This is a genomic window from Pseudomonas sp. ASL9, assembly GCF_056680335.1.
Genome location: NZ_CM155277.1, coordinates 115,343 through 173,013 on the forward strand (window position 1 = coordinate 115,343; position 57,671 = coordinate 173,013).

Sequence of the window (57,671 nt, forward strand, 5' to 3'; positions counted from 1 at the left end):
CCAGAGCTGCTCAATGCAATGCGCTGCCGCGCCATGGCCGCACCCTTCAATTGGCATCAAGCTGTGGAGCCTTACGCCGAGCTGTACCAGGAGTTGCTGAAAAAGAATGCAGGTGCGTCTATTCATTATTAAAAAGGGGTTAACGGATGCCTCTGCGCACGGATGAAAACTGGCGCCACGGCGCCGTATTAGTGGACCCTGAACACACCCGGTTTGCCCTCTGGGCACCGGATGCCTATTTCGTCAGTGTTGAGCTCGAAGACAGGCAATCACTGGCCATGCTGCCGCAGGACAATGGCTGGTTTGTACTGGAGGCCCGTTGTCCTGCGGGCAGTCGCTATCGCTATAACATCGACGGAGAGATGAAAGTCCCTGATCCGGCTTCCCGTGCCCAGGTGTCAGATGTGCATTCAGCCAGCGTAGTGGTCGACCCTTTGACTTATCGCTGGGTGCACGGCGACTGGCTCGGACGGCGATGGCAGGAAGCCGTCATCTATGAACTGCATGTCGGGGTATTGGGGGGGTATGCCGAGGTCGAAAAGCATTTGCCACGGCTCGCCAAACTGGGCATTACCGCTATTGAATTGATGCCCTTGGCGCAGTTCCCCGGCGGGCGTAACTGGGGCTATGACGGTGTGTTGCCTTATGCACCGCAATCGACCTATGGCACACCCGACCAGCTCAAACATCTGATCGATGCCGCGCACGGTCATGGCTTGATGGTGATTCTCGACGTGGTCTACAACCACTTCGGCCCGGACGGCAACTATCTGGGCAAATACGCCAAAGGCTTTTTCCGCGACGACGTGGAAACACCCTGGGGGTCGGCCATCGACTTCCGCCGCCAGGAAGTGCGCGACTTCTTTATTGATAACGCCTTGATGTGGTTGCTCGAGTATCGCTTCGACGGCCTGCGCCTGGACGCGGTACACGCCATCCATGATCCGACATTCCTTCAGGAACTTGCACGACGGGTGCGCCAGCAGATCGAGCCGCCCCGCCATGTATGGCTCACTCTGGAAAACGAGTTCAACGAAGCCAGCTTGCTGAATCAAGGCTTCGATGCGCAGTGGAACGATGACGGCCACAACGCGCTGCACGTACTGCTGACCGGCGAAAGTGATGCTTACTACGCCGACTTCGTCGACGAGCCTACGCAAAAACTCGCTCGCTGCCTGAGCCAAGGCTTCATCTATCAGGGTGAGAATAATCGCCACGGAAATAATCGTGGGCAACCCAGCGGACATTTACCACCCAGCGCGTTTGTGCTGTTCCTGCAGAATCACGATCAAGTCGGCAACCGCGCCTTTGGCGAACGTCTACCACAATTAAGCGCAGGTCCTGCCTTGGAAGCGGCCACCGTGTTGCTCTTGCTCTCGCCCATGATTCCGTTGATGTTCATGGGCGATGAATGGGCGGCGAGCGAACCCTTCCTGTTCTTCACCAGTCACCACGGCGAGTTGGCCGATGCGGTGCGTGAAGGCCGTCGCGCGGAATTTGCCGACTTTCCGGCGTTTTCCAATGAAGAGCAGCGTGAGCACATCCCGGACCCCAATGCACACAGCACGTTCGAGGCATCGCGCCCAGCTTACGAGGCCGTGTATTTGGACACCGAAAAAGGCGCCACTCATCAACGCTGGCTAGCGCTGTACCAACACCTATTGAGCATTCGCCATCGCGACATTATTCCGCGCCTGTCAGGGGCTCAGGCACTGGGCGCCGAGATGCTGGACGAAGGCGCCGTCACCGCTCGCTGGCGCATGGGTGATGGCAGTGTCTTGCGCATCGACCTCAACCTCGGCGAACGGACGGTCAACCTGGCCGCCAACTGTCTGGACAGCGTTCTTTTTGAAAGTCTGCCCGGTGCGGCAGAACTTTCGCAACGGGGCACCCTCAACCCCTACACGGCCATTGTCAGCCTGATAACGACCGACGTTTTGGAGGAACAGGATGAGTAATGAGTTACTGCAGACATTGGCTGTGCGGGCCGGACTGGCCGTCGATTGGATTGATGCCAACGGCCAGCCGCAGACCGTAAGCCCTGAGGCGCTGCGCACGGTTCTGGATGGCTTAGGCTACCCTGCCGGCACCACCGAGGCCATCGGCATCAGCCTGCATCGTCTTAACGAGGCCAGCAAGCCAGGCACCGCGCCACCGCTGCTGACGGTCGATCATGGCAGCCCGCTGGATTTGTCGGCCTGGTTCGCCCCAGAAACACCTTTTGTGCTGAAACTCGAAGACGGCGACATCATCAACGCCCAGCTGACAGCCACTGCCCAACTGCCCGCCATGGCGCCTGTCGGGTATCAGCAGCTGAATATCGCCGGGCAGCACGTGACCTTGGCTGTCGCGCCAGCAACTTGCTACAGCATGGCCATGGCCACCGAAACCGGCGTTCCACGCGCCTGGGGGTTGACCGTGCAGCTGTACGGGCTGCGACGTCAAGGTGATGGTGGTTTTGGCGATACCCAGGCACTGGAAGCCCTGGCCCGTTCAGCCGGTGAACGTGGTGCGGATGCTTTGGCCATCAGCCCGGTCCACGCAATGTTTGCCAACGACACGCAGCGGTACAGCCCCTACTCCCCCTCCAGCCGTTTATTTCTCAATGCGTTGTATGCATCGCCCGGGACCATTCTTGGCGAGCAAGCGCTGCGTACAGCCATTGACGAAACCGAACTTGGCGCAGAGCTTGAACGTCTTGAGGCATTGCCGCTGATCGACTGGCCTGGTGCCGCGCAGGCCAAGTGGACATTACTGCACGCGCTATACAGGGGGTTTTGCAGCGGAGCGCATCCGTTGCAGGATGATTTCAACAGCTTCCGCCAGTGTGGCGGTGAAGCGCTGGAGAACCACTGCCGTTTCGAAGCCTTGCAAGCTCAATGCGCCAACCTTGGCATGAGTCAGGATTGGCGCGAATGGCCGGACGCTTTCAAGAACCCACGGGGCGAGTCTATCGCCGAGTTCGCCGCTGACCATCAGGAACAGATCCGCTTCCATGCGTTCGTTCAATGGCTGATGTCTCGTTGCTTGGAGCGTGCGCAGACGGCTGCGCGCAGCAGCGGGATGCGGATCGGCCTGATCGCCGACCTGGCGGTAGGTGCCGACGGTGCCGGCAGTCAAGCCTGGAGCCGCCAGGACGAGCTGCTTTCGGCCCTGACGGTGGGTGCGCCTCCAGACATTCTTAACCGCACAGGGCAAAGCTGGGGCATTTCGGCGTTCTCACCCGATGGCCTGAAGCGCAACGGTTTCCGCGCTTTTATCGAGATGCTCCAGGCGAACTTCGCTCATGCGGGAGGCTTGCGCATCGATCACATCATGGGCCTGCAACGGCTCTGGGTTGTGCCGGTGGGTTCGCCACCCAGCGAAGGCGCGTACCTAAATTACCCGTTGGACGACATGCTGCGCTTGCTGGCGCTAGAATCCTGGCGGCACAAAGCTGTTGTGCTTGGCGAAGACCTCGGCACCGTCCCCGAAGGCTTGCACGACAAGCTATCGGCCCGGGCGATTCTTGGCATGCGCGTCCTGCTGTTTGAACAAGACCACAACGCCCATTTCAAACCTGTTCTGAAATGGTCCGACCAAGCGCTTGCGATTACCAGCACCCATGATTTGCCGACCCTTGCTGGCTGGTGGGCGGAACGCGACATCGATTGGAACAGCAAACTGGGTCACCTTGACGAACAGGCCGAACGCAATTGGCGTGAGGGACGCCGACGCGAGCGTGCCGGCCTGCGGCATGCCTTGAGTCAGGACTCAGCCAATTTTCGCAACGACTTCAGCGAAAGCACTCAGATCATTGATGCCAGCATCCGTTACCTGGGCCACACGCGTGCGCCGCTTGTATTGCTGCCCATGGAGGATCTGCTGGGCGTCGAGGAGCAGTTCAATCTGCCGGGAACCACCGACAGCCACCCCAACTGGCGCCGGCGTCTACCCGGTGACTGCGCCACCCTGCTCAATGGCAATGATGCGGCCCGACGCCTGGAGTCGCTGTCCCTGGCACGCCAGCAAGCGGCGGAGCGAGACCAATGAATGCACCGTTCAAACCGCTGCGAGCAACACAGCGCCTGCAATTCCATAAGGACTTCACCCTCGACGACGCTGTGCCGTTGGTCCCTTATTTCGCCAGTATGGGCATCAGCCATCTTTATGCTTCACCGCTGCTCAAAGCGCGCGCCGGGTCGATGCACGGCTACGACGTGGTCGATCCGCGCGTCATCAACCCGGAACTGGGCGGCGAACCGGCATTGCGGCGTTTGGTCAGCGCCCTGCGCACGCAGGGCATGGGCCTGATTCTCGACATTGTTTCTAATCACATGGCGGTGGGTGGTGCGGACAACCCCTGGTGGCTCGATCTGCTGGAATGGGGCCGTAACAGCCCCTATGCCGATTTTTTCGACATCCAGTGGCATTCGCCGGACCCGCTATTGGAAGGCCAATTGCTGCTGCCCTTTCTCAGCAGTGATTACGGCAAGGTGTTACAGGCAGGCGAAATACCGCTGCGGTTCAATGCCCTACAGGGCGCATTCTATATAGAGCATTACCAGCATCACTTTCCAATCTGCCCGACGACCTATGCACCGCTGCTCAATGCCGCTCAGCATCCGCAACTGAGTGAGTTGGTCCAGCGATTTGCCGTCCTCGACCAGTACCCGCAAGCCTATGAACGGGCCCGACAGGCGCGCACCGAACTGGCAGCGCTGGCGCAACAAGCCGATATCCGGCAGGCCATCGAACACTGCCTTTTGCAGTTCGATTCCCGTCAGCCAGAGGGCTTTGAGCGACTGCATGCGCTGCTTGAGCGCCAGCATTACCGGTTGGCCAGTTGGCACACCGCTGGCGACGATATTAATTGGCGGCGATTTTTCGATATCAACGAACTCGGTGGGCTGCGTGTCGAGCGCCCGATCGTGTTCGAAGCCACCCACGGCAAGATTTTCGAGCTGATCAGCGAGGGCCTGGTGGATGGGCTGCGCATCGATCACATCGATGGCTTGGCCGACCCACGTGCTTATTGTCGCAAGTTGCGACGCCGGGTTGACGGTTTGCTGGCCCAGCGTCCGCCGACGGCACAGTTGAGTCATCTGCCCATCTTCGTCGAGAAGATTCTCGGTCCGGATGAGTATCTGTCTGAGGATTGGGGCGTCGATGGCACCACTGGCTACGACTTCATGAATCAGGTGTCGTTGCTGCTGCATGACCCTAAAGGCGAAGCCCCCCTCGGCGAGTTGTGGAGTCGGTTCAGCGAGCGCACCGCCAACTTCAACCAGGAAGTGCTGGAAGCGCGCGACCTTGTGTTGCACGGCTCGTTGGCCGGGGATTTCGAAAGCGTCGCCCAAGCCTTGCTGCAAGTGGCCCGCAGCGACCTGATGAGCCGTGATTTGACCTATGGCGCGATTCGTCGAGCATTGTTGGCATTGGTGGTGAATTTCCCGATTTATCGCACCTACATCAGCGCGTGCGGACGCTCGGCCGAAGATGATCGTTTCTTCCAGCACGCGCTCGAAGGTGCCCGACTCACGCTCAGCGAAGCCGATTGGCCGGTGCTTGATTACCTGCAATGCTGGCTCGGAGGCCAACCGTGGCGCGAATTGCCACGAGGGCATTTGCGCAAGATTCATCGCCATGCCTGTGTGCGCTTCCAGCAACTGACGTCACCGGTGGCGGCCAAATCGGTGGAAGACACCTCGTTCTATCGCTCGGCGGTGCTGCTCTCGCGCAATGACGTTGGCTTTGATCCGCAGCACTTCAGCGCACCGACTATCAGCTTCCATGAAGCCAATATCCGCCGTGCCGAAACATTTCCGGACAATCTGCTGGCCACCGCCACTCATGACCACAAGCGTGGCGAAGACAGTCGCACGCGCTTGGCCGTGTTAAGCGAGTGCGCGGGCTGGTACACCGAACAAGTTGAGCGTTGGCGCCAATTGGCGATGCCTCTCAAAGAGGGTGAGATCAGTATTAGCGCCGGTGACGAGTTGATGCTCTATCAAACACTGCTTGGCAGTTGGCCGCTAACGCTGAATATGGACGACGAACACGCGCTCAAGGACTACGCCGAACGTGTGGTGCAGTGGCAGGAAAAAGCCCTGCGCGAAGCCAAATTGCAGAGCAGTTGGAGCGCGCCGAACGAGCCCTATGAAAGTGCTTGCCGGAATTTCCTCAATCGCGTGCTGTTAGCACCTGAGGGCTTGGCCTTGCGCCAGTCTGTTGGTGCGACCGCGAACCGTATCGCAACGGCTGGGGCGCTTAACAGCCTGACCCAAACGCTGCTGCGCATGACGGTCCCCGGCGTACCTGATATGTATCAGGGCACTGAGTTCTGGGACTTGAGCCTGGTCGATCCTGACAACCGCCGCCCCGTGGATTATTCCGCTCGGGTGCATGCACTCAATCAATCTCCGAACGCTGACGAGTTATTGGAGAACTGGCAAGATGGGCGAATCAAACAAGCCTTGATCAGCAAGGTGTTGGGCCTGCGGGCAAAGCATTCGTTGCTGTTCAGCCGAGGAAGCTATCTTCCTTTGCAGGTGGTCGGTCTGCATGCAGAGCAGGTTGTGGCCTTTGCGCGGGTGATCGACGGGCAGTCTGCAGTCGTTATTGCGCCACGGTTGAGCAGTGAACTATTGGGCACCGCACAAACTCCATTGATCAATGCCAGTAGCTGGGGCGATACACGGGTCATTTTACCGTTCGATGATTCAGGTCGTAGCTGGAAGGGACTTTTTTCAGAGCAGGTAGTCACAACGAACAAGGAGCTGTTGCTAAGCTCAGCGCTCAAGGATTTTTCTGTAAACCTTATTTTTTAATCTGCGTCATAAATTGGGAGTGTCGAGATGAGTGCCGACGAAAAACGAATCCGCGATTTTGCCTATCAGATCTGGGAGTCCGAGGGTAAACCTCACGGCCAGGAAGAACGGCATTGGGAGATGGCCCGTAAACTGGCTGAAGCTGAGGCGTTGTCGCCAAACAAAAAAGACCTGAAGAAGACGACCAAACCCAAGCTGCCAAAGCTTGATGGTGCTAGCGATGCGAAACCTGTCGCATCAAAAGCTGCGTCAAAATCTGCGACGAGTCCTCCCCCGATACCAAAAGCCGCACCTGCGAAGAAACCAAAAGCACCTGGCAAACCCGCGGCGACTTGATTTTCAGGGGGCTGCAACGTTCACTGCCGCAGTGCTCGCGCTCAACCCGATCGCCGCCTGCGGTAGTTCTACAGATGCATAACAAACATCGGAGTTCCCTAAGCTGCGATGGCGGCCTCGGTCGTTTTAAGAAACCATCCGACGCTAGGAATGTATATGAGCAAACAGCACTCCACTACCGCGAAAGAGAACGATCAACACGCCCACAAAGATGACGTAAAACCAGACGTCGTTGTGTCGCGAATCCGGGAGGGGCTGCCCTTCCCGCTCGGCGCCAGCTGGGACGGTCTGGGCGTTAACTTCGCTCTGTTCTCGGCCAACGCCACCAAGGTCGAATTGTGCCTGTTCGATGCCGCAGGCGACGTCGAACAGGAGCGCATCGAGCTTCCCGAGTACACCGACGAAACTTTTCACGGTTATCTGCCCGACGCCCACCCAGGGCTGATCTACGGCTACCGTGTGTATGGCGCCTACGACCCGCAGAACGGTCACCGCTTCAACCACAATAAACTGCTGATTGACCCCTATGCCAAGCAACTGGTTGGCAAACTGAAGTGGTCGGAAGCGCTGTTCGGTTACACCATTGGCCACCCCGATGGCGACCTGAGTTTCGATGAGCGTGACAGCGCGCCTTTCGTGCCAAAAAGTAAGGTAATCGACCCTGCCTATACTTGGGGTCGCGACCAAAGGGTCAGTGTGCCGTGGGACCGAACCATCCTTTACGAGACCCATGTGCGTGGGTTCACCATGCGCCATCCGGCCGTTCCCGAGGAATTGCGCGGCACCTTCTCCGGTCTGATGGTCGATGAGGTCATCGAGCACATTCGCAAGCTTGGCGTCTCCTCGGTGGAGCTAATGCCCATTCATGCGTTCGTCAATGACCAGCATTTGCTGCAAAAAGGCATGACCAACTATTGGGGCTATAACAGCATTGCCTTCTTCGCCCCAGACCCGCGGTACCTGGCCTACGGCAAGATCGCCGAGTTCAAGGAAATGGTCGCCCATATGCACCATGCGGGCCTGGAAGTGATCCTCGACGTGGTCTATAACCACACCGCAGAAGGCAACGAACTGGGTCCAACCCTGTCGATGCGCGGTATCGATAACGCCTCCTATTATCGCTTGATGCCTGACGACAAACGCTTATATATCAATGATTCAGGTACCGGCAACACCCTCGACTTGAGTCATCCCTGCGTGCTGCAGATGGTGACCGACTCGCTGCGCTATTGGGCAACGGAAATGCACGTCGATGGCTTCCGTTTTGACCTTGCGACGATTCTCGGCCGTTATCACGACGGTTTTAATGAGCGCCACAGCTTCCTGGTTGCCTGCCGCCAAGACCCGGTACTGCGCCAGGTGAAGATGATCGCCGAACCTTGGGACTGCGGTCCCGGCGGTTATCAGGTGGGTGGTTTTCCTCCTGGATGGGTGGAATGGAACGATAAATTTCGCGACACCGTGCGCGCATTCTGGAAAGGCGACGACGGCCAACTGGCCGATTTTGCCGGACGCATGACCGCCTCTGGCGAGATGTTTAACCAGCGCGGGCGCCGACCTTACGTTTCAGTCAATTTCATCACTGCCCATGACGGCTTCACCCTGCACGATCTGGTGTCGTACAACGACAAACACAACGAAGATAACGACGAGGACAATCAGGACGGTAGCAACAATAACCTGTCCTGGAACCATGGCGCCGAGGGTCCAACAGATGACCCTGAAATCAATGCACTGCGCTTGCGCCAGATGCGCAATTTCTTTTCAACGCTGCTGTTCGCCCAAGGCACACCGATGGTGGTTGCCGGGGACGAGTTCGCCCGCACCCAGCATGGCAACAACAATGCCTATTGCCAGGACAGCGAAATTGGCTGGGTGGACTGGGAACTGGATGACGACGGCAAGTCGCTACTCAAATTCGTCCGTCGCCTGATCAAGTTGCGCCAGACGTATCCGATCCTGCGACGCGGGCGTTTTCTGGTGGGTAATTACAACGAAGAAATTGGTGTCAAGGACGTCACTTGGCTATCGCCTGACGGCAATGAGATGGGCGTTGAGCAGTGGGAAGATGGCAACGGTCGCTGTTTGGGCATGTTGATGGATGGCCGAGCACAAGTCTCCGGGATCCGCCGCCCCGGGGCCGATGCCACGTTACTGCTGGTGGTCAATGCACATCACGAAGTGGTCAATTTCAAGTTGCCCGACGTGCCTGAGGGTATTTACTGGATATGCCTGGTGGACACCAATCAACCTGACAGCCACGATAAGGAACACCTGCCATTCGATACGGAATATGCCGTAACGGCCCGTTCCTTGCTGCTGTTCGAACTGCATCGCGAAGACCAGCCATGAGTCAGTCGCTCAGCGAGTTCCTCGGTTAGCGCAAAAGCCTATACCGATGTGAACCCGCTGGGCACGTTTTATTCATGATGTGCCGTTTGCATACCCGCACGACTTGGCTGTCTCAACGTCTCAGTGAAAAAGCGCACAGCATCGACGCTCAGGCTGCGGTGAATGTCTACTCGGTCGACACCTTCCGCATCTGTACACAGGGCTGGCGTGCTTACTTGCTGCTCTTCAGTACAGGGCGCGAGGAACACGAAATGCCCGGCTCCTGCTAGCAGTTTGAAATTCGGCGCTTGGGGCAGCTTGCGCGCCAAGGCCTCGGCATTTTTGTCCAGGGCCAGCAACTGATCACCATCGCCACTGTAAAGCAGCACGGGTACATGGACGTCCGCCAGCGTATGACGGCCGAACATCAGGCTCAGCGGCGCCATCAACATCAACGCACCGACGCGTGGGTCCGCTTCAGGTCGCAGATCATCCCGATCGGCAATCAGCTCGCCCTGCCTCGTGCACGCGTCACGGTCCTGAGGCCGTTCAAGACAGTACTTGCGCAGGCGTTTTAGATCAGGTCGAGCGCCTGCCAGAATCAGTGCGGTTTCGCCACCGGCCGAATAACCGATTACCCCGACTTGCCGCGCGTCGATATAAGCAGAAAGAATCGGGTCCATCAATGCAGCACTGATGGCTTCCGATATTTGCAGCGGTCGCCCGTATAAATTGCTCAAGCTGCCCAAACGGCTGTGGTCCAGGTAGTTATCACCGGGATGAATCACCGCCACGACGACAAAGCCTTTGCGTGCCAGCGAGGTCGCCAGGTCATGCAGGGCCAGCGGCGTGCCCGTATTGCCGTGGGATAACATCAGGAGGGGAAAGCGCCCCATGGCGACAGTCACATCTTCGGTAGCATCAATCTGATAGCCATCGACTTTGCTGATTTTTGGGGGGGCGTTCGACGGGTAGAAGGCAATCGCACTCATCGGCTGTAAATCCAGCGGATCAAGAAACGTCAAGCGATGAAACCCCGCGCTCCAGTGAGTACCGGCTTCAACTTGCACCGAAATCACGCCACTAAGCAGGCATATCAACATCACCGCACAAAGACGCACCATCGCAAGGCCCAACCTGTGTAGATCCGAGTAAGCGAGCTGTACAGTCCGCTGCGAGTTGCAGCGCTCTGTACGGGTCCGCGCTTCCGGCGCGGACAATTATTAGAGTAGCTGCTCGACAAATAGTGCATAAGCCGAGCCAAATGTTCAAAAACATGAAAAAAAACACTTAAATGACCAAATTGCCTGTTCAACAACCTATGAGTGCAATCTTACTGCGATTCCAGCCCGGTTACCTGTAACGACGTCGTCAAAGATGAGGTTGTGTCGCAAATAGAGTTTGCAATGGCGCCAAACGCAAAAAACTCTGCCGCCCCTTGCGTCACGACGCAGGGCGGTAGAGTTTCCGGGGTACGGTGTGGTGCAGCTCAAGGCACCGATCAAGCGGTTGCGAACAACTCTTCGCTGATGTGTTTCTGGGCGGCGATCATCGCGTTGGCACGAGGCTCGTCACCGTAAGCCAAACCATGGGCAAAGACGAATTGCAGGTCAGTCACACCGATGAAACCAAACAGCACCTTGAGCAGGTCTTCGTGACCGACGCTGGTAGGTTGGCCAACGTGCAGACCACCGGCAGTGGAGACGATGATGACTTTTTTGCCGCCACACAGGCCTTCAGGCCCGGTTTCGCTGTAGCGGAAGGTACGGCCAGCGACGGTCACTCGGTCGATCCAGGCTTTGAGTTGGCTTGGAATGGTGAAGTTGTACATCGGCGCGCCGATCACAACCACGTCGGCAGCCAGGAACTCTTGCAGGGTGGCTTCGTTCAGGTCGACTTCGGCCTGTTGCGCAGCATTGCGTGCTTCGCTTGGCGTCCCGGCAGCGGCAAGGCTGGCCGCAGAAAAGTGATCCAGTGCGTCGTTAGCCAGGTCATGGTAGGTCACTTGGCTGTCCGGTTCTACTGCTTGCCAGGCCTGAACGACACTGCGGCTGAGTTGGCGAGAAGCAGAGTGGTCACCAAGGATGCTGGAATCGAGATGCAGAAGTTTCATTGGGCTCTCCAAATAGGGATCGCCGCCGGGCGATCAAGTGCGGATAATCCTACAGTGCATACCAATGGATGATTAGTCAGCGAAAATGCGATAGTTCGTCCCACGTATAGAACAGTCGAGTCCTTTTTATGCAAGATCTCAACGTTTTCCTGGGAATACCAGTTACCCCCCTCAATGCGCTCTGGGGCTGTTAAGCAAAAGAAGCCTCCGTCGCAGCCATCTCCGTTCGGTGTTCGCCAATATCAGCGAGTCAAGCCACTGCAATATCGAGATCGCCGAATGGTTCCCAACGGGTCGGTTCCCAAATCGCCAAAATCGGAATCGGGGAACCCGGGATTAAGAGAGCATAGGCTTGTAAATCACAAAGGACGGATGGACATCAACTCATCCAGTTACCACCGTCTACATTGTAGGTCTGAGCCACGACGTACTCGCTCTCAGATGAGGCGAGAAAGATGGCCATGCCCGTGAGATCGTCAGCTGTGCCCATCCGTCCAAACGGCACCTCCTGACCAACCAGCTTTTTCTTTTGACCCAATGGCCGATTCTCATAGTTGGCGAACATTGCATCGACGCCATCCCAGTGCTCACCGTCGACGACCCCTGGAGCGATGGCATTCACATTGATCCCATGTTTGATCAGATCCAGACCCGCTGACTGCGTAAGGCTGATAACTGCCGCTTTGGTCGCGCAATACACACCAACGAGCGCCTCTCCCCTGCGACCCGCTTGGCTGGCCATATTGATGATCTTGCCGCCATGCCCTTGACTGATCATCTGACGCGCAGCCGCCTGAAGGGTGAAAAGTGTTCCTGCAACGTTGATCGAAAACAAACGCTCGAAGCTGTCACGGGTGATCTCGACAATGGGGGCCAGATCGAACAACGCGGCGTTGTTGATCAAGATATCCAACTTACCTGTCTGTGAAATGACGGCGGCAATTGCACCATCGATGGACGCTTGATGGGTAACGTCCATCTCTACTGCGTATGCGTTAGGCCCTAACTCGGAAGCAGTGGCTTGAGCACGCTCTAGGTTGATGTCAGCTATAGCGACCGTCGCCCCCTCACGAATGTACGCCTGAGCAAAAGTACGTCCAATGCCTCGGGCGGATCCGGTAACTAGCGCGCTTTTACCTTCAAGTCGTTTCATTGATTGTTCATCCGTTATCTAAATATTGGGTACGCCCAATCGAGGGCATTGGTATGGCGTATTGGTCAGGCAGCGAGACGCGCTAACGGGCCTATAGCCTTCCCGTGCTCGTCGAATAAATGGCAATGCAGAACGTCCAGCGCAACCCACCGCTGCTCTCCATATGCCACATCGCAGTCGCCGTTTACGCGTACGGTGAGTGCTTCACCGGACTTGGCGACGACGTGGCAAAAGGTGTCGCTGCCCAGGCGTTCGGTGACATCAGTGGTGATGGGCAGTTGTCCTTGATCATCCAGACTGAGGTGTTCGGGACGTATGCCTACAGTGACCTCATTGCCCACAGTCAGAGTGTTTCCGTCACGAGGTATGAGCAGGCGCCGCCCGGATGCCAGTTCGACCTCTACCCCTTGATGAGTGTTGGAAACTACAGCAGCCTTGAGAAATCCCATTTTTGGGGTGCCCAAAAATCCGGCCACGAACAGATTTGCAGGTTGGTGATAAAGGTCAAGCGGCGAGCCAATCTGCTCTATTCGACCGCCGTTAAGCACCACCACCTTGGTGGCGAGAGTCATGGCTTCGACCTGATCGTGGGTAACGTAGATCATGGTGGCTTGAAGCTCTTTGTGCAGTCGCGAAAGCTCCAGGCGCATTTGCACCCGTAGTGCGGCATCAAGGTTGGACAGCGGCTCGTCGAACAAGAAGATCTTCGGATTACGCACGATGGCTCGACCGATAGCGACTCGTTGGCGCTGGCCTCCGGATAGCTGCTTCGGCTTGCGCTCCAACAACCTTTCCAGCTCCAGGATCCGTGCTGCATCGGTAACTTTGCGCTCAACGTCCTGCTTGCTGTCCCCTGCGAGATCCAGGGCGAAAGACATGTTTTTGCGAACGGTCATGTGCGGGTACAAGGCATAGGTTTGAAAAACCATTGCCAGGTCGCGCTTAGCTGGGCTGACTTCGGTAATGTCGCGACCATCAAGCTCGATGGTGCCGCTGGTGACCTCCTCTAGGCCGGCAATCAGCCGCAGCAGAGTGGATTTGCCGCAGCCCGATGGGCCGACGAAAACGACAAATTCTTTATCGCGGACGTCGAGATCGATGCCCTTGATGATGGATAGACCTTCGAAACCTTTTTTCAGATTTTTTATTTTCAGAGTGGCCATGAAATGAATCTCCGCTTTGTTAGGTTTAGTCCGTACGAACCTTCAATCCGTGCTCGCAAAAATCCATGGGTTACTTGACGGCGCCGAACGACAGTCCACGCACGAGCTGCTTCTGGCTGATCCAGCCGAAGATCAGGATTGGCGCACAGGCCAGCGTCGACACTGCGGACAATTTGGCCCAAAACAATCCTTCAGGGCTCGAGTAAGAAGCGATCAACGCGGTCAACGGTGCAGCTTTCGACGAGGTCAGGTTCAGTGACCAGAACGCTTCGTTCCAACACAGGATCAGTGACAACAGCACCGTGGAGGCCAGACCACCCTTGGCGATTGGCAGCAGCACGCGCACCATCTCCTGCCACAGCGTGGCGCCGTCAAGACGCGCGGCTTCGAGGATGTCTTTGGGGATGTCCTTGAAGTAGGTGTAAATCATCCAGACCACAATCGGCAGGTTGATCAGCGTGTAGATCACGATCAGCGCAATGCGCGTGTCCAGCAGGCCAAAACTCTTGGCCAGCAGGTAGATCGGCATCAGCACGCCCACCGGCGGCAGCATTTTGGTGGAGAGCATCCACAGCAGCGTGCCTTTGGTGCGCTTGGTTTCGTAGAACGCCATGGAGTAGGCGGCTGGCACCGCAATCAGCAGGCACAGGGCCGTGGCGCTGAACGAAATCACCACAGAGTTCCAGGCAAAGCTGAAGTAATCGCTGCGCTCGTTGATGTGTAGGTAGTTTTCCAGCGTCGGCGTGAAAATGAACTGTGGCGGCGTGGCGAAGGCGTCGATTTCGGTTTTGAAACTGGTCAGCACCATCCAGAAGATCGGGAAGAAGATCAGGATCGCGATGGCCCAGGCCAGGGTGCCGAGCAGCAGGCTTTGCAGACGACGGGATTGTTGAAGGGTCATGGCGCAGGCCTCAGGCTTTGTCTGTCAGGTTTTTGCCGATCATTCGCACCAGCACGATGGCCGCGATGTTGGCAATCACCACCGCAATCAAGCCGCCCGCAGACGCCATACCGACGTCGAACTGCACCAGTGCCTGGTTGTAGATCAGGTACGCGAGGTTGGTCGAGGCATAGCCAGGGCCACCGTTGGTGGTGGTGAAGATTTCCGCGAACACCGACAGCAGGAAGATGGTTTCAATCATCACCACCACCGCAATCGGCCGTGCCAAATGCGGCAGGGTCAGGTGCCAGAAAATGGCAATCGGCCCGGCACCGTCGAGGCGTGCGGCTTCTTTCTGTTCTTGATCGAGGGACTGCATCGCAGTCATCAGAATCAGGATCGCGAAGGGCAGCCATTGCCAGGACACAATGATGATGATCGACAGCAGTGGGTAGTGTGCTAGCCAGTCCACTGGTTGCGCACCGAAGAGCGTCCAGACGTAGGCGAGAATCCCCGACACCGGATGGAAAATCAGGTTCTTCCAGATCAGTGCACCGACGGTGGGCATGATGAAGAACGGCGAGATCAGCATCACCCGCACGATGCCGCGACCGAGAAACTCACTGGCCTCCAGCAAGGCGCTGATCAAGACGCCGAGCACCACGCTGATCAGCAGCACGCTGCCCACCAGCAACAAGGTGTTAGTGGCGCCGGGGAGGAAGCCCGAATCCGTAAGGAAATAGGTGAAGTTTTCGAGGCCGACGAACTCGTTTTCACCGGGGTACAGTAGGTTGTAGCGAATCAGCGAAAAGTAAACAGTCATGCCCAACGGCACGATCATCCACAGCAGCAACAACGCCACCGAAGGGCTGACCAGAAACCAGCCGGGATTGGCCAACCGGCTTTTACGCACCGGCTGGGGAATGTCCATATGAGCTTTGGCAGTTGAAATATTCATAGCTATCAGAACCGATTGGGTGCAGGTGTGCCCGAGGCCGACGCCCCGAGCCATTAAGCCGTTCGATTACTTCGGGTAACCGGCGCGCTTCATCTCACGTTCGGTGGAGGTCTGTGCGGCGGCGAGTGCTTGATCAACCGACATCTGTCCAGTGAGAGCCGCCGCAAACAACTTCCCTACGGAAGTGCCTATCGCCTGAAACTCGGGAATGGTTACGTACTGGATACCGACGTAAGGAACAGGCTTGATTGATGGATGCTCGGGATCTGCGTGCTGCATCATCTGCAACGTAACTTTTGCGAAAGGCGCTGCGTGCAGATAGGCGTCGTTGTAAGTGGACTGCCGAGTGCCTGGCGGCACATTGGTGATGCCCTCTTTTTCAGCGACGAGCTGAATGTATTCTTTAGACGTTGCCCACGTGATGAAGGCCTTTGCGGTGTCTTTGTGCTTGGAGGTTGCCGGTATCGCCAATGACCATGCATACAGCCATGACGAGCCTTTGTCGGTCACTTCCGTAGGTGCAGGGGCGAAGCCCACACTGTCGACGACCTTGCTCTGGTCCTTGTCCGTGGTGAACGAGCCTGCGACACTGGCATCCACCCAGATGGCGCACTTACCGCTGTTAAACAGGGCGAGGGTTTCGTTGAAACCATTGCTCGACACGCCTGGAGGCCCATACTTCTTGAGGGTGTCAACGTAGAAATGTGCCGCCGCTGTCCACTCGGGGCTTGTCATCTCCGGCTGCCACTTTTCATCGAACCAACGGGCCCCGAAGGCGTTTGCCATGGTGCTTAGCAGAGCGATGTTCTCACCCCACCCCGCCTTGCCGCGCAGGCACATTCCGTACTGCCCTTTATCAGTCTGGTGAAGCTTGGACGCAAATTCGCCGAGCTGTGTCCAGGTCGGATGTTCCGGCATGCTCAAGCCCGCTTGCTTGAACAAATCGGTGCGGTAATACGTGATCGTGCTTTCCCCGTAGAAGGGCAATGCATAGAGCGTGTTGTTGACCGACAAGCCTTGGCGTACTGAAGGGAAGATATCTTCAAGGTCGTATTCCACCGACAGCCCGCTAATCGGCTCGAGCCAGTTTTTGGCACCCCAGAGTGGAGTTTCGTAGGTACCAATTGTCAGTACGTCGAATTGGCCACCCTGAGTGGCGATATCGGTAGTCAGGCGCTGACGCAGAACGTTTTCTTCTAGCACCACCCAATTGAGTTTCACATCAGGATGCTGCTGTTCAAAAATTTTGGAGAGCCGCTGCATACGGATCATGTCGCCATTGTTCACCGTGGCAATGGTCACTGTTTCGGCGGCTTGACTGACGAGGGCGAAGGATAGGCCAACGGAAAGGAAAAGCGCTTTTTGGATTTTCATCATAGTGCTCTCCGCTCCGCGCCTTGGACGACGGGAGCTATTATTTTTGTTGTTAACCACCGCTGATCAAATACGTCTGACCCGCAATGGTGGACGAGTCGATTACAACAGCTTAAAAAGGCCCGAACAAACGCATAGCGGATGCTCAACTGATACTTTTTTAACCGAGCACGGAGAAGCGGCCTACGATCAAAAAAGTATTAGTCGTAAGCAATACGTGAGCTAGCAGGTGCCAACCAAGAAGGCGTATGTTGGTCGCACACGAAGAACAAATAACTATAAAAGGGGCATGCCATGCCTGATAGCCGAGCAGCTCTGTTCGAGCAGCGACCCGCCGAGCTGGAGGTTATCCTCCCTGAGCCCGATCATTGCTTTCGCTGGTATGAGCACGACTACCCCTACTCCCTGGCTCGCTGGAACCATCACCCTGAATTCGAAATTCACCTGATTCGCCAAGGCAGCGGCAAGCTCGTAGCGGGCGATTACATAGGTGCGTTCGGTGCAGGTCACGTAGCGCTCATCGGCCCCGACCTTCCTCATGACTGGATAGGTGATGTGGCTCCGGGAGAATATCTGGCGGGACGCGATGTGGTACTGCAGTTTGATGGTGCAGCCATTTTGGCTTTGCGCGGTACGTTGCCTGAGTTGGGCGAGCTTCAACACCTTTTTGAACGTGCTCGCAGGGGCCTGGAGTTCACCGGTGCAACGGCTATATATGCAGCGCGACTGCTCGAGGACATCGGCCCGGCGCAAGGGCTCGAGCGTTTGGTTTTGTTCCTGCAATTGATCAACTCGCTGGCGAAAGCTCCATCGCAGGAGGTTCACTTGCTCGCCAGCGTCTGCTACGCGCCAACATTGGATGCCCGCAGTTCAGAGCGAATAAATAAGGCATTTGACTATTTACTGACTGAGCTCACAGGCGACGTTCGCCTGTCGGTTATCGCTCAGCGCCTGGAGATGAGCGAGCCAGGTTTTTCGCGCTTCTTCAAAAGGATTACCGGCCACGGTTTTATAGATCTCATGCGCAAGCTCAGGGTCCAGCGCGCCTGCAGGCTATTGTTGCAAACAGAGATGTCGGTTGCTGACATCTGTTTTGAGGTTGGCTATGAAAACCTCTCTAACTTCAACAGGCACTTCCGTATCGAAATGGAACAAACACCGAGCGAATATCGTCGCGGAACGGCGATGACATTATTCAATCGCAACGGTGCCCATCAATCCCTGCCTTTCACCAAAGCCCATTGAGTGAATGATGCCCGGTCGATGCTGATCAGCCAGCAGCAGTCCCTTTGACAAAAAATTGAGGAAATGACGATGGTATTGCCTCGCGCAGTAGTATTTGGCGAAGCCCTGACCGACCTTGTCCAAGGCGCCCCCGGACAATGGAAGGGCTATCCAGGCGGTGCTCCCTGGAATGTTGCGCGTGCGCTCAGTCGCTTGGGCGTTAGCAGCGCCTTCGCAGGATCTGTCAGTGCGGACTCCCTAGGCGACGAGATAGCCAGGCAGTCAGAGTTGGCAGGTTTAGATATGAGATTTATACAACGAGTAGACCGAGATCCCTTGGTCGCCATCGTTCCTTCGAGCCGTCCTCCGAGATATTTTTTTGCTGGAGATGCCGATCTGTTTTTTGATCCTGGTCTGATGCCGGAAGGATGGATCGACCAAGCGGAGGTGTGTCATTTCAGCTGCATCAGCTTGGCTCGCCAGCCACTTGCAGACACGCTGGTCAACCTCGCTCAGCGAGCGAAAGGGGAAGGTAAACGGATTAGCTATGATCCGAACTGGCGTAATTTGATGGACAGCCACTATCGGGAGCAGACCTTCCCGATAATGACCACCTTGGCCGACATGATTAAGCTTTCCGACGAAGACCTTCGGCAAATTTATCCAGGGCTGACAGAACACCAAGCAATGAATGAGCTTCGCGCTCTTAACCCTCAGGCGCAGATATTGTTTACCCGAGGTGAACACGGGATGATTCTGTTCACGCCGGACAGCCAACACGAGCAGCCAGCTATAGCCGTGGACGTCGCAGATACGGTAGGTGCAGGTGATGCTTGCATGGCCGGTTGGCTTGCGTCGGACTTACTCGGGATTACCGACTTGGGGGAGCGCCTGCGATTTTCAGCAGCCTGCGCATCCATATCGTGCCGCCATGCCGGAGCCCATGCTCCAACGTTAGCCGATGTGGAAGACTTACTTCAGACGTTGCTTGATAACTGATGGAAGCAACTATATAAAAAACATCGGACAGTTGCCCGCTTCAAGCATCACGTCCATGTTTGCGATGGAAGAAATAAAATCAACAAGCGAAGTGCCGCTTGATTTTGTTCCTGGCTGAATCAGTTTTAGAGGCAGCTCGTTGTATCCAAACCAGCTGCCTGAATTAATCGATAAATATCAAAAAACGCTGTGTTTTTCCCAATGCCATTCCAGGTTGAGCGTACTGCCATAGCAATGGATAGACATCTTGAAAATCTGCACTTAGGGGCTCATACAACCCTCTCCGACCAACTCTTCTTTCATCATCCCACTGTGACTTCTCAGAACCTGAGTCGCGCCCATCACCCCCCTTCTCTGCTCAAACGAATCGCGGCTTCTCGCATTAGAATTGTGGGCAAAGGACTCGACGAGATGACCCACATGCGCTCCACTCCAAGACGCAGAATGCCTGAGCGATGACAGAAACACTGGGCTATGTGAAATTGCTGAGCGCTTTCACGCCAAGGCTCAAGTTGGAGTGTTGGAGGATGTGGAAGGGCTCCAGCGGAAATGCGTCTAAAATCTGAAGCCAAAGCCACCCCGCTCTGGAGTTCAAGGAATGACAAGTTATCAAGAGCTAGAATCGTCTCAACCCCCTGATTAATGAAGAGAATGTGCTACTTTGAAAACTGGTTTGAATTGGAATCTGATGGATCTGTATTACTTCGCCAAAGTTGTCGAGGCCGGAGGCTTCGCGGCTGCGGGGCGTTTGCTGGGCATTCCCAAATCCCGCCTGTCTCGGCGTATCGCCGAGCTGGAAACCCGCCTTAACGCCAGCCTGCTGCAACGCACCACGCGCAAACTGGCGCTGACAGCCGTTGGCGAGCGTTATCTGCAGCATTGCCAAGCCATGTTGCTGGAAGCAGAAATGGCCGATGAGGCCGTCGCCTCACTGTCGGCGGAACCTCGTGGGCGGCTGCGGGTTTCGTGCCCGGTAGGCTTGATTCATTGGAATCTGGCCAGCGTGATCAACACTTTTCTGGCCAGCCACCCTCAGGTCCAGCTGGAAATGTTGCTGGTCAATCGACGTGTCGATCTGGTGAATGAGGGCATTGATATAGCGCTGCGGGTGCGTGACGTCGGCGATGAAGACCCCAGTCTGATCGTTCGCCAACTGGCCCCGGCCCACGCGGTGTTGGTGGCGTCACCCGCATTGCTGGCCGGTCGCGTCATCAGCACACCCCAAGATCTGGCGAGCCTGCCGGTACTGGGTGCCATCGAGGCTGATCGCAAGGTTCACTATGCATTGGTCCACAGCAGCGGTGAGCAGTGTGAAGTCGCAATGGAGGCCCGTTTGGCCATTGATGACTTCCCCCTCCGTAAAAGTGCCGCCTTGAGTGGCTTGGGCCTAACCATGTTGCCGATGATGAATTGCCGTGAGGAGCTGGACGATGGTCGCCTGATTCAGTTGTTGCCTGACTGGTCACTGCCTGGGGGCCATCTGCAAGCGGCTTACACCCAGCGTCGTGGGACGCTTCCGGCGGTGAGGGCGTGGATTGATCACATCACCCGCGCGTTCACAGATGACTTGCGCTGTCATGACTGACTGCATTGATCGATAGGGATAAGAAGATGAGTCCTGAACACGTCGCACAGTTTTGTCTGCAACTGCCGGGCGCCCGCGAGGATTACAAATGGGGCGGCACTCGGGTTTTTTCAGTGGCGCAAACGAAAATGTTCGCGGTACTCGATCTGGCAGGTGCCGGGTTGTCGTTCAAGGTCGGTGCAGAGCTGTTTCTGGGTTATGTCGACCGACCGGGCATCCGCCCCGCGCCTTATCTAGCCCGCGCGTATTGGATCAGCATGGTCCCACCCTACCCCATGAGCGGCAATGAATTACGCGATCTGCTGACACGCTCGCACCAGTTGGTGGTGAGCAAGCTGCCCAAGATTCGGCAGGTCGGCTTGAAGGTGTCATAAGAAATGACGGGCCAAGTAATGACTGCCCAGAAACAAGCGGTCGATCCAGAACACCTGATGCAACCCGACGATCACCCAGAACACCGTTTGATAAGAGAGCTTGCGGGTTTTGTGCCGCAAGCTCTGCTGTGCCAGCAAGGCACCCGGCCAGCCGCCCAGCAACTCGGCGCCATGCAAGATTTTTTCCGGCGTGCGCCAACCGTCATTGCGGGCCTGGCGTTTATCGCGCCAATATAGGAAGAACGTCAGCAGGCTCATCACTAAATAGCCGCAGGCGGGGATCGCCGAAACGCCTCTGATCGCCATCGACAGCGCTCCGAAACCTGGCAACGCGCACAACCCCAAAAAAATGAAGAGCTTGAGCCGCACATGCTGCACCGACTGTTTAGCCCCGCGTACATTGGGTCCAGCCTTGCCTTCACGCGACTTGCCTTGAGGTTGAGTGCGTTGTTCCATCGGTCTTATCCTTGAGCGGCCGCAGAGGACCAGTCGATCCAGCCAAACTACCAGGTCGCCAGAATAAACAGGCCGAAGGCGATCCGAACATCCATCACTCCCCCATAAAGCAATGCCCTCGGCACGCTTCTTTAGTGCTTTTAATGATGACGCAAGCGACGCGCGATGCACACAGGACTGACATGATGATTGCCAGGACGTAAAAACCCCCGGGAACCATTCATGTTTAGTCAAAAACCGCCGAAAGCCTACCAGACGTGACGAATTAGTGCTCTAGCCCTACCCGTGTAGCGCATACTTTATTCCGGCTGTATGACGGAAAAAGAACAATAAATGAAGGAGCGGAATTTCATGAATAGTTTGCGCAGTTTGTCGATCAGCCGCCGGTTGTGGCTGATTCTGGTGGTCTCTGTGCTGATGCTGTTGATGCTCGGAATATTGATGCTCAAGCAGATCCACACTGACCTTTATGCTGCCAAAGCCGAAAAAACGCAGCAGCTAGTAGACGCTGCCAGTGGCGTACTCACGTACTTCCACGATCAGGAAACCGCCGGCAAACTCACTCGCGAGCAAGCCCAACTGCAAGCACAGACTGCCATACGAGGATTGCGCTACAACCAGAACGAGTATTTCTGGATCAACGACCTGCGACCGGTGATGATCATGCACCCGGTCAATCAAAAGCTTGAGGGCCAGGACTTGTCGGGCATCAAAGACCCTGATGGCTTTGCCCTGTTCAACGAGATGGTCACTGTCGCCAAAACCAAAGGCGCAGGCCCCATAGCCTACCGTTGGCCAAAACCCGGTTCCAGCGAACCGGTGCAAAAAACCTCTTACGTGAAACTGTTCGAACCCTGGGGCTGGGTGTTGGGTTCGGGGGTGTACATCGATGACATGCAGGCTGAGTTCTACGCGAAGGTGTGGAAAGCATCCATTGCAGGTTTGGGCATTGCGCTGATCATGGCACTGCTGGTCGTGATGATATCCCGAAGCATTGTCCGGCCATTACAGGAAGCCGTCGACGCCATGGCCAGCATCGCCAGTGGCGAAAGTGATCTAACGCGGAGTCTGGATACTCACGGCCAGGATGAAGTCACGCAACTCGCGACCCACTTCAACGCCTTCACCACAAAAATGCATCAGGTCGTGCGCCAATTGCTGTCTGCCGCTGCAGCGTTGGGCCAGGCGGCCACCGAACTGGGCAACAATTCGAGCCAGGCTCAGGCGCACAGCCAGCAACAGTCGCAACAAATGGAGTTGGTGGCCACGGCCATCAATGAAGTGACCTACGGTGTTCAGGACGTGGCGAAAAACGCCGAACAGGCCGCCAGTGAAATGCGCGACGCCGAAGCCCAGGCCAAGCAAGGGCAGATCAATATCGACAGCAGCCTGCGTCAGATCGATCAATTGTCCGGCACCATTACCCAGGCAGTAACTGTTATCCAGACCCTGGCAGCCGAAAGCACGCAGATCGGCAGTGTCCTGGAGGTGATTCGCTCCATTGCCGACCAGACCAACCTGCTGGCGTTGAACGCTGCTATCGAAGCGGCCCGCGCCGGAGAACAAGGCAGGGGCTTTGCCGTGGTAGCCGACGAGGTGCGCCTGTTGGCACAGCGCACGCAGAAATCAACGGCTGAAATCCAGTCGATGATAGAGCGTCTGCAACACCACTCAGACGCAGCAGTCAAAGTCATCGGCGACAGCAGCCACGCTTCGCAGTTAACCATCGAACAAGCCAGCCAGGCCGGTCAGAGCCTGAACTCGATTGCCCAGGCACTGCGCAACCTCAATGGCCTGAACGCCTCGATCGCTAGCGCCACCTTGCAACAGGCTCATGTGGTCGAAGACATCAACCAGAACGTCACCCAGGCGGCAGGCCTGTCACAAAACACCGCCAACGCTGCCGAGCGTTCCAGTGAGGCGAGTGTGCACCTGCGCGACCTGAGTAATCAGTTGAATAGGTTGTTGGGGCAGTTTCGGGTATAGCCCTGCCCCCACAGCTACCAAGGTCCGTGGGAACAGGTTGACCTGCGGATGTGCCAATGCGGCGTGCCAAGCACGTCGCTTTTGTGGGTAAGCTCACTTTCACAGGATGTGTGAAGGCACGTTTTGCTGTCTTGCCAGAAGCCCCTATAACGCCATCTCTCATCAAACAACCTATAACCAATTGAAAAATAAAATATAAATTGCAAGTTATTTTCAGCCAAACGCTGACCCCCTGTAGGAGCTGCCGAAGGCTGCGATCGCCCCGGGGTCGCGTCCGACGGAACCGGTCGCTTTCTTGAGACCGCTGAAGGTCGTGCTGACCTTATCGCAGCCTTCGGCAGCTACAGTTTGCTGCCCGACAGCGCGGCGTCGAAGACGCGGCGGGCCTCCCTCCCCCCCTGCGTATGCGTTTACAATCCCCTCCCGATTTTTTCTCGTTGTCCTCTAAGGAGTTGCCATGTCCGGGCTCGAACTGTTCGCGGCTGGGCTAGGCGTGATAGCCGTCTGGCTGACCGTGAAGCAGAATGTCTGGTGCTGGCCCATCGGCCTGGTCATGGTCCTGCTTTATGCCTGGGTCTTCTTCAACGTGAAGCTGTACTCGGACATGCTTTTGCAAATGATCTATGCCGTGCTGCAGCTTTACGGCTGGTGGCAATGGACGCGGCGCAGCGAGGTGCAGCAGGGGCGCGTCGTCACGTATCTCGGCACAGGCCCGCTATTCCTGAGTCTGGCACTCGGCGCGGGCGGCAGCTTGGCGTTAGGTGCGGCAATGGCTCACTTTACCGACGCTGCGCAACCCTGGCTGGACGCCGCACTGACCGGCTTCAGTTTGGTGGCCCAAGTGTGGATGGCGCAAAAGCGCATCCAGTGCTGGCCGCTGTGGATCGTGTTGGATGTGATATTCGTCAGCCTCTTCGTCTATAAAGAGCTGCACCTCACTGCGGCGCTGTATGCGCTGTTTACGCTGATTGCCGTGCTGGGCTGGCGTGAGTGGCGCCATGAACAAGCCGTTGTAAGCCCATGAAAGTACTGGTTCTGGCGGGCCCTGAATCCAGCGGCAAGAGCTGGCTCGCGGCACAGGTACAAAACCATTTCGGTGGCGAGTTGGTGGGTGAGTATGTTCGCTATTTTATTGAGCAACAGGCCCGCGACACGTGTTATTCCGATGTCCCGACCATTGCCGAAGGTCAGTTGGCTTGGGAGGATACCGCTCGATCAAGGCACCCTGGACTGCTGATTCTCGACACCCACCTGCTGAGCAATATGCTCTGGAGTCTAACCCTGTTCGGCGATTGCCCGGGCTGGCTCGAACAACAGCTATTAGCTCGCCATTACGATTTACATGTGTTGTTGGCACCCGAAGGGGTCGATTGGGTCAGCGATGGCCAGCGCTGCCAGCCGGACCTGAGTGAACGCCAAGCGTTTTTTGCTGCCAGTGAACAATGGTTGAAGCAGCACCAACAACCGTACCGCGTGATCAGCGGCGAGCGGGATAGCAGACGTGAACAAGTATTTGCAGCGATCGACGACCTACTGAGTGCGCAGTAAGCCGCATAACGGTCGATTTACACAGGCCGTTGTCCATTTTTGAAACACATCAATGACGTGAGAAGCCTGACCCAGACAGGTTCGACTATTTATTGACACTTTCTGTTAAGTCTCTGATACAGGTTGTTGAAGGACCGATTGCCTGTGTGACCTTTCAGACACACCCATCTGTTCAATTGAGGCTGTTTCAACATCGTTACACCGGTGTTGAAAGTTTTTACGCCTTAAACTTCAAGAAGCTGATTTATATAACAAAATTAAAAGCGGCACAGCTTCTGCTCTCTTTCCTGCATCGCTGATTAGGGCCAGCGCATCAACGAAAGGAAGAGCAGTCATGGGGCGCGTCAAAAAAGGGATATTTGATCTTGTAATGATTGGATGCATCAGCAGCGCATCCTTCAGCCTCCCCGTATTTGCCGCGGGTGACGGCGTCATTGTCATTGAACGAACCGTTCAGCCTCACGTCGCCACCCGCCCCTTGATGCGTCCAGATCCAAATCCCACCACTGTCAACGCCAACCCATCGAGTCAGGTCAACGGCGCATTGGCCAACTCCGAATTGACTGACGGCGATTTTGCCAGCGTCAGCAGCGGTGCAACCATCAATCACTTGCTTATGCCCGGCGGCACCCTAAGCGGCTTGAATACAGTCAGCCGCGGGCTGCCCGGCGTAGACGCGGGTCATTCAGGCGGTGCAGTCAGTGGCATAAGCAGTCAGGTGACCAGTGCCGTCCAGCAAGGTCTCGCTCCGTTGCGCATGCTTTCGGGAGACCGTTGAGATGACTCGCTCACTCCTGCTCGTCGCAATGTTCTGCTCCTGCGCGGCGCTGGCCGACTCAAACAGCCCAGTGGTTGATCAGGCCGTCATCGACAGCTCCGGCCAAAATTATCAAGGCAACTTTTCGGTAAACCAGGCGGCTGGCGATCAACAGCAACAAGTCAACGGTCGTGCTATCGCCGTGGGTACTGAAGTTCAGGCCACTGGCCAATACCGTCAACAGCTGAATACCCGAGCTGATCCTGCACGGGACACGCGGTCAGCCATCCAAGGCAATGCGTTCAGCAATGGTAGCGGGATCCTGGGGGTCAACCAGTCATCTGGCGCCAATAACCAACAAATCAACGCAGTGCGCCTGGGCATCAGTGTCCAGCCGCAAAGCATCGACGACAGCGTCCTTTCACAGCAAAACGTGGCGCTGTTGCAAGGCTCCGGCACACCTGAACACTCTCCCGGCAACCGCCAGGTCGCTACCAGCGATCAGGCCTTCACCGGTAGTCGAGGAGTTGTTCAGTTGAACCAGAGCGCCGGGGTGGGGAACCAATCGGTCAACACCCTGAGCGTACGGGTCTCCAACTGACCCAAAGGAATACAGCTACACAACGTTCAAACACTTAACACTCTAATAAGAATGGAGAAACACCATGCAACCTACAATGGCAATCAAGCCTCTGGTCTTCGCTCTGGCAGCGGTCATGGCTGTAGCAGCACACGCTCAACAACGCAATGATAACGACCCTAGCCTTGCGCTGAGCGCAGGCGCTACTGCGACGGTAATGGATGCACAAAGTAGCCATGACAACACCGTCCTCAACCAAGGCACTCAAGACAGCGCCACGCTCAATGGCTCGGGTTCCAACGCCAATGGCAATCTGGGAGTTAACGTCGCAGGCGGCAACGCGAACCAACAGGACAACGCTGCAGCCATCGCCACTGCCGATCAAAGCTTCATTTTCGGTACTGCGGTCTCTACAACCAGTGCCACCCAGACCAACAACAATAATACGGCTGCCAACTATTCCACCCACGCCACTACCGCGCTCTCGAACTCGGGCAATAGTAGCTCCGGCAATATTGGTATGAACGCGGCGTCTGGCGACTACAACCAACAGAAAAACAACTTGGCGATTGCCGTGTCTGGCGGTCGGGTGGCCACCGCTACGGCGTCCGCCAATCAAACGTCCAACAACACCACTGTCGGCAACTATGCTGATCGTACCAACACCATCACCACCCTCAAGTCAACCATTGCTGTGGCTGGCGCTTACAAAGGGACAGGCCAAGGCCTCGTTGACGATAACGACAGCCGTGGCGGCAGGGGCCGTGACAGCAGCAATGACAATGGCAAAAACAAACTATCCTTCACCGAGAGCGGCACAGTGGAATTGAGTGGGGTAGCGACTTATCAAGTCTTGACCCCTACGGGTTGGGCAAACCCTGTGACCAACAGCGCTACCATGAGCAATTCGCTGAACAACGTGTCGGGTAACATTGGCGCCAACGTATCTGCGGGCATCGGCAACCAACAAAGCAACTCGCTGTCCATCGCCGCAGGCTGCAAATCTTGCATGTAAATGCGACGATAATCAGGGGTTCTCGCAAGAGACCCCCTTTTTCCAAGCACTGTTGGAAGTATTACTTTGCTGAAGTGACTTAAACGGCCAAGGCGTAATGATCATGCGTAGTATTGCCCTCTTCTGCCTGCTTTTGGTTGCTGGCCTGTCACAAGCAGGTCAAATAGCGATCCCCGGGTTACCAGGCTCGAATCTGGTCTACAAGCATATCCAGAGCATGCGCGAGCGGCGTTTCAGCGATCTAGTGGAGCAAAAGACTGATTTCAGCTGCGGTGCTGCCGCGCTGGCCACTGTGTTGCGCCAAGCCTATTGGCTGGACGTGACTGAGAACCAGCTTATCGAAGGCATGCTGCTGACTGCGGACCAGGACCTTGTGCGGACACAGGGTTTCTCCATGCTCGACATGAAACGCTACATCGAAAGCATCGGCATGCGTGCCCGAGGCTACCGCATTCCAGCGGAAAGCCTGGACCGCCTGACCATCCCGGTCGTGGTGCTGATGGATATTCGCGGCTACAAGCATTTCGTCGTGCTGCAAAAGACTCAGAAGGATTGGGTGTACATAGGTGATCCAGTACTTGGCCACAAGCGCTACTCGCGTGAAGACTTCGCTAAAGGCTGGAACGGCATTATTTTCGCGGTCATCGGTCCGGGGTACGACAAACATAACGCCCTGCTCGATCCGCCATTGCCATTAACCGCCAGAGGTCGCGTAGACACATTCAGCCCGGTCAAAGATGCAGAGCTGATGGAGTTCGGCTTTTTGCAAAGTGATTTCTTCTAATAAAAAAAGTGGCAATGGAATGGGAGTAGCACATGAAAATCCATTACTGGCTGGCCGCTGCCTGGATGGCCGCTAGTCTGCCGACGCATGCCTCCACGGTCTTCAAACCCATCGAGCTCAAGGACCAGGAACTGTCGCAGTTACGCGGTCGTTATGTGATGCCGGACCGAATTGTTTATTTCGGCATGACCATGACCAGCACTTGGCAAAATGCCGCTGGGGATGTTCTCGGTGCACAAACGACACTGCAAGTACAAAAAAACACGATAAAACCTCAGTTCTATGTCGCGTTCATTAACCAGAAAGGGAATGGGTCAACACAGGCTAACGGTCGCGGCTCAATTACGGGAGGAGCAGGCCTCACTACTATTCAGGGCGTTACGCAAAGTACACGCACAGCGGGCGACGGTAATAGCTCCACCAACAATGTTGATATCAACGTCCAACAAAATGGCCAGGCACCGGCTCCGGCGGCCAACCAAGGTCAGGCATTGACCAGCGGCTCAACCATTACCGGCGCCAACGGCGCAGGCAATGTATCGGTATCGTCCGTCAATGGTGGCGTGCAATTAACCCTTCAAGCCAATAACAACCAAGGCAACGCGATGCAGCTTATTGCTTCGGGCGGCCTCATGCAGGCTGTCAACCTGACAGGTGCGGGGAATCAAGTTAATAACTTGACGCAACTGAATGTTGTGCTACGAAACGACCTGCGCTCTGCAGGTGCACTGAATTCCAACCTGGAGCAGCTAAAGAGCCTTCACTCCGCCGGTTATTGATCTACGCTCTGTTTCATCATGTGAACATGGATGGCTTTTGACATGTATCAATCGTTCTCGTTTCGCGCAGTTATCTGTTTAGGGGCGCTGTTGCCAACGACGTATATCCAGGCGGCAACAGATGCTGATGTCGATACACTGAAACAAGAACTTATGGAGTTGAAACAACGTTATGAGGTGCAGCAAAAAGCACTGATGGTGCTTGAACAACGGGTGCGCCAGGTCGAAGACCAGCCAGCGACGCCTCAGCCAAAACGACTGCTGCGCTCGCCGGCTACACCTGTAAATACGGGCAGTGGCGTTGCCGTAGCCAGCAGCGATAGCCATGCCACGGGCTCAGGCAGCTCTTACGGCCAGTCACTTAAAGATGACTCGCAACCGGCACAAAGCGTGACCAACCTGTATGACGAGGCCAGTGGCTTTTTCGGGGGAGGCAAGTTCAGCCTGGAAACCGGTCTTACCTACACCCACTACGACACTCACCAGTTGATCCTCAACGGTTTTCTGGCGCTGGATTCGATTTTCCTGGGTAATATCGGCGTCGATCAAATCAAGGCCGATAACTGGACCCTGGATTTGACCGGACGCTACAACTGGAACCAGCGTTGGCAGTTCGATGTCAACGTGCCCGTTATCTACCGGGATACCACTTACTCTTCGGCCGGTGCCGGCAATTCGTCGACCGCCATCTCCGAGGTCGACGTGAAACGCGATCCAACCGTGGGCGATATCAACTTCGGGGTCGCCTATAAATTCCTCGATGAGACGGCCAATACACCGGATGCGATCTTTACCCTGCGACTCAAGACGCCTACCGGTAAAGACCCGTATGGTATCAAACTGCAAAAATCCAGTCAGAACGACAACCTGTTTACGCCTCAAAGTCTGCCAACCGGCAACGGCGTGTGGTCCCTTACGCCTGGCCTCTCGCTGATCAAGACCATCGACCCTGCTGTGCTGTTCGGCAGCATCGCTTATACCTACAACATGCAAAACTCATTCGGTGATATCAGCCCTACCGAAGGCGTTCAAGTCCCTGGCAAAGTCAAATTGGGTGACACGTTCCAGATCGGCGCGGGTATCGCCTTTGCCTTGAACGAGAAGATGAGCATGTCGTTTTCCGTGTCCGACCTGATCGCGACGAAAAGCAAGGTCAATCAGGATGGGGCGGGCTGGCAAACCGTCAGCAACAGCGATGCCAATGCGGGGTATTTCAACGTTGGCATGACCATGGCCGTATCAGACAAACTGACCATCGTGCCTAACCTTTCCATTGGCCTGACCAATGATGCGCCAGACTTTACCTTCAGCCTGAAATTCCCGTACTACTTCTGATGGTCGTATAAGCGGTTTCAATACAAAGCCCGCGATCATCGCGGGTTTTGTATTGAGTCAAAAAACTCAGCGGATCTGATGTTTGTGCAGCAGCCTGTAAAAAGTCGGCCGCGACACCCCCAATACTTTGGCGGCAACGCTCAGGTTATCACTGTGTCGGGTCAGCACATCACACAGCGCCTGACGCTCAGCACGGGATTTATAATCATCAAGGGTGCCCATGGTAGCGCTGGTTTCCTGACGACCGACCAAGCCCAGGTCGGCGGCCTCGATTTGTCGCCCCTCGGCTAACACCAGGCCACGCCGAACCCGATTAGCCAACTCGCGAACGTTGCCCGGCCAATTGTGCTCGCCCATGGCAACCAGTGCATCCTGGCTGAAATTGCGTGGACGACGCCCCGTTTCCTGGCTGTAGAAGTGGGCAAAATGATTGGCTAACATCGCCAGATCACCGTGCCGCTCACGTAACGGTGCCGTGCCTACTTGCAAGACATTCAAGCGGTAATACAGATCCTCACGAAACCGCCCGTGGTGGATGGCTGTCTCGAGGTCAACATGGGTGGCTGCCAATACACGAACGTCGACGGTGATCGGTTCACGTCCGCCGACTCTCTCGATGTGTTTTTCCTGAAGAAATCGCAGCAGATTGGCCTGTAGCTCCAACGGTAGATCGCCGATCTCATCAAGGAATAATGTACCGCCGTTGGCGGCTTCGATTCGTCCGATCTTGCGCTGATGTGCGCCCGTGAAGGCGCCCTTTTCATGGCCAAACAACTCGGACTGAATCAAATGCTCAGGGATGGCGCCGCAATTGATTGCGACGAAGGGCTTGCCTTTGCGCTGGGACTGCCGATGCAAGGTGCGAGCGACCAGTTCTTTACCGGTGCCACTTTCACCCCGAATCAACACGGGCGATTCAGTCGGCGCCAGTTTGCTCAATAATTTGCGTAATTCACGAATCGGCCGGCTTTCGCCCAATAGTTCATGCTCAGGTTCGTGCACATGGACCGCGCCCTGCCCACGAAGTCGCGCCATGCCATAAGCGCGACCGAGGGTGACTTGTACCCTTGAAACATCGAAGGGCAAGGTATGGAAGTCAAAAAACCATTCGCAAACAAAATCGGCGATTTTTTGCAGACGCAACTCATCGGGGCTGAGCACAGCAATCCATTCGGTGTTACTGCGGGTGATGAAGTCCTTGATCGCTTCAGGATGTTCTACGTGGTAAGGCGTCAGGCGCAGCAACCCGACGTCGCAGGTACGCTCAGCGGCCGATTCAAGGGTACGGCTATCTACATCCCAGCCAGCCTCGCGCAAAACGGGAATCAAACGGTGACAATCGTCGCAAGGGTCGACAATCAATAGGCGACGTAGTGGAGCCGATTCATGCATAAGGATTCCTTGGCGCCAATATTTATAAACCTTTTTAGAAACAGTAAGTTGGCTGATACGGCTGTTACATTAGCAAAATTTTGACACGCTCTTGTACTGTTTAACTATAAGCATCATTCCAAAAAGCACTAATCAAAACAAAGTAGCTCATCCAACTATTTTGCCCGCTAATCAAGCGCTTTGGTTTTGTTGAAAAAAGGGCCCCGCAAACCCACGGCGAACAACGATTAGTACCGTTGGTAGGAAAAGTATTAAATTATTTACACAACACTGTGACTTACCCCACCCCTTGTGTCATCAGTACAAGTAACCAGCCGAACGGTAAGCCCCCCCCGGCGGCGATTGGATCTATTTGGGCATGGAGAGGAACACCTATGAACGCCCCACTGCGCTTTAACGAAGCACTTTTGATTGCTGGCCACGCCTTCGAGCCCTTTCAATGCGTTGCCTGGGCCCCGCAAGACGGCAACGGCGAACTCAGTCTGACCGTCATCGACCGCACCAACACCCGTATTGGACGCAAGCAGATCCCGAGCAGCGCCTATCGCGACCCTGCTCAGCTGGAAAGTCTGCTGAAGCAAGCACGGGCAGAAATCAGCCAGGACGGCTACAGCCTGATGCCTTGGCACATGCCTTCGTAAACTGAAATAACGCGGCTCTGAATACACTGCAGAACCCTGTAGGAGGTTCTGCAACGTCTTCGACGCCGCGCTGTCGCGCAGCAAACTGGATCAGTAGGAGCGCGCTTGCCCGCGATTGCTTCGGAGCAAACTTATTCGCAACCGATTGCGAAGCAGTTTCAAGCCGGCATTCCCTGCTCTCAGCAAACCCGAGTTAACGATTCAATATGGCAATACTCAGCCCCTAGCGCTGAGGCCAGTTGCACCGCTCGCCCCAGCCGAATCGGCCCCTGCTCTATGTCGATCAGCAGGCTTGGGCAACTTAGCCGAGGCACGTTCGGCAACGCCTTGATCCGGCCATCGGTCAATAGCAGCAGACGCTGCTGTTCGGTTGGGTGCTGTTTTTGGCGCAAGGTCAGCCAGTGCTCGGCTTGTTCAAGCGCCGCAATCAACGGCGTGCCACCCCCCGCACCCAGCGCGTTGAGCCAGGGTTGTAGTGCGGCGGACGCTTTGAGGCCTTGATGTTGCCAGTGCGGGGTATTACCGCTGGCGGTGAGCAATGCCAAGCGGACGCGGCGGCGGTAGGCATCATCAAACAGTTGGCTCAATACGCCTTTGGCCTGACTTAAGGCTTGATGCCGGCGGGTCGACGCCGATGCATCGACAATGACCAGCCATAGCTCCTGAGGTCGACTGCTGCGCGGCGTGCGGATGAGGTCTTTGCGCCGTTTCGGGCGCCCGCGCAACAGGGTCGGCAGCCAGCTGATAGCGCCGTCCGCTCCGGCCCGCACAGCCCCGGTTCTACCGCCAATGAGTCTTCCAGGCTGGGGCGAGGCATCCGCCCCCGGTATTGAACGAGGGCGGATGCCTACGGCTTTTTTGGCCAGCTCGGCACTTCACGGCGGATACCGACAGGCAGTGTTTGTGCAGGCAACTCGCCCCAACTGCCCTGCCCGTCACCTTGGCTCTCATGGTGTTCGGCGGTATGGGCATTACCGGGCGCATTATCATCTGAAGTCTGCGGCGATGAAGCTTCAACTGGCGGAGGGGTTCCCATGGACGGCGAGCCGACGCGGCGACGATGACGCAGGGCAAACTCGGCAACCGCGTCGATATCTTCGCTAATGATTTCCTTCGCGCCGCGCCACGCCGCATGGGCGCGTGCCGCACGCAGCCAGACCAGGTCCGCACGCATCCCATCCACCCCTGCAGCAAAGCAGCGCTCAGTAATTTGCCCCAGCGCCTGATCATCCAGGGCGATGGTGGGCAGCAGCGCCCGCGCCTGTTCGCAACGTTGTTTCAAGGCGGACTGTTGCTCCGCCCAGTGCTCACAGAACGCCACGGGATCAGCATCGAAATCCAGCCGTCGGCGAATGATTTCCCCTCGTTCGGCCGGGGCCGCATGGCCACTCAAGACCACGTTCAAGCCGAAGCGATCCAGAAGCTGCGGACGCAGTTCACCCTCCTCGGGGTTCATGGTGCCAATCAGGACAAACCGCGCCGCATGACGATGGGAAATACCATCGCGCTCGATCACGTTGGTCCCGCTGGCGGCGACATCGAGCAGCAGATCGACCAGATGATCGGCCAATAGATTGACCTCGTCGACGTACAGCACGCCCCCATCGGCTTTGGCCAGTACGCCTGGGGAGAACTGCGCCCGACCTTCGCCCAGTGCGGCGTCCAGGTCCAGCGTGCCCACCAGGCGTTCCTCTGTCGCTCCCAGCGGCAAGGTGACGAATTGCCCGCTGGCCAGCAAATCGGCCAGGCCACGCGCGAGGGTCGACTTGGCCATGCCGCGCGGCCCTTCGATCAGTACGCCACCGATCTTCGGATCGATAGCCGTCAGGCACAACGCCAGCTTCAGTTCATCGGCACCCACTACCGCAGCCAGCGGAAAGTGCGGAATATCGTTCATGCTTGCCTCTCAACAATCATTAATTTTCTTCTATATCCAGCAGCAGGTTTTCCAGCGCCTGGCGGTACTCACCCGGCGCCTCCCACAAACCACGCTGCTGGGCTTCGAGCATGCGTTCGGTGATATCGCGCAGCGCATCGGGATTGTGCTGCTCGATGAATTCGCGAGTCGAGGGGTCCAACAGATAGGCATCGGCCAGCAATACGTATTGGTGATCATCAATCAAATGCGTGGTGGCGTCGAAAGCAAATAAAAAGTCCACCGTCGCGGCCATTTCGAACGCGCCTTTGTAGCCGTGGCGCTTGACCCCTTCAATCCACTTTGGGTTGGCCGCACGCGCACGTACCACCCGGTTCAACTCTTCTTTGAGGGTACGAATTTTCGGCAAGTCAGGCTGACTGTGATCGCCATGGTAGCTTGCGGCTTTCTGCCCGCTGAGGCTTTCCACGGCCGCGAGCATGCCGCCCTGAAACTGGTAATAATCGTTGGAATCGAGCAGGTCATGCTCCCGATTGTCCTGGTTCTGTAGCACTGCTTGTACCTGGGTCAGGCGCTGAGCAAAACGGTCGCGCGCCGGCGTGCCTTCATCAGCGCCGCCGTACGCATAACCGCCCCAGTTCAGGTAGACCTCGGCAAGGTCTTCGCGGCTTTGCCACAAGCGCCCGTCAATAGCACCTTGCACGCCCGCCCCATAAGCACCCGGCTTGGCGCCGAAAATCCGCCAACCGGCTTGTCGTGCGGCATCGTCGGCACTCAAACCGTTACATTCAAACTGCTGGCGCTCTTCGCGCACCTTGGCCGCCAGTGGATTAAGGTCATCCGGTTCGTCAAGAGCGGCGACCGCTTGAACGGCGGCATCGAACAGCCGAATCAGGTTGGCGAACGCATCGCGGAAAAACCCCGAGACGCGCAATGTTACGTCCACCCGAGGCCGGTCGAGCAGGCTCAGGGGCAGGATTTCAAAGTCGTCGACCCGCTGGCTACCTGTGGCCCAGACCGGACGCACACCCATCAGGGCCATGGCCTGGGCGATATCATCACCGCCAGTGCGCATGGTCGCCGTGCCCCAGACGGACAGACCCAGCTGGCGCAGGTGATCGCCATGATCCTGCAAGTGTCGCTCCAGCAGCAGGTTCGCCGATTGAAAGCCGATGCGCCATGCGGTGGTGGTGGGCAGATTACGTACGTCTACGGAGAAGAAATTACGCCCGGTAGGCAGTACATCCAGGCGCCCCCGACTGGGTGCACCGCTGGGCCCTGCCGGGACGAATCGACCGCTCAAGGCGTCAAGCAAACCCTGCATTTCCGCAGGACCGCAGGCATCCAGACGTGGCGCAACAACCTCACCTAAACAATCAAGGATAAGCGCTAACTCATTGTTTTTAGTCAGATCAGCGACTGGCGTTAATGCCAGAACCTGCTCAATCAACCACGCCGCGAACAACTCCAGCCGCTCACGCGTATCACCCGCGGTGCGCCAGGGTTCGGCGCTGATGTTCAACAGTTGCGCTGGGCGAGGCCCACCCCAGGGCTCTGATAACACGCAATCGAGCGGATCGAAACTCAGCTCGAAGGATTTGCTCAGGGCACGCAACAAGCTCGATTGCGCACCACGGCCATCGCCGCGAGGAATTCGCAGCAAAGCGAGCAACGTGTCAATGCGCAGACGTCCACTGGGCGATTCGCCGAATATATGCAGGCCATCGCGGATCTGTGACTCTTTCAGATCACACAGATAGGTGTCCAGACGCGGCAACCAGAGGGCGGCATCCGCCTCAGCGTTGAGCTGTTCGTCCAGTTGCAGTTCACGATCGATTCGGGTTTCACGCACCAGCTTGAGAATGTCTCGTTGCAGTTCGCCCGCACGACGCGGATCGAGCAACTGTGCTTCGTAATACTCATCGGCGAGCACTTCCAGGTCACGTAGCGGGCCGTAGGTTTCGGCGCGGGTCAGCGGCGGCATCAAGTGATCGATGATCACTGCCTGGGTACGGCGCTTGGCTTGGGCGCCCTCACCGGGGTCGTTGACGATGAACGGATAGATGTTCGGCATCGCACCCAATACTGCGTCCGGCCAGCAATTTTGCGACAGGCCGACACCTTTCCCCGGCAACCATTCAAGATTGCCGTGCTTGCCCACATGCACCACCGCATGGGCGCCATAGGCTTTGCGCAACCAGAAGTAGAACGCCAGATAACCATGGGGCGGCGCCAGATCCGGGTCGTGATAGACCGCACTGGCGTCCACTTGATAACCCCGCGCCGGTTGAATGCCAATGAACGTCAGGCCAAAACGCAGCCCCGCGACCATCATCCTTCCAGAACGAAACATCGGGTCGCCCTGCGGCGCACCCCAGCGGGCAGTCACTGCCTCGCGATTAGCCGCAGGCAAGTCATCGAACGCCGCCTGGTACTCATCCAGCCCCATGCTCTGCTGACACGGGCGCAGATCGATGCTGTCCAGATCGTTAGTGACACCGCCAAGCAACGCGTGGATCAAGGCAGTGCCGCTTTCAGGCAACGGCGCCAGCGGATAACCCTCGGCGTGTAACGCCCGCAAAATATTCAACGCGGCGGCCGGCGTGTCCAGCCCGACGCCGTTACCGATCCGACCGTCGCGGGTAGGGTAATTGGCCAGAATCAGCGCGACGCGTTTGTGTTGATTGGGCAGGCGTGCGAGGTCGATCCAGCGTCGCGCCAGCTCGGCAACAAAATCCATACGCTCAGGCTGGGCGCGATAACACACCACATCGGACTGACTGCGCTCGCTGTGCCAGGCCAGATCCTTGAAGCTGATCGGCCGGCTGATAATCCGCCCGTCCAGTTCCGGCAATGCAATGTGCATCGCCAAGTCTCGCGGGCCCAGACCTTGTTCGCTGGCGGACCATGCTGGCTCATTGTCCTGGGCGCAGATGGCCTGAATCACCGGGACATTGCGCCGAAACGGTCGCACATGGGGTGCTTCCGGACTGGATTGAGCAAAGCCGGTGGTATTCAGGATAAGCTCGGCACCGACTTCATCAAGCAGGTCCTCCACCACGGCCAGGCAGCCTGGCTCTTTCAGGCTGGCGACGGCGATGGGTAAAGGATTCAAACCCTGAGCCTGCAAGCGAGCGCAGAACACGTCGACAAAACCGGTGTTGGCCGCTTGCAGGTGAGATCGATAAAACAGTAATGCCACAACCGGCTGAGCAGCGTGCCAATCGGCCTGCCAGTCCGTCAGTTCGGCATTGGCTTTATGCGGGTGGTAGATCGCCGTGCGCGGCAAGGCTTGAGGCTCCGTCCAAGGATAATCGCGGCCCAGCCAACAGTTTGCCAAACAGCGATATAACTCGAGGGCATTGTGCATGCCGCCCTGGCGAAGGAAATGCCAAAGCCGCTCGCCCTCTTCGGCCGCAACGGTGCTCAGCCCGCTTAACTCTGGGTCCGGACGATCATCGCCCGGCACCAGAATCAACTGCACACCCCGCCCAGCCAGTTCCACCAGACGCTCGACGCCATAGCGCCAATACCCAATGCCGCCATGCAGGGAAATCAAGATCACCTTGGCATGCCGCAGTACTTGATCGACGTACATGTCCACTGATGCGTGATTTTGCACTTGCATCGGGTTGGCCAGACGCAGGCTCGGGTAATCCTCAGGCAACTGTTGCGCCGCCTCGGCCAGCAACGCCAGATGCGAATCGCCGCTACAGAGGATCACCAGCTCGGCTGGGGTTTGCCCCAAATCAGCGATGCTGTCGTCGGGTACAAAACCGCCGGGCTGGGTTCTCAGTAAATGCATAGGTCAGCCGGCAACCGCTGCGTGCAGTTGGGCTTCGAGCAGGCTGGCGTCGAGTTCCTGACCGATCAACACCAGATGGGTTGCGCGCTCTTCATCGGCACGCCAAGCGCGATCGAAATGCTTGTCGAACCGCGTCCCTACGCCTTGAATCAGCAAGCGCATCGGCTTGCCCGGAATCGCCGCGAAACCCTTGACCCGCAAAATGCCGTGCTGCACCACCAACTGCGTCAGGGCGTCGAGCAACAGGCTTTCGTCAGCCTGGGGCAATTTGATCGAGATCGAATCGAACGCATCATGATCATGGTCGTCATGGTCATCGCCTTCGTGATGGTCATGGTGGGTGCGGCGACTATCGATATGCACCTCGGACTCGGCACGCAGCCCCAACAATACGTTGATGGGCAGACGACCACTGCTGGCCTCGATCACTTTGACCGCAGGCGGCAACTCTTCCGACACCTCCGCGCGAACCGCCGCCAGGCCAGCCGCGTCGAGCATGTCGGCTTTATTAAGGATGACCAGGTCCGCGCTCGCCAGTTGATCGGCAAACAACTCATGCAGTGGCGATTCATGGTCAAGATTTGGGTCGAGTTTGCGCTGGGCATCGACCTGATCCGGGAACGCAGCGAAGGTGCCTGCCAACACGGCTGGGCTGTCTACCACTGTAATCACCGCATCGACCGTGCAGGCGTTACGGATTTCTGGCCACTGAAAGGCTTGTACCAGCGGTTTTGGCAACGCCAGACCGGAGGTTTCGATCAGAATGTGATCCAGGTCGCCGCGACGGGCAACCAATTCGCGCATGACCGGAAAGAACTCTTCCTGAACCGTGCAGCACAGGCAACCGTTGGCCAGTTCGTAGACACGACCGTTGGCTTCTTCTTCGGTGCAGCCGATGGTGCATTGCTTGAGGATGTCGCCGTCGATGCCCAGCTCGCCGAATTCGTTGACGATCACTGCGATGCGCCGACCTTCGGCGTTATCGAGCATGTGCCGCAGCAACGTGGTTTTGCCCGAGCCGAGGAAGCCGGTAACGATAGTGACGGGAAGTTTGGCCAGTGATTTCATCGGATGCCCTTTGGCAAAGCGGCGGGCAAGCAGGACGATATCCACGCAGCGCACGCACGCGGATCAATTCGCCACCGGATCACCCCGCCCGGTTGTAGTGAGAATCTCGTGTCGAGGCAGGTCTCCTGGCTGACGGCGGCGTGTCGATGGCCTGAAAAGCGTCCGACACGCGTTCATTGCGCCTTCCCACACGCGTGCAGTGGCAGTGCAATGAACATGACCGTATACAGTTGCGGGGGCAGCCGCGGCTTGAACCGCGTTCCCTTCTTAGCTCCGTGCAATACCGGAGCACCTCGAGCGAGCAAGGCTACGCAGTGACCGCAGACAGGTCAATAACCAACTCGGCCGCAGAGGTACTCGGTTGACTCCCGTGCTGGCCCATGTTTTCCTAGCCCCTTGTTTCGGGTGCCCTTCACAGGGTGAAACGGGAAACCGGTGCGCTTCATGCCAATGTGCATAAGCAAGTCCGGCGCTGCCCCCGCAACGGTAAGCGAGTGAAGAGTCATATCCACTGTGCCGGCAGTCCGGCATGGGAAGGCGATTCTTGATGGTCAGGTTGCATACAGACCCTTCGCAAGCCCGGAGACCGGCCCGACAAATCACATAACAACCCGCGGTGGGCGGGCGCTGTTGAACCTCTACTGACGTCTGTCAATAGGGTTTCCATGCGCTTGCCTACTTGCCCGGATCATTAGGGAAGCGTCATGTCGATCAGCACCATCAACCACTCAGCTACCACCACTTCCATTCAAACTCGACGCCTGACGGCTGCTGTCAGCGCCCTCTTGCTGGGTGCATTTCTGGTCTACTTCGCCGGCTTCTCGCATATCGATGCGGTCCACAACGCTGCGCACGACACCCGTCACAGCTCTGCCTTCCCTTGCCATTGAGACCTGCCAGCATGTTCAAGCGTATCGCTCAAACGGCCGGGTTCACAGGTCTGCTAGCTGCACTGTTATTGACGCTGCTGCAAAGCTTCTGGGTCGCACCGTTGATTCTGCACGCGGAGACTTATGAAAAGGCGCCGACAGAACACGTCCATGAGCATGCTGAAGGCGCTGGGCACGTTCACGACGCCGAGGCTTGGGAGCCACAGGATGGCTGGCAGCGTGTCGTGTCCACCACCGGCGGCAATCTGGTGGTCGCGGTCGGTTTTGCATTGATGCTGGCGGGGCTTTATACCCTGCGTGCGCCGGGCCGTACGTCTCAGGGCGTACTGTGGGGGCTGGCCGGTTTTGCCGTGTTCGTTCTGGCGCCAACTTTGGGCCTGCCGCCTGAGCTGCCAGGTACCGCGGCAGCTGATCTGGTTCAGCGACAAATCTGGTGGGTGGGCACTGCCGCGTCTACCGCTGTTGCCCTGGCGCTGATCGTGTTTGGCAAGCACTGGTTACTCAAGGTGCTGGGGGTGGCGACTCTGCTGGTGCCGCATCTTATTGGCGCGCCGCAACCCGACGTGCATGCGAGCCTCGCCCCTGAAGCCTTGGCAGCTCAGTTCAAGATCGCCTCGCTGTTGACCAATGCGCTGTTCTGGGTCGCGTTGGGCCTGATCAGCGCATGGCTGTTCCGTCGCAACAATCATGAAATCAACACCCCGCACGTCAATCACCGCACATGACCCAGCAACACTCTGTGCCGACCCTGGTGGTCGGCCTCGGCTGCCAGCGCGGCTGCCCTGCTAGCCTGTTGCTTGAATTGATTGAACAGGCTTTGCAGGCACAGGGTCTGGCAATTGAAGCCATCACTGCCCTCGCCTCCATTGATCAAAAACGTTCTGAACCAGGCTTGCTGGCGCTGGCCGAGCGCCTGAGTCTGCCACTGGTATTTTTCAGTGCGGCAGAGTTGGCGGGGTTCGACGCGCAACTCAGTTACCGTTCGGCCATCGCATTCGCCCATACAGGGTGCTACGGCGTGGCCGAAAGCTGCGCATTAGCGCTGTCGCAACGCCTTGGCGGACGCCACAGCGAATTACTCATTACCCGCCAGAAAAACTCACACGCGACGTTTGCCTTGGCCGGCGACGTACCTAATCGTCGATAATCCATCTGCTTTCACTCCCCTTCAACAGCCCATGGCTAGATTCTGGAGAACCCATGACCGTCTTTTTTATCGGTGCAGGCCCCGGCGACCCGGAGCTGATCACGGTCAAAGGCCAGCGCCTGATCCGCAGTTGCCCGGTGATTATCTACGCCGGCTCGCTGGTACCGACCGCCGTCCTTGAAGGCCACCAGGCCGAACACGTGGTCAATAGCGCCGAACTGCACCTGGAACAGATCATCGCCGTGATGAAATCCGCTCATGAACAAGGCCAGGATGTCGCCCGAGTGCACTCGGGCGATCCCAGTTTGTATGGCGCCATTGGCGAGCAGATTCGTTACCTGCGTGAACTGGATATTCCCTTCGAAATCATCCCTGGCGTCACCGCGACCGCTGCCTGCGCCGCACTGTTGGGCACCGAACTGACGCTGCCGGATATCTCCCAGAGCGTGATCCTGACCCGCTACGCCGATAAAACCTCGATGCCCGTTGGCGAGGAGCTGACCAGCCTGGCGCAGCATCGGGCGACCATGGCGATTCATCTAGGGGTCAAGAACCTGCCGAAAATTGTTGCTGAACTGACCCCGCACTACGGCGCCGACTGCCCGATTGCCGTGGTCCATCGCGCCAGTTGGCCGGATCAGGATTGGGTGCTGGGCACCCTGGCTGACATCGAGGAAAAAGTTCAAGCCAAGGGTTTTCGCCGTACCGCCTTGATTCTGGTGGGCCGGGTATTGGCCAATGACCAGTTCGCCGAATCTTCACTCTATCGGGCCGGACATGCACATATCTACCGGCCCTGATTGCCAAGAGCCACTAGTGTTTGGCATTGTTACCAACCACCTGACGAGGCCACCCCCCATGCTTGAACTTCGCCCGAGCTGTGAATGCTGTGACCGCGACCTGCCTAGCGACAGCCAGGACGCGTTGATTTGCTCGTTTGAATGCACCTTCTGCAGTGATTGCGCACACGACCGTCTAGGCGGTGTCTGCCCCAATTGCTCCGGGCAACTCCTGCCACGTCCGGCACGCACCGGTGCTGCGCTGCTCAAGAACCCGGCTTCCAGCCAGCGCGTGTTCAACCCGGCCGGTTGCGCCAAGGCCAGCTGAAACGGCTGCACGAGACACAAAAAAATGCCTCGAACCAGTCGAGGCATTTTTTTTGTAGCTGTTTTATCGCGTTGAGAGACACCCGACTTAGTAGTAGGCGTTTTCTTTTTGCGTGTGGTCGGTAACGTCGCGCACGCCTTTGAGCTCGGGGATACGCTCAAGCAACGTACGCTCGATCCCTTCTCTCAAGGTTACGTCAGCCTGGCCGCAGCCTTGGCAACCGCCACCGAACTTCAGCACAGCGATATTTTCGTCGTTCTCTTCAATCACATCGATCAGCGAAACCTGGCCGCCATGACTGGCCAGACCCGGATTGATCTCGGTTTGCAGGTAATAGTTGATGCGTTCGTTGATCGGGCTGTCGGCATTGACCATCGGCACTTTGGCGTTTGGCGCCTTGATGGTCAACTGACCGCCCATACGGTCAGTGGCGTAATCGACAATGGCATCATCCAGAAACGCTTCGCTGAAGGAGTCGATCCAAGCAGTGAAGCTTTTCAGGCCAATGGCCTTGTCTTCTGGTTTCTCTTCGCCCGGCTTGCAATAAGCAATGCAGGTTTCAGCGTATTGGGTGCCAGGCTGGGTAATAAACACGCGGATGCCGATGCCCTGGGTGTTCTGCTTTTCAAGCAGATCGGCCAAATAGTCGTGGGCGGCATCGGTAATAGTAATAGCGGTCATGAAAATTCCTCGCAGACGTGGCCGCAGTTTACGCCAATCATTCGCGCCGCACAAAGTCCTAGTAATTTTGTCGGGAAAGGGCCGCCGCCTCGCCCACCGCTCTTCGCTTGTCCAGCCAGCTTTTGAGGCGGAGATACAGTCCTTTTTCGATCCATTCGTAGCTGCCCCAGGCCCCTAGGGCAATCAGCGGTATACACACAGCGAACACAGCATAAGGATTGAGTCCATAGCGCTCAGACGCCAGCCATCCGCCGTAGAGAACCAGTACGTGGAGTAAATACACCGAGTAGGAACAGTCGCCCAGCGCCTTGAATAATCGGTTGCCCTGGAAATACGGTTCCAGCGAGATACAGGCGATGACGATCAAAGCGCTTGGCAGCCCCCAGTGCATAAACCGTTGTGAAGGCGGCAGGTGATAAATAGTGACAGCCGCACCGGCAATCGCCAACAACGGAAGCCATAGTCGGGGAGTGATCCAGCCCCGGCGGTAGATAATGCCAATGCCGATGCCCAGCAGAAACTCGTAAACAATATCGTTGCGGTAGAAGTGGCTGATCCAGCCGTAACGTGTCAGGACCTCACTCACCGCGAACAATGCGGCCGCGACAATCAGCGGTCGATGACGCTGATGGACCAGGAACACCAACGAGAACAGCAAATAAAAGAACATTTCATAATTCAGCGTCCAGCCCACGTTCAGCGTCGGATACATCCCGTAACCGCCGGGATTTTCAGACGGAATGAACAGCAGCGACATGATGAAATGCGGCCAGTCGATCACTGCGTGAGGCATCAGCGGTTGTGCCACAACAATCAGCAGCGCCATGGCAACGGTGTAGACCCAATAGGCGGGGACAATACGAATGATGCGATTGACCATGAAACGACCGGCCGGCATGTCTTTGTCTTGGGTCGACAGGTAAATCACCAGCCCACTGATAACGAAGAAAATATCGACTCCTACCGCCCCCTTGTCGACGAAAAACTGCCCTACAGGGCCGCTGGCATGAAAATCAAAGAAAATCTGCATGAAGTGGTGACACACAACAACCCACGCGGCGTGTGCTCGCAGGGCTTGAACCGAAATCAACATCCGCAACTCACCTATTTTGAAATCACGATCAAGGACCCCGAATAAATCGCTATTTCAGGACTTCTCGGTACGTCGGACCGCCATAAGGCGCAAAAGGTTGCGCTAGCGTGATGATCGGTAGATGGCTGCGGGCCATGTTTTGCCGGGGAAATAAGGGACCTCTGTGGGAGGCCACGCCCCGTCTTCGACGCCGCGCTGTCGCGCAGCAAACTGGGTTGCGATTTGGGTGTCGTGATTGGTGGTGGTGTGTCAGATAAGATGCCTTCGCGAATAAATTCGCTCCCACCGGGTCTTGATTTTCCTTTGATTTTTAAGTGAATTGACTCTCGAATTACGGTAAGGCCCCTTTTCCAGAAGGCCGAGCGCAGGCGTTGCGCAGGGGGGTATGAGGCAAGGATGCCGAGTAAGCCGCACGGGGCCAGGGACGGCCCCTTGCGGCGACCCCCGGAGCAATGCCGGAGCGAGGGAAATCCGAGCCTAGGCGAGGATCCGTATGGCGGGGCAAAGCCTTTTGGTTACTTTTTGGCGTCTGAAAAAGTGACACGCTGTAAGAGCGGAACCGTAATTTCAGCACACACCAATGCCGGATATACACATCGCAACCAATACCATCACATTGTTTTTAAAAGATTAAAAATCTCTTTGATGGGAACAGGCTTGCAACTACGCGTCCCGCTGCGAAGACGGCCTCAAGCGGGACTACAAATTCTCATACCGATTCATATCCAGCACCCCCGCCTCAACCGGTTCGGTCTCCTGGATGTAGCGCGTCAAGTCGTGAAAATAAAACCAGAACTGTGGATTACTGCGGCGTACACCCCAGCGCTGGACTATTTTTTCGAACGCATCGGCATCCCGGGCCTGCTCCATGGCCTCGACAAACGATGGCACCTGCCTGGCAGGAATATCAAACATGAAGTTCGGATAACTGCTCAGCACCCCAGGGTAGATGGTCAAGGTATCCAGCCCCGTCTGAAAGCGGTATGCCTCACCGAGCATGAAGGCGACATTACTGTGCGCACGGTTGCGCAGCATGCTGTAGAGCTCACGTTTACCATCGCTGGCCTGAATGCGGAGCATGCTCGCTTCTGGCAATTGATCAATCACGTGCAGCCCGGCCGCCGGGCGCGAGGCCAGACGACTCAGCGCCTGTTCGGCGTCCTGCAATTCAGGCTCCAGGGTTTGCCGGGCGCAGTACGCGCCACTGCAGCGGTTGATCGGGTCTGGCGTGACGTTCAAGTCGCCATAGCGCTTGAGGAGTTGATGGGCGAAATCATGCACGGGATCTTTTTCACTGAACTTGATGCCGCTCGGCGTATCGTCGTCGATGCCCTGATAATCCAGCCACATCTTCACTTTGCCGCTGTTCTGGTACCAATCGCTCAACAGGTCATCGCGCGAGTCGGCGGGCATCAGGCGCAAGAAGTTCTGCTCGGCGCCGTTGCGGATCAGGTCGAAATACAGCCGGGTCTGCGCCTGGTGCGCAACGTTGCCAAATACGTCGAAATTGACCGCGAGCTGATAGTAGGTGCGTTCAAGTATGGGGAAGTCGAACAGCCACATTGTCTGCGGGATTTCGCCGATCAAGCCTTTATTGACGGAGGCATTGTCGTAGTGACGAAAAATCGACAACAAGGCATTGTCGTTGCCGGCCCACAAGGTCGACCAACTGGGTGCTGGCGCGTCAGCGTAGGCCTTGCTGCGCAGCGCCTCATACTCGTTGCGTTTGTCGCGATACGAGTGCCATAACATCAGCACGCTGCCAACGTCGTCGATCTGGCCTGGCATGGACAGCAACGGCGTGGCCTTGGCACGATAGGCCTCATCCGTGAGGTACAGATCGTGTGCCGGGTCCTGGAAAAGCGCCCAGAAGTTGTCGCGAATGACATCGCTCGCGATATTTCCATGGCACACCGGCCCACGAATAAAGGTGCGAATGAAGTACTCGGCGTTGTCGAGCATGAACTGATAACGCGCCCGGCCCGGAATCGCCTCAAAGGTCTCGAACGGATTGGCACGACGCTGTGGCCCATAACCAGGCGACGCACTGACACTCCAGTCACCGCTGTAGAACAGCTCTTTGACCCGCGCCATTTTACTCGGGCTCATGGGGTACGTGATGTGGGTCTTGTGCACGATCACCCCTTGCACCGGCCACAGGCGGTAATACATGACGCTGCCCGGATCGTCGTTGGGCCGTCGGGTATTGATCACGTCGATGGGCTGACCGCTTGGTGTGCGAGAACGAACCCATTGAAAGAAATGCCCCGGCTCGCCGCCTTCGAAATAAATGTGCGCAAGGAACAGGTGCTCATATAGCCACCGAGCCACCAGCCCTTCCCGTGCGCCAGGGGCGTTGAACAGGTCTTCCCACTGGGTAATCTGCAGCGTCTCGCGGGCATTGGGGGCCAACGCCTGTTCATCGATAGGCGCACCCGCCGCCAACCAGCCGCGCAAGGTTTGATACTGCTGTTCAGTCAGGCCTGCCACCGCCAGCGGCATGCCTTCCTTGGGATGGTTGCCGGCATAGGCATCGAACTCAGCTGGCATCGGGCATTGATTGTCTCGGGTCATGCCGAGAATGATCTCGGCCGGGACTTTGGCATTGGGCATCAGAGGGGTTTTATGGCCCAACTCAAGCATTCGCACCATCAACGCCACCTGACTGCTTTGCGCATCAAGCACCGAATAGAAGCCCTTATGTTGCCAGGCCGTAACGCTGTGGGCGTCGTAATAAAGGCGGGTGGGCGCCTCGGCTTCGCTGCGCTCGCCGTTGTACACCTGGATTTTCGACGCCCCACGCAGCGCCCCTTCGGCGCTGCCGAGGTTGAGCTGGCACGCCGCGTCATAACAGGCATGGCAGGCAACACATTTCTCGGTAAAGATCGGCTGCACGTCTCGGCTATAGGAAATAGTAGATCCTGGATCTTGCGCACGCGCTCCGCTGCACATCAGCAGCAAAAGGAGGCTTGCGAGTACGCGATACGCCATGTCCTGTGTCCCGACCCTTAAAGCGTGGTGATTCTACAGTGCTTATGCGCTCCAACATGAGCGATATTCATGAGAAAGCCCTCCTCTCACTAAAAGCGCGCAGGTTTGCTATTATCTCGGACCTTCTGTATTGGCCTTTTCAGGTAGTCCTATGTCCGACCGCAGCGCTCGCCTCCACGCTCTCCAGCAAGCCCTCAAAGAGCGCATTCTGATTCTCGATGGTGGCATGGGCACAATGATCCAGAGCTACCGACTGGAGGAAGAGGACTACCGTGGCAAACGCTTCGCCGACTGGCCAAGTGATGTCAAAGGCAACAACGACCTGTTGATTCTCAGTCGTCCGGACGTGATTGGTGCCATCGAAAAGGCCTATCTGGACGCTGGCGCCGACATCCTCGAAACCAACACCTTCAACGCCACCCAGGTTTCCCAGGCCGACTACGGGATGGAAACGCTGGTCTATGAGTTGAACGTAGAGGGTGCTCGTCTCGCCCGCAAGGTCGCCGACGCAAAAACCCTGGAAACACCTGACAAGCCACGCTTCGTTGCCGGCGTTCTCGGCCCGACCAGCCGCACCTGCTCACTGTCGCCGGACGTTAACAACCCTGGCTACCGCAATGTGACCTTCGATCAGTTGGTAGAAAACTACACCGAAGCCACCCACGGCTTGATCGAGGGCGGTGTCGATCTGATCCTGATCGAGACGATTTTCGACACCCTCAACGCCAAGGCCGCGATTTTCGCCGTGCAGGGCGTGTTCGAGGAAGTCGGATTTGAATTGCCGATCATGATCTCCGGGACCATCACCGACGCCTCGGGCCGCACATTATCCGGGCAAACCACTGAAGCGTTCTGGAACTCGGTCAGTCACGCCAAACCTATTTCGGTGGGTTTGAACTGTGCCTTGGGTGCCGCCGATCTGCGCCCGTACCTGGAAGAGCTGTCAGACAAAGCCGGCACTTACATTTCGGCACACCCGAACGCTGGCTTGCCAAATGCCTTCGGTGAGTACGACGAAGAGCCAGAACAGACTGCAGCAATCATCGAAGAGTTCGCCCAGAGCGGCTTCCTCAATATCGTCGGTGGCTGCTGCGGGACCACGCCCGCGCACATCAAGGCCATCGCCAATGCGGTGAGCAAGTACCCGCCGCGAGCCATTCCGGATATTCCTAAAGCCTGTCGCCTGTCCGGCCTGGAACCGTTCACCATTGATCGCAGTTCGCTGTTCATCAACGTCGGCGAGCGTACCAACATTACCGGTTCTGCGCGTTTTGCCCGGCTGATCCGTGAAGACAACTACACCGAAGCCCTGGAAGTCGCCTTGCAGCAAGTCGAAGCCGGCGCTCAGGTGATCGACATCAACATGGATGAGGGCATGCTCGATTCGAAGAAGGCGATGGTGACCTTCCTCAATCTGATTGCTGGCGAACCGGACATCTCCCGTGTTCCGATCATGATCGACTCCTCCAAATGGGAAGTGATCGAAGCCGGCCTCAAGTGTATTCAGGGCAAGGGCATCGTCAATTCCATCAGCATGAAGGAAGGCGTGGAGCAGTTCATCCATCACGCCAAACTGTGCAAACGCTATGGCGCTGCCGTGGTGGTCATGGCGTTCGATGAAGACGGCCAGGCCGACACCGAGAAGCGCAAGAGAGAAATCTGCAAGCGCTCCTACGACATCCTGGTCAACGATGTCGGCTTCCCGCCTGAAGACATCATTTTTGACCCGAATATTTTCGCCATCGCCACGGGTATCGAAGAGCACAACAACTACGCCGTCGATTTCATCAATGCCTGTGCCTATATTCGCGACAACCTGCCCCATGCCCTGACCTCCGGCGGCGTGTCAAACGTATCCTTCTCGTTCCGTGGCAACAATCCGGTACGCGAAGCGATTCACTCGGTGTTCTTGCTGTATGCGATCCGCAACGGCTTGAGCATGGGTATCGTCAACGCCGGGCAACTGGAGATCTACGACCAGATCCCGGCCGAATTGCGTGATTGTGTGGAAGACGTCGTTCTCAATCGCACGCCGAACGGCACCGACGCCCTGCTGGCCATCGCTGACAAGTACAAGGGCGACGGCAGCGTCAAAGAAGCCGAAACCGAAGAGTGGCGTGGCTGGGAAGTCAACAAGCGCCTGGAACACGCGCTGGTCAAAGGCATCACCACACACATTGTCGAAGACACTGAAGAGTCACGGCAGTCGTTCAAGCGCCCGATCGAAGTGATCGAAGGGCCGCTGATGTCCGGCATGAACATCGTCGGCGACCTGTTTGGTTCGGGGAAAATGTTCCTGCCGCAGGTGGTGAAATCGGCACGCGTGATGAAACAGGCCGTGGCTCACTTGATCCCGTTCATCGAACTGGAGAAAGGCGACAAACCGGAAGCCAAGGGCAAAATCCTCATGGCCACGGTCAAGGGTGACGTGCATGACATCGGCAAGAACATTGTCGGCGTGGTTCTGGGTTGCAACGGCTATGACATCGTCGACCTGGGCGTGATGGTCCCGGCAGAGAAAATCCTGCAAGTGGCCAAGGAGCAGAAGTGCGACATCATCGGCCTGTCCGGGCTGATTACCCCGTCACTTGATGAAATGGTGCATGTCGCACGGGAAATGCAGCGTCAGGGCTTTACCCTGCCACTGATGATCGGCGGCGCGACCACCTCCAAGGCCCACACGGCGGTGAAAATCGAACCCAAGTACAGCAACGACGCGGTGATCTATGTCACCGATGCGTCCCGCGCCGTTGGCGTGGCCACACAATTGCTGTCCAAAGAGCTGAAACCGGCGTTCATCGAGAAAACCCGGCTTGAGTACATCGAGGTACGTGAGCGCACCGCCGCCCGTAGCTCGCGCACCGAGCGCCTGAGTTACGCCGCTGCGGTGGCCAAGAAGCCGAAGTTCGACTGGGCCGACTACCAACCGGTCAAACCCACGTTCACCGGCGTGAAGGTCCTGGAAAATATCGACCTGAATGTGCTGGCCGAGTACATCGACTGGACCCCGTTTTTCATCTCCTGGGACCTGGCCGGCAAATACCCGCGCATTCTCACCGACGAAGTCGTTGGCGAAGCGGCTACCTCATTGTTTGCCGATGCCCAGGACATCCTGCGCAAACTGATCGACGAAAAGCTGATCAGTGCTCGCGCAGTGTTTGGCTTCTGGCCTGCCAATCAGGTGGATAATGACGACCTGGAGCTTTACGGCGACGACGGTCAGCCGATGGCCAAACTGCATCACCTGCGTCAACAGATCATCAAAACCGATGGCAAACCAAACTTCTCCCTGGCGGACTTCGTCGCACCCAAGGACAGCGGCATCACCGATTACGTCGGAGGTTTCATCACCACCGCGGGCATCGGCGCCGAGGAAGTGTCCAAGGCTTATCAGGACAAAGGCGACGACTACAACTCGATCATGGTCAAAGCCTTGGCCGACCGTCTGGCTGAAGCCTGTGCCGAGTGGCTGCACCAACAAGTGCGGAAAAACCACTGGGGTTATGCCAAGGACGAACAACTGGCCAACGAAGACCTGATCAAGGAGCAATACACCGGTATCCGCCCTGCACCGGGTTATCCGGCCTGCCCGGATCACACCGAAAAAGGCACCTTGTTCGACTTGCTGGACCGCACGGAGGATGGCCAGTCGGGCCTGAGCGGCGTCACCCTGACCGAAAGCTACGCAATGTTCCCTGCAGCGTCGGTGAGTGGCTGGTACTTCGCTCATCCACAGGCGCAATACTTCGCCGTGGGCAAAGTCGACAAGGATCAGGTCGAAAGCTATACAGCGCGCAAGGGCCAGGACCTGAGTGTTTCTGAGCGCTGGTTAGGGCCGAATCTAGGATACGACAACTAAGACAGCGCGCTAAGGAGGCGGCCCGCCATGGGCTGCTTCCTTTTTCGGTGGGCTCTGGCACCCAGCAAAGCGTTCACGACAGGGCATATCTCCCCGACTTGACTATCCTTCAGTGAGTTTCCTTTACGTCGATGTAAATTCGCGAGGGTATATGGACGACTCATCCAACAATAAGCCGCCGACTTTCTGGCAAATGGTGCAGAGCGTTATGGCAGCGGCCTTTGGGGTGCAGAGCGGAAAAAACCGCGAGCGCGATTTCACCCATGGCAAACCCAGTCATTTCGTTATATTGGGGGTGCTGTTCACGGCGATCTTCGCCCTGACCCTGTTTGGCATCGTGCAGTTGGTACTGCACTTCGCGGTGGGTTGAACGCCCGGCAGAAGGCGCACGGGACGGGTACCATCACTCAGTGGAGTATGGTTTTCAGGGAAAACTGATACTCCGCCGATGCGGGTTTTCCCGTGAGGCTGAAGGTGCGGAAATCGACGCCATAGCTGCCGTCGCGACTCGCCTGCAGCAAGCGCTTGGCATCGTGTTGATTTAGAAGCTGCAGCACGCGCAACTGACGCGCGCCGAGGTACTGACGATCCTGCTCCCTGGTCGCGTCATAGTCGTGCAGTAGCACCATGGCCCAACCACCCAACGTAAAGTGCCCTCCCACCAGAACACTCAAACTTCCGTCCAGACGCGCTTGCAAGGCGCGTGTCGAACAATTCAATGCGCTGAACAGCACATCCTTGCCCGGTTTACCGCCTATTTCGCGCAATGCGTCCATGGCACCAAACGCCATCTCATCATTGGCGGACCATACCAGGCTTGTCTTCGGGTAACGTTTGAGCAGTTGTCTGGCCTGCTCCTGCGCACGTTCTCGACCCCAACCGCTGTACACCAGCTGACGCAAGTGCACTTCCGGATGCTCAGCCAACGCACGGTGCAGGCCTAGTTCACGGAGCTGCGCGGCGGGTGTTGTGGTCGCGCCGGAGAACGCCAGCATCTCGATGCTCTGGCCCGCAGCAACCCTCGGGTGCAGGCGAATCAGCTCCTTGGCCATCAGGTAGCCGCCCTCCTCGTCATTACCCACCAGGCTGCCGATAAAGTTCGGAAAGCGAGTACGCACGTCGCCGAGCATGTCGATCTGATCTGGGGTGAGGGTATTGTTGACGGCGAACAGCTTGACGCCGCTGCCTTGGGACAGGCGAAGAATTTCCGGGGCAGCATACAGTTCGTTGACGAACACCAAGTAGTCCGGCCGGTTCGGGCCTAGTAATACCTCGCGCGCCTGAATCAGTGTGTTATGGGGGTCGCGTTCTGAGTAACGGACCTGCAGCGTCATGCCCAAGTCGCTGGCTGCCGCCTCCATGAATTTTGAGTAACTGACCCAAAACGTTTCTGTCGAAGAGCCCGGGTTAAGGAAAACCATCGTCGCCGCGTCGGCCACCGTTAGCCAAAAGCTGCTCAATACCAACAGCAATCCAAAAAAAGGCTTAGACATCGTCACGTGAGCCTGAAAAAGAATCACGCAGTATAGCGGCCTAACGGCCGGCCCTTTGATACCTTTTTTTGGCGCGTTGTCCGGCAGCGATGCCGGACAGCCGCAGGTTGATGACGTTATTGGTGGCTCACCCAGAATACGGCCGTCGTTACGACCAGGATGATAATGAAGAAAATGGCCCAGGCATCTACGCTGCTATTGTTTTTCGCTGCTTTGACAGGGTTGCTCATTGCATCGCCTCTTTTCAGTTTTTGTCGGTGATTGCACATGAAGCGTGACCACCGTCTGACACCAGATTGCCGCGATCACGCCACCAGTAAAGTCGAGCATTGCCTGTTCCACAAGGAGCGTTATCTGAGCAGTCCAACCCGGTTAGTTCTTTTAGTTCTTTGCATATATTAAAACTTCACTTTTGCGCATAACTGCAAACTGGTATCTTCCATCGGCTCCGTTGGGAGTGCGCGGCCGTGCGCGCAGATTTGCTGTAAGCAGCCTGAGAACAGGACCTATATGTACGTATACGACGAGTACGACCAGCGGATCATCGAGGACCGCGTCAAGCAGTTCCGGGATCAGACTCAACGCTACCTGGCCGGAGAGCTGAGCGAAGAAGAGTTTCGCCCGCTACGCCTGCAGAATGGCCTTTATGTTCAACGTTTTGCGCCGATGTTGCGGGTGGCTGTGCCTTACGGCCAGTTGACCTCGCGGCAATTGCGCATGATGGCTAAAATCGCTCGCGATTACGACAAGGGCTATGCCCACGTCAGCACCCGTCAAAATATCCAGTTCAACTGGCCCGCGCTGGAAGACGTGCCGGACATCCTGGCTGAACTCGCCACCGTGCAAATGCACGCGATTCAGACCAGCGGTAATTGCCTGCGTAACGTTACCACCGATCAATTTGCCGGCGTTGCAGCCGATGAAGTGGTCGATCCGCGCCCATGGTGCGAGATCATTCGGCAATGGACTACCTTCCACCCCGAATTCGCCTACCTGCCGCGCAAATTCAAGATCGCCATCAATGGTTCCACCAGCGACCGTGTCGCCATTGAAGTGCATGACATTGGCCTGGAGCCCGTGCGCAACGCTGCGGGCGAACTGGGCTTCCGCGTCCTCGTCGGTGGCGGCCTGGGCCGTACGCCAGTGGTCGGTGCCTTTATCAACGAGTTTCTGCCGTGGCAGGACCTGTTGAGCTACCTGGACGCCATTCTGCGGGTCTACAACCGCTATGGTCGTCGTGACAACAAGTACAAGGCCCGAATCAAGATTCTGGTCAAGGCGCTGACACCTGAAGTGTTCGCCGAGCGGGTCGATGCAGAAATGGCCCACCTGCGTGGCGGCCAGACCACATTGACCGAAGCCGAAGTCCATCGCGTCGCCAAGCACTTCATCGACCCCGAGTACAAAGCCTTCAGCGATCAAAGCGCTGAACTGGCTCAACTCGACAACGAGCACCCGGGTTTCGCCCGCTGGCGCTCGCGCAATGTCCTGGCCCACAAAAAGCCGGGCTATGCAGCCGTGACCCTATCGCTCAAGCCGACCGGCGTCGCACCGGGCGATGTCACTGACAAACAACTCGATGGCATTGCCGACCTGGCTGATCGCTACAGTTTCAGCCAGATGCGCACCTCCCACGAACAAAACATCATTCTTGCCGATGTCGAGCAGAGCCAATTGTTCGCCCTGTGGGGCGAGCTTCGCGAGCAAGGTTTCGCCACGCCGAACATTGGCTTGCTGACCGACATCATTTGCTGCCCAGGCGGAGATTTCTGTTCTCTGGCCAACGCCAAATCGATCCCGATTGCCGAATCCATCCAGCGTCGTTTTGACGATTTGGACTACCTGTTCGACATCGGCGAGCTGGACCTGAATATTTCAGGCTGCATGAATGCCTGTGGTCACCACCATGTCGGGCATATCGGCATTCTGGGCGTGGACAAAAAAGGCGCTGAGTTCTATCAGGTCTCCCTCGGAGGCAGCAGCAACCGTGACGCCAGCCTGGGTAAAATCCTTGGCCCGTCGTTCGCTCAAGATGTGATGCCCGATGTGATCGAAAAGCTGATCAACGTCTACATAGAGAAGCGGCACGAAGATGAGCGTTTCATCGACACTTTCCAGCGTATCGGCATTGACCCTTTCAAGGAGCGCGTCTATGCAGCGAATAATTAAGAACAACGAAGTCATCGACGAAACCTGGCACTTGCTGCCCAAGGACACCACCTTTGACGGCCTGTCCAACTGTGATGACCTGATTGTGCCGCTGGCCTTATGGCTCGACCATGGTCACGCCCTCAAAGCGCGTGACGGTGGCCTGGGCGTGTGGCTGGACAGCGACGAAGAAGCTGAGCAAATCGGCGATGACGTACACCAATTCCAGGTCATCGCCCTGAACTTCCCGTCGTTCACCGATGGCCGCAGTTTTTCCAATGCGCGCCTGCTGCGTGATCGATATGGCTTCAAAGGCGAACTGCGGGCGATTGGCGATGTGCTGCGCGACCAATTGTTCTACATGCACCGCTGTGGTTTCGACGCCTTTGCGGTTCGTCCCGACAAAGACCCGTATGAAGCCCTTGAAAGCCTGAAAGACTTCTCGGTGACCTACCAAGCCGCAACTGACGAACCACTGCCGCTGTTCCGGCGCCGCTGATTCGGCTCGAAAAAAAAGCCCGGATTTCTTTCGAAATCCGGGCTTTTCTACTGTCTGGCGACCCGTCTTTGTCAGACTGAAGGCCTGACAAAGACGCTCATGGTTACCAGAAGCGCTGCTGCGTCAGCCGACTCCACCAACTCAGCAGTACACGATCTACCGACCCGCTGGCGGCCAAACCTACCCGCTCCTGCAAACTTTTGCGCTCGGAATAGTGCAGATGGAAAACCTCTGCGACCTTGGCGCGCTCAGAAAGGTATTCGTCACTGGTTTTGAGTTCATCCACCAGTTGCTTGTCCAGCGCCGCCATGCCAAGCCAGACTTCACCGGTGGCTACTTCATTAATGGCCAGTTGTGGCCGGTAGCGAGCAACAAAGTTCTTGAACAATTCATGCGTGATGTCCAGCTCTTCCTGAAACTTCTCACGCCCCTTCTCGGTATTTTCGCCGAACACGGTCAAGGTGCGTTTATATTCGCCGGCAGTCAGCACTTCAAAATCAATATCATGCTTTTTCAACAGGCGATTGACGTTGGGCAGCTGCGCTACCACGCCAATGGAACCCAGGATGGCAAAGGGTGCGCTGATAATCTTGTTACCAATGCAGGCCATCATGTAACCGCCGCTGGCCGCGACTTTATCGATGCAGATGGTCAGCGGAATGCCCGCCTGACGAATACGCGCCAATTGCGACGAGGCCAGGCCATAACTGTGAACCATACCGCCGCCACTCTCCAGGCGCAGGACCACTTCATCCTTGGCTGTAGCCAGGGTCAGCAGAGCAGTAATTTCATGACGCATGCTTTCGGTTGCGGACGCTTTGATGTCGCCGTCGAAATCCAGCACGTACACCCGAGGTTTTGACTCGGCCAGTTTCTTTTCCTTCTTCAGGCTTTTGCCTTGCGCCTTGCGCAACGCCTTTAACCGGTCCTTATCCAGCAGCGACTGTTCAAGACGCTCGCGCAATCCTTTGTAAAAATCATTGAGTTTGCTGACGTGCAACTGCCCTGCAGACTTGCGACGACCTTTGCTGCGCAGTGAGGCGAAAGCAGCCAGCACGATCAAAATAGCCACCACCAGGGTGACCGTCTTGGCCAGAAAAATTGCGTATTCAGCTATAAACTCCACAGATATTCCTCACACACTTTGCGCCCCTCCAATCAAGGGGCCGCGGATTACTCAAGCATACCGGCGCGCTTTGCAGACGGCCAGTCGCTCGCTCGTTATAGATATCCCTGAAACAGCTTTTCAAACAAGCGTATGTTTTTTCATTGACAGGCTCCAAGCATCCTCATAACCTCGCAAAACCTTCAACGTACCGGGATAACGCCGACGTGGGCAGCATCTATTTGATTCGACATGGCCAAGCCTCCTTCGGTGCAGACGACTACGATGTTCTGTCTCCGATGGGTATTCGCCAAGCCGAGATACTCGGCGCGCACCTGGCACAGATGGGCTTGAGCTTTGATCGCTGCCTCTCCGGCAACCTGCGTCGTCAGCAGCACACAGCGGAGGCGGCAATGGGTCAGCTGAAGGCAGTCGGGCAAACGATACCCCCGCTTGAAGTCGATCCTGCCTTCAATGAATTCGATGCCGATGCAGTGATCCGTGCATTGCTCCCGGCCCTGCTGCCGGATGAACCGGAAGCCCTGAATGTGCTGCGCAATGCCACGCAAAACCGTGCCGAGTTTCAGCGGCTGTTTGCCTTGATCATCGGTCGCTGGCTCAATGGCAACTACGACACACCGGGACTGCAAAGCTGGCTTGGCTTTGTCGATCAGGTTCAGTCAGGCTTGCACCGGGTTCTAGAGCGTGCCGGCAGCAAAGACCGGATCGCCATTTTTACCTCCGGCGGCACCATTACCGCCCTGCTCCACCTGATCACCCAAATGCCTGCGCAACCGGCGTTCGAACTCAACTGGCAAATCGTCAATACTTCGCTCAACCAGCTTAAATTCCGTGGTCGCGAGGTAGCCCTGGCCTCCTTCAACGGTCATACGCACTTACAACTGTTGAAGGCGCCGGAGCTCATCACCTATCGCTGAGCCCGGCCCACCACAACGTGAAATATCGCTAAAACCTAACCACCAGACACCATCAAAAAGGATCAAACAATGACTTCTGTAGCCGACGCGATTCAATCCATGAAAGCCAAGTTCAACCCAAGTGCCGCTACAGGTCTGGACCTGGTGTTCGGCTTTCGCATTGATGAAGAAACAAACTACTCCCTGATCGTAAAAGACGGTACTTGCGACGTTAAAGAAGGCGTGAACCCTGATGCTCAAGTGACCCTGGTCATGGACAGCGAGACCCTTAAAGGCATCGTCAGCGGCGACACCGACGGCATGCAGGCGTTCATGTCCGGCAAGCTGCGCGCTGAAGGCGACATGATGCTGGCGATGAAGCTGAGCGAGCTGTTCCCGGCTTAAAGCGGGCTGCAATGC

The 57,671-nt window shown here is 56.8% G+C and carries 49 protein-coding genes, 1 pseudogene and 2 riboswitches (1 of these 52 cut by a window edge); of the genes and pseudogenes, 32 read left to right on the forward strand and 18 right to left on the reverse strand.

Annotated features, from left to right (window positions below; genetic code table 11):
• The 6 genes from glgA to glgX form a co-directional block, all read left to right on the forward strand.
• Nucleotides 1-132: the final stretch of a glycogen synthase GlgA gene (glgA, locus tag AC1ME2_RS00520; RefSeq protein ID WP_480438643.1), read on the forward strand. Its footprint begins 1,455 nt before the window's first position; 132 of the gene's 1,587 nt are visible here — the last part of the coding sequence; its start codon lies off the left edge, out of view; its stop codon occupies nt 130-132.
• A gap of 14 nt (nt 133-146) precedes the next feature.
• The gene (treZ, locus tag AC1ME2_RS00525; protein WP_480438645.1) at nt 147-1,958 is read left to right on the forward strand and encodes a malto-oligosyltrehalose trehalohydrolase; all 1,812 of its coding nucleotides are present in this window, start codon (nt 147-149) and stop codon (nt 1,956-1,958) included.
• Complete coding sequence (malQ, locus tag AC1ME2_RS00530; protein ID WP_480438648.1) at nt 1,951-4,032, forward strand: 4-alpha-glucanotransferase; 2,082 nt, start codon at nt 1,951-1,953, stop codon at nt 4,030-4,032. The genes treZ and malQ overlap by 8 nt, the downstream gene beginning before the upstream one ends.
• Complete coding sequence (locus tag AC1ME2_RS00535; protein WP_480438650.1) at nt 4,029-6,809, forward strand: malto-oligosyltrehalose synthase; 2,781 nt, start codon at nt 4,029-4,031, stop codon at nt 6,807-6,809. The genes malQ and AC1ME2_RS00535 overlap by 4 nt, the downstream gene beginning before the upstream one ends.
• 27 nt (nt 6,810-6,836) lie before the next feature.
• Nucleotides 6,837-7,145 (forward strand): DUF2934 domain-containing protein, encoded by a 309-nt coding sequence (locus AC1ME2_RS00540; RefSeq protein WP_480438652.1) that lies wholly within the window; start codon nt 6,837-6,839, stop codon nt 7,143-7,145.
• A gap of 156 nt (nt 7,146-7,301) precedes the next feature.
• Nucleotides 7,302-9,497 carry a glycogen debranching protein GlgX gene (gene glgX / locus AC1ME2_RS00545; RefSeq protein ID WP_480438654.1) on the forward strand — a complete coding sequence of 732 codons (2,196 nt, stop codon included), beginning with the start codon at nt 7,302-7,304 and terminating at the stop codon, nt 9,495-9,497.
• Between the two features lie 68 nt (nt 9,498-9,565).
• Here glgX and AC1ME2_RS00550 read toward each other — a convergent pair whose 3' ends face one another.
• From AC1ME2_RS00550 to AC1ME2_RS00580, 7 genes are all read right to left on the reverse strand, one after another.
• Nucleotides 9,566-10,600, reverse strand: coding sequence for an alpha/beta hydrolase family protein (locus AC1ME2_RS00550; RefSeq protein WP_480438657.1), 1,035 nt, complete (start codon nt 10,598-10,600; stop codon nt 9,566-9,568).
• A gap of 377 nt (nt 10,601-10,977) precedes the next feature.
• Nucleotides 10,978-11,589, reverse strand: a complete 612-nt coding sequence (locus AC1ME2_RS00555; protein ID WP_480438659.1) for an FMN-dependent NADH-azoreductase — start codon at nt 11,587-11,589, stop codon at nt 10,978-10,980.
• A 379-nt stretch (nt 11,590-11,968) separates the two neighbouring features.
• Nucleotides 11,969-12,742: an L-iditol 2-dehydrogenase gene (locus AC1ME2_RS00560; protein WP_480438660.1), complete on the reverse strand. Its 774-nt coding sequence runs from the start codon at nt 12,740-12,742 to the stop codon at nt 11,969-11,971.
• Nucleotides 12,743-12,807: 65 nt separating this feature from the next.
• Nucleotides 12,808-13,905: an ABC transporter ATP-binding protein gene (locus tag AC1ME2_RS00565; RefSeq protein WP_480438662.1), complete on the reverse strand. Its 1,098-nt coding sequence runs from the start codon at nt 13,903-13,905 to the stop codon at nt 12,808-12,810.
• Nucleotides 13,906-13,975: 70 nt separating this feature from the next.
• Nucleotides 13,976-14,806: a carbohydrate ABC transporter permease gene (locus AC1ME2_RS00570; RefSeq protein WP_054046221.1), complete on the reverse strand. Its 831-nt coding sequence runs from the start codon at nt 14,804-14,806 to the stop codon at nt 13,976-13,978.
• A gap of 10 nt (nt 14,807-14,816) precedes the next feature.
• On the reverse strand, nt 14,817-15,743 hold the full coding sequence (locus AC1ME2_RS00575; protein WP_480438663.1) for a carbohydrate ABC transporter permease: 927 nt from the start codon (nt 15,741-15,743) through the stop codon (nt 14,817-14,819).
• Nucleotides 15,744-15,809: 66 nt separating this feature from the next.
• Nucleotides 15,810-17,117, reverse strand: a complete 1,308-nt coding sequence (locus tag AC1ME2_RS00580; protein ID WP_480442398.1) for an ABC transporter substrate-binding protein — start codon at nt 17,115-17,117, stop codon at nt 15,810-15,812.
• A 294-nt stretch (nt 17,118-17,411) separates the two neighbouring features.
• Here AC1ME2_RS00580 and AC1ME2_RS00585 point away from each other — a divergent pair, with 294 nt between their 5' ends.
• The 4 genes from AC1ME2_RS00585 to AC1ME2_RS00600 all read left to right on the forward strand — a co-directional run bounded on the left by AC1ME2_RS00585 (nt 17,412) and on the right by AC1ME2_RS00600 (nt 21,299).
• Nucleotides 17,412-18,362, forward strand: a complete 951-nt coding sequence (locus tag AC1ME2_RS00585; RefSeq protein ID WP_480438665.1) for an AraC family transcriptional regulator — start codon at nt 17,412-17,414, stop codon at nt 18,360-18,362.
• 69 nt (nt 18,363-18,431) lie between these two features.
• Entirely contained in the window at nt 18,432-19,340 is a 909-nt protein-coding gene (locus AC1ME2_RS00590; protein ID WP_480438666.1) for a carbohydrate kinase family protein, read from the forward strand.
• Nucleotides 19,341-20,028: 688 nt separating this feature from the next.
• Nucleotides 20,029-20,925 (forward strand): LysR substrate-binding domain-containing protein, encoded by an 897-nt coding sequence (locus AC1ME2_RS00595; protein WP_480442400.1) that lies wholly within the window; start codon nt 20,029-20,031, stop codon nt 20,923-20,925.
• Between the two features lie 26 nt (nt 20,926-20,951).
• Nucleotides 20,952-21,299: an MmcQ/YjbR family DNA-binding protein gene (locus AC1ME2_RS00600; RefSeq protein WP_480438667.1), complete on the forward strand. Its 348-nt coding sequence runs from the start codon at nt 20,952-20,954 to the stop codon at nt 21,297-21,299.
• Here AC1ME2_RS00600 and AC1ME2_RS00605 read toward each other — a convergent pair.
• Nucleotides 21,294-21,755, reverse strand: a complete 462-nt coding sequence (locus AC1ME2_RS00605; RefSeq protein ID WP_480438668.1) for a DUF1294 domain-containing protein — start codon at nt 21,753-21,755, stop codon at nt 21,294-21,296. The two genes, AC1ME2_RS00600 and AC1ME2_RS00605, sit on opposite strands and share 6 nt — an antisense overlap.
• Nucleotides 21,756-22,196: 441 nt before the next feature.
• Here AC1ME2_RS00605 and AC1ME2_RS00610 point away from each other — a divergent pair.
• The 10 genes and pseudogenes from AC1ME2_RS00610 to AC1ME2_RS00655 form a co-directional block, all read left to right on the forward strand.
• A pseudogene (locus AC1ME2_RS00610) lies at nt 22,197-22,883 on the forward strand (cache domain-containing protein); the annotation flags it as partial.
• A gap of 123 nt (nt 22,884-23,006) precedes the next feature.
• Nucleotides 23,007-23,741: a methyl-accepting chemotaxis protein gene (locus tag AC1ME2_RS00615; RefSeq protein ID WP_480442402.1), complete on the forward strand. Its 735-nt coding sequence runs from the start codon at nt 23,007-23,009 to the stop codon at nt 23,739-23,741.
• Between the two features lie 457 nt (nt 23,742-24,198).
• On the forward strand, nt 24,199-24,765 hold the full coding sequence (pnuC, locus tag AC1ME2_RS00620; RefSeq protein WP_480438670.1) for a nicotinamide riboside transporter PnuC: 567 nt from the start codon (nt 24,199-24,201) through the stop codon (nt 24,763-24,765).
• Nucleotides 24,762-25,289: an AAA family ATPase gene (locus AC1ME2_RS00625; protein WP_480438671.1), complete on the forward strand. Its 528-nt coding sequence runs from the start codon at nt 24,762-24,764 to the stop codon at nt 25,287-25,289. The genes pnuC and AC1ME2_RS00625 overlap by 4 nt, the downstream gene beginning before the upstream one ends.
• Nucleotides 25,290-25,623: 334 nt before the next feature.
• Nucleotides 25,624-26,067, forward strand: coding sequence for a hypothetical protein (locus AC1ME2_RS00630; RefSeq protein WP_480438672.1), 444 nt, complete (start codon nt 25,624-25,626; stop codon nt 26,065-26,067).
• Nucleotide 26,068: 1 nt separating this feature from the next.
• Entirely contained in the window at nt 26,069-26,647 is a 579-nt protein-coding gene (locus AC1ME2_RS00635; protein ID WP_480438674.1) for an adhesin, read from the forward strand.
• Between the two features lie 64 nt (nt 26,648-26,711).
• Entirely contained in the window at nt 26,712-27,641 is a 930-nt protein-coding gene (locus tag AC1ME2_RS00640; RefSeq protein ID WP_480438675.1) for a heme utilization protein, read from the forward strand.
• Nucleotides 27,642-27,744: 103 nt separating this feature from the next.
• Complete coding sequence (locus AC1ME2_RS00645) at nt 27,745-28,425, forward strand: C39 family peptidase (RefSeq protein WP_480438676.1); 681 nt, start codon at nt 27,745-27,747, stop codon at nt 28,423-28,425.
• A 32-nt stretch (nt 28,426-28,457) separates the two neighbouring features.
• The gene (locus AC1ME2_RS00650) at nt 28,458-29,204 is read left to right on the forward strand and encodes a hypothetical protein (protein ID WP_480438677.1); all 747 of its coding nucleotides are present in this window, start codon (nt 28,458-28,460) and stop codon (nt 29,202-29,204) included.
• A 42-nt stretch (nt 29,205-29,246) separates the two neighbouring features.
• A complete protein-coding gene (locus AC1ME2_RS00655; protein WP_480442404.1) occupies nt 29,247-30,539 on the forward strand; it encodes a hypothetical protein in 1,293 nt (430 codons plus the stop codon).
• A 66-nt stretch (nt 30,540-30,605) separates the two neighbouring features.
• Here the strand turns inward: AC1ME2_RS00655 and AC1ME2_RS00660 are convergent, their stop codons facing one another.
• On the reverse strand, nt 30,606-31,931 hold the full coding sequence (locus tag AC1ME2_RS00660) for a sigma-54 dependent transcriptional regulator (RefSeq protein ID WP_480438679.1): 1,326 nt from the start codon (nt 31,929-31,931) through the stop codon (nt 30,606-30,608).
• A gap of 374 nt (nt 31,932-32,305) precedes the next feature.
• Here AC1ME2_RS00660 and AC1ME2_RS00665 point away from each other — a divergent pair, with 374 nt between their 5' ends.
• Nucleotides 32,306-32,572, forward strand: coding sequence for a hypothetical protein (locus AC1ME2_RS00665; protein WP_480438681.1), 267 nt, complete (start codon nt 32,306-32,308; stop codon nt 32,570-32,572).
• Between the two features lie 179 nt (nt 32,573-32,751).
• Here AC1ME2_RS00665 and AC1ME2_RS00670 read toward each other — a convergent pair whose 3' ends face one another.
• From AC1ME2_RS00670 to cobW, 4 genes are all read right to left on the reverse strand, one after another.
• Nucleotides 32,752-33,342 (reverse strand): vWA domain-containing protein, encoded by a 591-nt coding sequence (locus tag AC1ME2_RS00670; RefSeq protein WP_480438683.1) that lies wholly within the window; start codon nt 33,340-33,342, stop codon nt 32,752-32,754.
• A 77-nt stretch (nt 33,343-33,419) separates the two neighbouring features.
• Nucleotides 33,420-34,469 carry a magnesium chelatase ATPase subunit I gene (locus AC1ME2_RS00675; protein ID WP_480438685.1) on the reverse strand — a complete coding sequence of 350 codons (1,050 nt, stop codon included), beginning with the start codon at nt 34,467-34,469 and terminating at the stop codon, nt 33,420-33,422.
• Nucleotides 34,470-34,488: 19 nt separating this feature from the next.
• Nucleotides 34,489-38,253, reverse strand: coding sequence for a cobaltochelatase subunit CobN (gene cobN / locus AC1ME2_RS00680; RefSeq protein ID WP_480438686.1), 3,765 nt, complete (start codon nt 38,251-38,253; stop codon nt 34,489-34,491).
• Nucleotides 38,254-38,256: 3 nt separating this feature from the next.
• Complete coding sequence (gene cobW, locus AC1ME2_RS00685; protein WP_480442405.1) at nt 38,257-39,321, reverse strand: cobalamin biosynthesis protein CobW; 1,065 nt, start codon at nt 39,319-39,321, stop codon at nt 38,257-38,259.
• Between the two features lie 98 nt (nt 39,322-39,419).
• Nucleotides 39,420-39,631, reverse strand: a riboswitch (cobalamin riboswitch).
• A gap of 76 nt (nt 39,632-39,707) precedes the next feature.
• Nucleotides 39,708-39,930: riboswitch (cobalamin riboswitch) on the forward strand.
• 95 nt (nt 39,931-40,025) lie between these two features.
• On the opposite strand from cobW, the gene AC1ME2_RS00690 reads away from it, so the two are divergent.
• From AC1ME2_RS00690 to AC1ME2_RS00710, 5 genes are read left to right on the forward strand one after another with little or no spacing between them, the layout of a single operon-like run.
• On the forward strand, nt 40,026-40,211 hold the full coding sequence (locus AC1ME2_RS00690) for a CbtB domain-containing protein (protein WP_480438688.1): 186 nt from the start codon (nt 40,026-40,028) through the stop codon (nt 40,209-40,211).
• A gap of 11 nt (nt 40,212-40,222) precedes the next feature.
• Entirely contained in the window at nt 40,223-40,936 is a 714-nt protein-coding gene (locus tag AC1ME2_RS00695) for a CbtA family protein (RefSeq protein ID WP_480438689.1), read from the forward strand.
• Nucleotides 40,933-41,358, forward strand: coding sequence for a cobalamin biosynthesis protein (locus tag AC1ME2_RS00700; protein ID WP_480438690.1), 426 nt, complete (start codon nt 40,933-40,935; stop codon nt 41,356-41,358). Before AC1ME2_RS00695 ends, AC1ME2_RS00700 begins: the two co-directional genes overlap by 4 nt.
• Nucleotides 41,359-41,411: 53 nt before the next feature.
• Nucleotides 41,412-42,158 (forward strand): precorrin-4 C(11)-methyltransferase, encoded by a 747-nt coding sequence (gene cobM / locus AC1ME2_RS00705; RefSeq protein WP_480438691.1) that lies wholly within the window; start codon nt 41,412-41,414, stop codon nt 42,156-42,158.
• Between the two features lie 58 nt (nt 42,159-42,216).
• The gene (locus AC1ME2_RS00710; protein ID WP_480438693.1) at nt 42,217-42,465 is read left to right on the forward strand and encodes a DUF1272 domain-containing protein; all 249 of its coding nucleotides are present in this window, start codon (nt 42,217-42,219) and stop codon (nt 42,463-42,465) included.
• Between the two features lie 87 nt (nt 42,466-42,552).
• Here the strand turns inward: AC1ME2_RS00710 and nfuA are convergent, their stop codons facing one another.
• From nfuA to AC1ME2_RS00725, 3 genes are all read right to left on the reverse strand, one after another.
• On the reverse strand, nt 42,553-43,146 hold the full coding sequence (nfuA, locus tag AC1ME2_RS00715) for a Fe-S biogenesis protein NfuA (RefSeq protein WP_480438694.1): 594 nt from the start codon (nt 43,144-43,146) through the stop codon (nt 42,553-42,555).
• Nucleotides 43,147-43,204: 58 nt separating this feature from the next.
• Nucleotides 43,205-44,239: an acyltransferase family protein gene (locus AC1ME2_RS00720; RefSeq protein ID WP_480438696.1), complete on the reverse strand. Its 1,035-nt coding sequence runs from the start codon at nt 44,237-44,239 to the stop codon at nt 43,205-43,207.
• 699 nt (nt 44,240-44,938) lie between these two features.
• Nucleotides 44,939-47,230, reverse strand: coding sequence for a fatty acid cis/trans isomerase (locus AC1ME2_RS00725; RefSeq protein ID WP_480438697.1), 2,292 nt, complete (start codon nt 47,228-47,230; stop codon nt 44,939-44,941).
• Nucleotides 47,231-47,381: 151 nt separating this feature from the next.
• On the opposite strand from AC1ME2_RS00725, the gene metH reads away from it, so the two are divergent.
• Together metH and AC1ME2_RS00735 are read left to right on the forward strand one after the other, a co-directional pair.
• Nucleotides 47,382-51,089, forward strand: coding sequence for a methionine synthase (gene metH, locus AC1ME2_RS00730; protein WP_480438698.1), 3,708 nt, complete (start codon nt 47,382-47,384; stop codon nt 51,087-51,089).
• 151 nt (nt 51,090-51,240) lie between these two features.
• Entirely contained in the window at nt 51,241-51,459 is a 219-nt protein-coding gene (locus AC1ME2_RS00735) for a DUF2970 domain-containing protein (protein WP_480438699.1), read from the forward strand.
• A gap of 37 nt (nt 51,460-51,496) precedes the next feature.
• Here the strand turns inward: AC1ME2_RS00735 and AC1ME2_RS00740 are convergent, their stop codons facing one another.
• Nucleotides 51,497-52,582, reverse strand: a complete 1,086-nt coding sequence (locus AC1ME2_RS00740; RefSeq protein WP_480438701.1) for an ABC transporter substrate-binding protein — start codon at nt 52,580-52,582, stop codon at nt 51,497-51,499.
• 510 nt (nt 52,583-53,092) lie between these two features.
• Between AC1ME2_RS00740 and AC1ME2_RS00745 the strand changes: the two genes are divergently transcribed.
• Together AC1ME2_RS00745 and AC1ME2_RS00750 are read left to right on the forward strand one after the other, a co-directional pair.
• Nucleotides 53,093-54,751, forward strand: a complete 1,659-nt coding sequence (locus AC1ME2_RS00745; protein WP_480438702.1) for a nitrite/sulfite reductase — start codon at nt 53,093-53,095, stop codon at nt 54,749-54,751.
• Nucleotides 54,735-55,229, forward strand: coding sequence for a DUF934 domain-containing protein (locus AC1ME2_RS00750; RefSeq protein WP_480438703.1), 495 nt, complete (start codon nt 54,735-54,737; stop codon nt 55,227-55,229). Before AC1ME2_RS00745 ends, AC1ME2_RS00750 begins: the two co-directional genes overlap by 17 nt.
• A 103-nt stretch (nt 55,230-55,332) precedes the next feature.
• Here the strand turns inward: AC1ME2_RS00750 and sohB are convergent, their stop codons facing one another.
• A complete protein-coding gene (gene sohB / locus AC1ME2_RS00755; RefSeq protein WP_480438704.1) occupies nt 55,333-56,355 on the reverse strand; it encodes a protease SohB in 1,023 nt (340 codons plus the stop codon).
• A 206-nt stretch (nt 56,356-56,561) separates the two neighbouring features.
• Here sohB and AC1ME2_RS00760 point away from each other — a divergent pair, with 206 nt between their 5' ends.
• Nucleotides 56,562-57,272: a histidine phosphatase family protein gene (locus AC1ME2_RS00760; protein WP_480438705.1), complete on the forward strand. Its 711-nt coding sequence runs from the start codon at nt 56,562-56,564 to the stop codon at nt 57,270-57,272.
• Between the two features lie 69 nt (nt 57,273-57,341).
• Nucleotides 57,342-57,656 (forward strand): SCP2 sterol-binding domain-containing protein, encoded by a 315-nt coding sequence (locus AC1ME2_RS00765; protein WP_480438706.1) that lies wholly within the window; start codon nt 57,342-57,344, stop codon nt 57,654-57,656.
• Nucleotides 57,657-57,671: the final 15 nt, after the last annotated feature.

Excerpts from the sequence above, each read along its gene's own strand:
- AC1ME2_RS00625 (WP_480438671.1), top strand. The coding sequence starts at position 24,762 with ATGAAAGTACTGGTTCTGGCGGGCCCTGAATCCAGCGGCAAGAGCTGG.
- AC1ME2_RS00560 (WP_480438660.1), bottom strand. The coding sequence starts at position 12,742 with ATGAAACGACTTGAAGGTAAAAGCGCGCTAGTTACCGGATCCGCCCGA.
- cobN (WP_480438686.1), bottom strand. The coding sequence starts at position 38,253 with ATGCATTTACTGAGAACCCAGCCCGGCGGTTTTGTACCCGACGACAGC.
- AC1ME2_RS00565 (WP_480438662.1), bottom strand. The coding sequence starts at position 13,905 with ATGGCCACTCTGAAAATAAAAAATCTGAAAAAAGGTTTCGAAGGTCTA.
- AC1ME2_RS00605 (WP_480438668.1), bottom strand. The coding sequence starts at position 21,755 with ATGGAACAACGCACTCAACCTCAAGGCAAGTCGCGTGAAGGCAAGGCT.
- AC1ME2_RS00540 (WP_480438652.1), top strand. The coding sequence starts at position 6,837 with ATGAGTGCCGACGAAAAACGAATCCGCGATTTTGCCTATCAGATCTGG.
- AC1ME2_RS00550 (WP_480438657.1), bottom strand. The coding sequence starts at position 10,600 with ATGGTGCGTCTTTGTGCGGTGATGTTGATATGCCTGCTTAGTGGCGTG.
- AC1ME2_RS00710 (WP_480438693.1), top strand. The coding sequence starts at position 42,217 with ATGCTTGAACTTCGCCCGAGCTGTGAATGCTGTGACCGCGACCTGCCT.
- AC1ME2_RS00585 (WP_480438665.1), top strand. The coding sequence starts at position 17,412 with ATGCCTGATAGCCGAGCAGCTCTGTTCGAGCAGCGACCCGCCGAGCTG.
- AC1ME2_RS00650 (WP_480438677.1), top strand. The coding sequence starts at position 28,458 with ATGAAAATCCATTACTGGCTGGCCGCTGCCTGGATGGCCGCTAGTCTG.
- metH (WP_480438698.1), top strand. The coding sequence starts at position 47,382 with ATGTCCGACCGCAGCGCTCGCCTCCACGCTCTCCAGCAAGCCCTCAAA.
- AC1ME2_RS00725 (WP_480438697.1), bottom strand. The coding sequence starts at position 47,230 with ATGGCGTATCGCGTACTCGCAAGCCTCCTTTTGCTGCTGATGTGCAGC.
- AC1ME2_RS00640 (WP_480438675.1), top strand. The coding sequence starts at position 26,712 with ATGCAACCTACAATGGCAATCAAGCCTCTGGTCTTCGCTCTGGCAGCG.
- nfuA (WP_480438694.1), bottom strand. The coding sequence starts at position 43,146 with ATGACCGCTATTACTATTACCGATGCCGCCCACGACTATTTGGCCGAT.
- AC1ME2_RS00750 (WP_480438703.1), top strand. The coding sequence starts at position 54,735 with ATGCAGCGAATAATTAAGAACAACGAAGTCATCGACGAAACCTGGCAC.
- AC1ME2_RS00740 (WP_480438701.1), bottom strand. The coding sequence starts at position 52,582 with ATGTCTAAGCCTTTTTTTGGATTGCTGTTGGTATTGAGCAGCTTTTGG.
- pnuC (WP_480438670.1), top strand. The coding sequence starts at position 24,199 with ATGTCCGGGCTCGAACTGTTCGCGGCTGGGCTAGGCGTGATAGCCGTC.
- AC1ME2_RS00700 (WP_480438690.1), top strand. The coding sequence starts at position 40,933 with ATGACCCAGCAACACTCTGTGCCGACCCTGGTGGTCGGCCTCGGCTGC.
- AC1ME2_RS00580 (WP_480442398.1), bottom strand. The coding sequence starts at position 17,117 with ATGAAAATCCAAAAAGCGCTTTTCCTTTCCGTTGGCCTATCCTTCGCC.
- cobM (WP_480438691.1), top strand. The coding sequence starts at position 41,412 with ATGACCGTCTTTTTTATCGGTGCAGGCCCCGGCGACCCGGAGCTGATC.
- cobW (WP_480442405.1), bottom strand. The coding sequence starts at position 39,321 with ATGAAATCACTGGCCAAACTTCCCGTCACTATCGTTACCGGCTTCCTC.
- malQ (WP_480438648.1), top strand. The coding sequence starts at position 1,951 with ATGAGTAATGAGTTACTGCAGACATTGGCTGTGCGGGCCGGACTGGCC.
- AC1ME2_RS00555 (WP_480438659.1), bottom strand. The coding sequence starts at position 11,589 with ATGAAACTTCTGCATCTCGATTCCAGCATCCTTGGTGACCACTCTGCT.
- AC1ME2_RS00570 (WP_054046221.1), bottom strand. The coding sequence starts at position 14,806 with ATGACCCTTCAACAATCCCGTCGTCTGCAAAGCCTGCTGCTCGGCACC.
- AC1ME2_RS00690 (WP_480438688.1), top strand. The coding sequence starts at position 40,026 with ATGTCGATCAGCACCATCAACCACTCAGCTACCACCACTTCCATTCAA.
- AC1ME2_RS00660 (WP_480438679.1), bottom strand. The coding sequence starts at position 31,931 with ATGCATGAATCGGCTCCACTACGTCGCCTATTGATTGTCGACCCTTGC.
- AC1ME2_RS00630 (WP_480438672.1), top strand. The coding sequence starts at position 25,624 with ATGGGGCGCGTCAAAAAAGGGATATTTGATCTTGTAATGATTGGATGC.
- AC1ME2_RS00645 (WP_480438676.1), top strand. The coding sequence starts at position 27,745 with ATGCGTAGTATTGCCCTCTTCTGCCTGCTTTTGGTTGCTGGCCTGTCA.
- AC1ME2_RS00665 (WP_480438681.1), top strand. The coding sequence starts at position 32,306 with ATGAACGCCCCACTGCGCTTTAACGAAGCACTTTTGATTGCTGGCCAC.
- AC1ME2_RS00590 (WP_480438666.1), top strand. The coding sequence starts at position 18,432 with ATGGTATTGCCTCGCGCAGTAGTATTTGGCGAAGCCCTGACCGACCTT.
- AC1ME2_RS00615 (WP_480442402.1), top strand. The coding sequence starts at position 23,007 with ATGGAGTTGGTGGCCACGGCCATCAATGAAGTGACCTACGGTGTTCAG.
- AC1ME2_RS00595 (WP_480442400.1), top strand. The coding sequence starts at position 20,029 with ATGGATCTGTATTACTTCGCCAAAGTTGTCGAGGCCGGAGGCTTCGCG.
- AC1ME2_RS00535 (WP_480438650.1), top strand. The coding sequence starts at position 4,029 with ATGAATGCACCGTTCAAACCGCTGCGAGCAACACAGCGCCTGCAATTC.
- glgX (WP_480438654.1), top strand. The coding sequence starts at position 7,302 with ATGAGCAAACAGCACTCCACTACCGCGAAAGAGAACGATCAACACGCC.
- AC1ME2_RS00635 (WP_480438674.1), top strand. The coding sequence starts at position 26,069 with ATGACTCGCTCACTCCTGCTCGTCGCAATGTTCTGCTCCTGCGCGGCG.
- AC1ME2_RS00655 (WP_480442404.1), top strand. The coding sequence starts at position 29,247 with ATGTATCAATCGTTCTCGTTTCGCGCAGTTATCTGTTTAGGGGCGCTG.
- AC1ME2_RS00600 (WP_480438667.1), top strand. The coding sequence starts at position 20,952 with ATGAGTCCTGAACACGTCGCACAGTTTTGTCTGCAACTGCCGGGCGCC.
- AC1ME2_RS00575 (WP_480438663.1), bottom strand. The coding sequence starts at position 15,743 with ATGAATATTTCAACTGCCAAAGCTCATATGGACATTCCCCAGCCGGTG.
- AC1ME2_RS00675 (WP_480438685.1), bottom strand. The coding sequence starts at position 34,469 with ATGAACGATATTCCGCACTTTCCGCTGGCTGCGGTAGTGGGTGCCGAT.
- AC1ME2_RS00765 (WP_480438706.1), top strand. The coding sequence starts at position 57,342 with ATGACTTCTGTAGCCGACGCGATTCAATCCATGAAAGCCAAGTTCAAC.
- AC1ME2_RS00720 (WP_480438696.1), bottom strand. The coding sequence starts at position 44,239 with ATGTTGATTTCGGTTCAAGCCCTGCGAGCACACGCCGCGTGGGTTGTT.
- AC1ME2_RS00695 (WP_480438689.1), top strand. The coding sequence starts at position 40,223 with ATGTTCAAGCGTATCGCTCAAACGGCCGGGTTCACAGGTCTGCTAGCT.
- AC1ME2_RS00735 (WP_480438699.1), top strand. The coding sequence starts at position 51,241 with ATGGACGACTCATCCAACAATAAGCCGCCGACTTTCTGGCAAATGGTG.
- treZ (WP_480438645.1), top strand. The coding sequence starts at position 147 with ATGCCTCTGCGCACGGATGAAAACTGGCGCCACGGCGCCGTATTAGTG.
- AC1ME2_RS00745 (WP_480438702.1), top strand. The coding sequence starts at position 53,093 with ATGTACGTATACGACGAGTACGACCAGCGGATCATCGAGGACCGCGTC.